The sequence below is a fragment of the Hymenobacter properus genome, from assembly GCF_015694735.1.
Taxonomy (GTDB): domain Bacteria; phylum Bacteroidota; class Bacteroidia; order Cytophagales; family Hymenobacteraceae; genus Hymenobacter; species Hymenobacter properus.
Genome location: NZ_JADQDP010000006.1, coordinates 114,517 through 172,166, shown reverse-complemented (window position 1 = coordinate 172,166; position 57,650 = coordinate 114,517). Strand labels below are relative to the sequence as shown.

The 57,650-nt window shown below is 61.9% G+C and carries 41 protein-coding genes and 1 riboswitch (1 of these 42 running past the window's edge); of the genes, 21 read left to right on the top strand and 20 right to left on the bottom strand.

Features of this window, described 5'->3' with window-relative positions:
* Nucleotides 1-106: 106 nt before the first annotated feature.
* From I2I01_RS21270 to I2I01_RS21230, 9 genes are all read left to right on the top strand, one after another.
* Nucleotides 107-505 carry a c-type cytochrome gene (locus tag I2I01_RS21270; protein WP_196288538.1) on the top strand — a complete coding sequence of 133 codons (399 nt, stop codon included), beginning with the start codon at nucleotides 107-109 and terminating at the stop codon, nucleotides 503-505.
* 218 nt (nucleotides 506-723) lie between these two features.
* Nucleotides 724-1,674, top strand: a complete 951-nt coding sequence (locus I2I01_RS21265; RefSeq protein WP_196288537.1) for an enhanced serine sensitivity protein SseB C-terminal domain-containing protein — start codon at nucleotides 724-726, stop codon at nucleotides 1,672-1,674.
* 169 nt (nucleotides 1,675-1,843) lie between these two features.
* On the top strand, nucleotides 1,844-3,202 hold the full coding sequence (locus tag I2I01_RS21260) for a M20/M25/M40 family metallo-hydrolase (RefSeq protein WP_196288536.1): 1,359 nt from the start codon (nucleotides 1,844-1,846) through the stop codon (nucleotides 3,200-3,202).
* A 40-nt stretch (nucleotides 3,203-3,242) separates the two neighbouring features.
* Nucleotides 3,243-4,085, top strand: coding sequence for a hypothetical protein (locus tag I2I01_RS21255; RefSeq protein ID WP_196288535.1), 843 nt, complete (start codon nucleotides 3,243-3,245; stop codon nucleotides 4,083-4,085).
* Between the two features lie 71 nt (nucleotides 4,086-4,156).
* Nucleotides 4,157-4,921 carry a slipin family protein gene (locus I2I01_RS21250; RefSeq protein WP_196288534.1) on the top strand — a complete coding sequence of 255 codons (765 nt, stop codon included), beginning with the start codon at nucleotides 4,157-4,159 and terminating at the stop codon, nucleotides 4,919-4,921.
* Nucleotides 4,922-5,095: 174 nt separating this feature from the next.
* Nucleotides 5,096-6,811: a T9SS type A sorting domain-containing protein gene (locus I2I01_RS21245; protein WP_196288533.1), complete on the top strand. Its 1,716-nt coding sequence runs from the start codon at nucleotides 5,096-5,098 to the stop codon at nucleotides 6,809-6,811.
* 181 nt (nucleotides 6,812-6,992) lie between these two features.
* Complete coding sequence (locus I2I01_RS21240) at nucleotides 6,993-8,504, top strand: SDR family oxidoreductase (RefSeq protein WP_196288532.1); 1,512 nt, start codon at nucleotides 6,993-6,995, stop codon at nucleotides 8,502-8,504.
* Between the two features lie 176 nt (nucleotides 8,505-8,680).
* Entirely contained in the window at nucleotides 8,681-10,540 is a 1,860-nt protein-coding gene (locus I2I01_RS21235) for a prolipoprotein diacylglyceryl transferase family protein (protein WP_196288531.1), read from the top strand.
* 121 nt (nucleotides 10,541-10,661) lie between these two features.
* Nucleotides 10,662-11,459 carry a hypothetical protein gene (locus I2I01_RS21230; RefSeq protein WP_196288530.1) on the top strand — a complete coding sequence of 266 codons (798 nt, stop codon included), beginning with the start codon at nucleotides 10,662-10,664 and terminating at the stop codon, nucleotides 11,457-11,459.
* 39 nt (nucleotides 11,460-11,498) lie between these two features.
* Here I2I01_RS21230 and I2I01_RS21225 read toward each other — a convergent pair whose 3' ends face one another.
* On the bottom strand, nucleotides 11,499-14,084 hold the full coding sequence (locus tag I2I01_RS21225) for a type IA DNA topoisomerase (protein ID WP_196288529.1): 2,586 nt from the start codon (nucleotides 14,082-14,084) through the stop codon (nucleotides 11,499-11,501).
* 195 nt (nucleotides 14,085-14,279) lie between these two features.
* Here I2I01_RS21225 and I2I01_RS21220 point away from each other — a divergent pair, with 195 nt between their 5' ends.
* Together I2I01_RS21220 and I2I01_RS23435 are read left to right on the top strand one after the other, a co-directional pair.
* Nucleotides 14,280-14,699, top strand: a complete 420-nt coding sequence (locus I2I01_RS21220; RefSeq protein WP_196288528.1) for a secondary thiamine-phosphate synthase enzyme YjbQ — start codon at nucleotides 14,280-14,282, stop codon at nucleotides 14,697-14,699.
* 244 nt (nucleotides 14,700-14,943) lie between these two features.
* Complete coding sequence (locus tag I2I01_RS23435) at nucleotides 14,944-20,619, top strand: GEVED domain-containing protein (protein WP_196288527.1); 5,676 nt, start codon at nucleotides 14,944-14,946, stop codon at nucleotides 20,617-20,619.
* A gap of 185 nt (nucleotides 20,620-20,804) precedes the next feature.
* On the opposite strand, the gene I2I01_RS23335 is transcribed toward I2I01_RS23435, so the two are convergent.
* Together I2I01_RS23335 and I2I01_RS21205 are read right to left on the bottom strand one after the other, a co-directional pair.
* The gene (locus I2I01_RS23335; RefSeq protein WP_211538082.1) at nucleotides 20,805-21,818 is read right to left on the bottom strand and encodes a formylglycine-generating enzyme family protein; all 1,014 of its coding nucleotides are present in this window, start codon (nucleotides 21,816-21,818) and stop codon (nucleotides 20,805-20,807) included.
* Between the two features lie 239 nt (nucleotides 21,819-22,057).
* Nucleotides 22,058-22,228 carry a hypothetical protein gene (locus I2I01_RS21205; protein WP_196288526.1) on the bottom strand — a complete coding sequence of 57 codons (171 nt, stop codon included), beginning with the start codon at nucleotides 22,226-22,228 and terminating at the stop codon, nucleotides 22,058-22,060.
* A 135-nt stretch (nucleotides 22,229-22,363) separates the two neighbouring features.
* Between I2I01_RS21205 and I2I01_RS21200 the strand changes: the two genes are divergently transcribed.
* Nucleotides 22,364-22,840: a hypothetical protein gene (locus I2I01_RS21200; RefSeq protein WP_196288525.1), complete on the top strand. Its 477-nt coding sequence runs from the start codon at nucleotides 22,364-22,366 to the stop codon at nucleotides 22,838-22,840.
* Between the two features lies 1 nt (nucleotide 22,841).
* On the opposite strand, the gene I2I01_RS21195 is transcribed toward I2I01_RS21200, so the two are convergent.
* From I2I01_RS21195 to I2I01_RS21180, 4 genes are all read right to left on the bottom strand, one after another.
* Nucleotides 22,842-24,305: an amino acid permease gene (locus I2I01_RS21195; RefSeq protein ID WP_196288524.1), complete on the bottom strand. Its 1,464-nt coding sequence runs from the start codon at nucleotides 24,303-24,305 to the stop codon at nucleotides 22,842-22,844.
* A 152-nt stretch (nucleotides 24,306-24,457) separates the two neighbouring features.
* Nucleotides 24,458-25,477: an LLM class flavin-dependent oxidoreductase gene (locus tag I2I01_RS21190; RefSeq protein WP_196288523.1), complete on the bottom strand. Its 1,020-nt coding sequence runs from the start codon at nucleotides 25,475-25,477 to the stop codon at nucleotides 24,458-24,460.
* Between the two features lie 138 nt (nucleotides 25,478-25,615).
* A complete protein-coding gene (locus I2I01_RS21185; RefSeq protein WP_196288522.1) occupies nucleotides 25,616-26,611 on the bottom strand; it encodes an ATP-grasp domain-containing protein in 996 nt (331 codons plus the stop codon).
* A 359-nt stretch (nucleotides 26,612-26,970) separates the two neighbouring features.
* Nucleotides 26,971-27,063: riboswitch (SAM riboswitch) on the bottom strand.
* Nucleotides 27,064-27,296: 233 nt separating this feature from the next.
* Nucleotides 27,297-29,261 (bottom strand): TonB-dependent receptor plug domain-containing protein, encoded by a 1,965-nt coding sequence (locus I2I01_RS21180; RefSeq protein ID WP_196288521.1) that lies wholly within the window; start codon nucleotides 29,259-29,261, stop codon nucleotides 27,297-27,299.
* A gap of 211 nt (nucleotides 29,262-29,472) precedes the next feature.
* On the opposite strand from I2I01_RS21180, the gene I2I01_RS21175 reads away from it, so the two are divergent.
* Nucleotides 29,473-31,950, top strand: coding sequence for a M1 family aminopeptidase (locus I2I01_RS21175; protein WP_196288520.1), 2,478 nt, complete (start codon nucleotides 29,473-29,475; stop codon nucleotides 31,948-31,950).
* 97 nt (nucleotides 31,951-32,047) lie between these two features.
* Here I2I01_RS21175 and I2I01_RS21170 read toward each other — a convergent pair whose 3' ends face one another.
* From I2I01_RS21170 to I2I01_RS21150, 5 genes are all read right to left on the bottom strand, one after another.
* Nucleotides 32,048-32,773 (bottom strand): carbonic anhydrase, encoded by a 726-nt coding sequence (locus I2I01_RS21170; RefSeq protein WP_196288519.1) that lies wholly within the window; start codon nucleotides 32,771-32,773, stop codon nucleotides 32,048-32,050.
* Nucleotides 32,774-32,915: 142 nt separating this feature from the next.
* Complete coding sequence (locus I2I01_RS21165) at nucleotides 32,916-34,565, bottom strand: SulP family inorganic anion transporter (RefSeq protein WP_230679244.1); 1,650 nt, start codon at nucleotides 34,563-34,565, stop codon at nucleotides 32,916-32,918.
* Between the two features lie 256 nt (nucleotides 34,566-34,821).
* The gene (locus tag I2I01_RS21160; protein ID WP_196288518.1) at nucleotides 34,822-36,216 is read right to left on the bottom strand and encodes a sensor histidine kinase; all 1,395 of its coding nucleotides are present in this window, start codon (nucleotides 36,214-36,216) and stop codon (nucleotides 34,822-34,824) included.
* Nucleotides 36,217-36,343: 127 nt separating this feature from the next.
* Nucleotides 36,344-37,024 carry a response regulator transcription factor gene (locus I2I01_RS21155; protein WP_196288517.1) on the bottom strand — a complete coding sequence of 227 codons (681 nt, stop codon included), beginning with the start codon at nucleotides 37,022-37,024 and terminating at the stop codon, nucleotides 36,344-36,346.
* A gap of 101 nt (nucleotides 37,025-37,125) precedes the next feature.
* Nucleotides 37,126-37,329, bottom strand: a complete 204-nt coding sequence (locus tag I2I01_RS21150; protein ID WP_196288516.1) for a hypothetical protein — start codon at nucleotides 37,327-37,329, stop codon at nucleotides 37,126-37,128.
* Between the two features lie 463 nt (nucleotides 37,330-37,792).
* On the opposite strand from I2I01_RS21150, the gene I2I01_RS21145 reads away from it, so the two are divergent.
* The 6 genes from I2I01_RS21145 to I2I01_RS21120 all read left to right on the top strand — a co-directional run bounded on the left by I2I01_RS21145 (nucleotide 37,793) and on the right by I2I01_RS21120 (nucleotide 48,293).
* Entirely contained in the window at nucleotides 37,793-38,386 is a 594-nt protein-coding gene (locus tag I2I01_RS21145) for a (2Fe-2S)-binding protein (protein WP_196288515.1), read from the top strand.
* 24 nt (nucleotides 38,387-38,410) lie between these two features.
* On the top strand, nucleotides 38,411-39,436 hold the full coding sequence (locus I2I01_RS21140) for an FAD binding domain-containing protein (protein WP_196288514.1): 1,026 nt from the start codon (nucleotides 38,411-38,413) through the stop codon (nucleotides 39,434-39,436).
* Nucleotides 39,433-41,673 (top strand): xanthine dehydrogenase family protein molybdopterin-binding subunit, encoded by a 2,241-nt coding sequence (locus I2I01_RS21135; RefSeq protein ID WP_196288513.1) that lies wholly within the window; start codon nucleotides 39,433-39,435, stop codon nucleotides 41,671-41,673. Before I2I01_RS21140 ends, I2I01_RS21135 begins: the two co-directional genes overlap by 4 nt.
* 546 nt (nucleotides 41,674-42,219) lie before the next feature.
* Nucleotides 42,220-43,305 (top strand): efflux RND transporter periplasmic adaptor subunit, encoded by a 1,086-nt coding sequence (locus I2I01_RS21130; RefSeq protein ID WP_196288512.1) that lies wholly within the window; start codon nucleotides 42,220-42,222, stop codon nucleotides 43,303-43,305.
* A gap of 170 nt (nucleotides 43,306-43,475) precedes the next feature.
* Nucleotides 43,476-46,667, top strand: a complete 3,192-nt coding sequence (locus I2I01_RS21125; RefSeq protein ID WP_196288511.1) for an efflux RND transporter permease subunit — start codon at nucleotides 43,476-43,478, stop codon at nucleotides 46,665-46,667.
* Nucleotides 46,668-46,841: 174 nt separating this feature from the next.
* Nucleotides 46,842-48,293 carry a TolC family protein gene (locus I2I01_RS21120; RefSeq protein WP_196288510.1) on the top strand — a complete coding sequence of 484 codons (1,452 nt, stop codon included), beginning with the start codon at nucleotides 46,842-46,844 and terminating at the stop codon, nucleotides 48,291-48,293.
* Between the two features lie 99 nt (nucleotides 48,294-48,392).
* Here I2I01_RS21120 and I2I01_RS21115 read toward each other — a convergent pair whose 3' ends face one another.
* The 5 genes from I2I01_RS21115 to I2I01_RS21095 all read right to left on the bottom strand — a co-directional run bounded on the left by I2I01_RS21115 (nucleotide 48,393) and on the right by I2I01_RS21095 (nucleotide 53,273).
* Nucleotides 48,393-48,839 (bottom strand): hypothetical protein, encoded by a 447-nt coding sequence (locus tag I2I01_RS21115; protein WP_196288509.1) that lies wholly within the window; start codon nucleotides 48,837-48,839, stop codon nucleotides 48,393-48,395.
* 139 nt (nucleotides 48,840-48,978) lie between these two features.
* A complete protein-coding gene (locus I2I01_RS21110; protein WP_196288508.1) occupies nucleotides 48,979-49,860 on the bottom strand; it encodes an SDR family oxidoreductase in 882 nt (293 codons plus the stop codon).
* Between the two features lie 229 nt (nucleotides 49,861-50,089).
* Nucleotides 50,090-51,007, bottom strand: coding sequence for a helix-turn-helix domain-containing protein (locus I2I01_RS21105; protein WP_196288507.1), 918 nt, complete (start codon nucleotides 51,005-51,007; stop codon nucleotides 50,090-50,092).
* A gap of 258 nt (nucleotides 51,008-51,265) precedes the next feature.
* Nucleotides 51,266-52,147 (bottom strand): NAD(P)H-binding protein, encoded by an 882-nt coding sequence (locus I2I01_RS21100; protein ID WP_196288506.1) that lies wholly within the window; start codon nucleotides 52,145-52,147, stop codon nucleotides 51,266-51,268.
* A 208-nt stretch (nucleotides 52,148-52,355) separates the two neighbouring features.
* Nucleotides 52,356-53,273 (bottom strand): AraC family transcriptional regulator, encoded by a 918-nt coding sequence (locus I2I01_RS21095; protein WP_196288505.1) that lies wholly within the window; start codon nucleotides 53,271-53,273, stop codon nucleotides 52,356-52,358.
* Between the two features lie 75 nt (nucleotides 53,274-53,348).
* On the opposite strand from I2I01_RS21095, the gene I2I01_RS21090 reads away from it, so the two are divergent.
* Nucleotides 53,349-54,506 (top strand): XdhC family protein, encoded by a 1,158-nt coding sequence (locus I2I01_RS21090; protein WP_196288504.1) that lies wholly within the window; start codon nucleotides 53,349-53,351, stop codon nucleotides 54,504-54,506.
* A 4-nt stretch (nucleotides 54,507-54,510) separates the two neighbouring features.
* Here the strand turns inward: I2I01_RS21090 and I2I01_RS21085 are convergent, their stop codons facing one another.
* Complete coding sequence (locus I2I01_RS21085; protein ID WP_196288503.1) at nucleotides 54,511-55,404, bottom strand: DUF6268 family outer membrane beta-barrel protein; 894 nt, start codon at nucleotides 55,402-55,404, stop codon at nucleotides 54,511-54,513.
* A gap of 140 nt (nucleotides 55,405-55,544) precedes the next feature.
* On the opposite strand from I2I01_RS21085, the gene purU reads away from it, so the two are divergent.
* Nucleotides 55,545-56,378: a formyltetrahydrofolate deformylase gene (gene purU / locus I2I01_RS21080; protein ID WP_196288502.1), complete on the top strand. Its 834-nt coding sequence runs from the start codon at nucleotides 55,545-55,547 to the stop codon at nucleotides 56,376-56,378.
* 82 nt (nucleotides 56,379-56,460) lie between these two features.
* Here purU and I2I01_RS21075 read toward each other — a convergent pair whose 3' ends face one another.
* On the bottom strand, nucleotides 56,461-56,763 hold the full coding sequence (locus I2I01_RS21075) for a hypothetical protein (RefSeq protein WP_196288501.1): 303 nt from the start codon (nucleotides 56,761-56,763) through the stop codon (nucleotides 56,461-56,463).
* A gap of 96 nt (nucleotides 56,764-56,859) precedes the next feature.
* A protein-coding gene (locus I2I01_RS21070) for a T9SS type A sorting domain-containing protein (RefSeq protein ID WP_196288500.1) crosses the window boundary here: on the bottom strand, nucleotides 56,860-57,650 show its 3' portion. 154 nt of this gene lie beyond the right edge of the window; 791 of the gene's 945 nt are visible here — the last part of the coding sequence; the start codon falls outside the window, past its right edge — the gene reads right to left on this strand; its stop codon occupies nucleotides 56,860-56,862.

Below are 57,650 nucleotides of genomic sequence, written 5' to 3'. Positions count from 1 at the left end.
ACCTTCTCCCGTCAGAAAGCCTAACGGGAGAAGGTCCTTCGCGGCGCTCAGGATGACAGACGGTTTCATTAATTGCGTGACAACCTCGCTGACCGTTTTTTCACCCATGGCTTCCCGCTTTTACGTCCCGCTCGCAGCTTTGCTTCTGCTTGCCCTGCCTAGCTGCTTCAGCAACAACCGCCACCAGGGGCAGCGCCTCTATGCACAGCACTGCGCCTCCTGCCACGGCGACAAGGGCCAGGGCCTGGCCCGCCTGATTCCGCCCCTGGCCGGCTCCGACTACCTCGCCGACCACCGCGCCGAGCTGCCCTGCCTGCTGCGCCACGGGCAGAACGAGGTGATTGTGGTGAATGGCGTGGGCTACCACAACATCATGCCCGGCAACCCAAGCCTGAGCCCGGCCCAGCTCACCAACCTGCTGAACTACGTGGAAAGCCACTGGGGCAACGAGGCGGCCCCGCGCACCATCCGCGACGTGCAAGCGCAGCTGGACAAGTGTCCGTGAGGAAGTAGTAATGAACGCTATGCCGAGCGCAGCCGAGGCCGCTCGCGTGAGGTAGTAATCCAATCAGCAGGTCTACTACCCCACGCGAGCGGCCTCGGCTGCGCTCGGCATGACCGTCCTTCTGCTTTTTGTCCTGCTCCTCCCCCACATTTTACCCGCTCAAAACCCGTTTTTAGACGTAGATTGCGCTTCCAATTCACCTGCTTGCTTATTCGATTATGGGCCTGTTTGACTTCCTGAAAAATAAACCTGCCGAAACCCCGGCTACCCCCACTCCCGCCCCCGCCACCCCGAACGCTGCCCCAGCCGCTACGCCGGCCGATAAGCCCAGCAGCGGCCCTCGCTACCAGGGCTCCAAGTACGTGGCCCCGCCCGAGCCCGCCGCGCCCGCCCCGCCCGTGTACCAGATTCCGGAGCCCCAGCCCCTGCCCTTCGAGCCCGAAAACGTGCTGGAGCAACTCCTGCTGCTGGCCGCTACCGACGAGCAGGCCCGTCCGGCCTTCTACCAGGCGCTGTTGCAGGAAGAAATTCTGATGATTCTGGCCCCGATGGAAGGCATTGAGCCCGGCGAGGTAACCCTCAGCGAAGGCCAGGAAATCCAGCTGCAGGTGCTGAACGACGGCAAGCTGCCCATCTTCAGCTCGACGGCACGCCTCACCGATGGCGGCGTTGATAACGGTCCGGTGCCTTACGTGCGCATCCCCGGCCACGCGTTTTTCCAGATGATTCAGGGCCAGGACTGCGTGCTGAACCCTTTCTCGCCCGCCGGCAAGCTCCTGCCCAAGGAGGAGTTGGCAGCCCTGCTCAACGGCCAGCTTACGGGCCCGCTCTCGCCTGCAGGCGGCGACGCGCAGGTAATGCTCAGCCAGCCAGCCGAGTACCCGCAGGCCATTGCCGACGGCGTGGCCGCCTGGGCCGCCGCCCAGCCCCACATCGAAGCCGCTTACCTGGCCCAGATGCAGCTCGCCAACAACCCCGACGTGCCGCGCCTGCTGCTGGCCTTCATCAGCCAGAACCCCGACCCCAGCTTCATGCAGGAACTCGGCCCCGTGCTCGAGGGCAAAACCGATGTGTACCAGTTCGTGGATTTGATGCTGCTGGATATGAACTCGGAAGAAGGTGTGAACCCGTATTTCCGCACGGTTGAGCCGTTTTATCAGAAGGGCTAAGCAATAGGCTGCTTCGGCATGGCTTTCTAGTAACGTCATGCAGAGCGCAGCGAAGCATCTCGCGTGCAGCAGTAACTATTACTGTTGGAACCACGCGAGCGAGATGCTTCGCCACGCTCTGCATGACGTTCTTTTTATTCTTTCACCCCCTTTAGCCTACCTTCCATTCATGAAACTCGTCGTCGCCCTTCTGGCCCTCGCGCCCTTTGCTGCCTTCGCCCAAAAGCCCGCCCCGCTCCTGCCCCCCGCCGACCCCGCCATTCAAAAGCTGGTGGATGAGATTTCGGCTAAAAACCTGGAGGCCGACATTCGCAAGCTGGTTTCTTTCGGCACGCGCCACACGCTGAGCGACACGCAGAGCCCCACGCGCGGCATTGGCGCGGCCCGCAACTGGGTGCGCGATGAATTCCTGAAATACAGCAAAGCCGGCGGCGGGCGCATGACCGTGGAGATGGACACCTTCACGGTGAAGCCCGACGGCCGCCGCATCAATAAACCGGTGCTGATGGCCAACGTGCTGGCCACCCTGCCCGGCACCGACCCAACAGATACCCGCGTCATCCTGGTGAGCGGGCACATCGACTCGCGGGTGAGCGACGTGATGAACGCCACGGCCGACGCGCCCGGCGCCAACGACGACGGCTCGGGCACGGTGCTGGTGATGGAGCTGGCCCGCGTGCTGGCCGGCCAGAAGTTTCCGTGCACGCTCAAGTTTGTAGCTGTGCAGGGCGAAGAGCAGGGCCTCTACGGCTCGGGCCACCTGGCCGAGCGCGCCAAGAAGGAAGGCTGGAACCTGGTGGCCATGCTCAACAACGACATCGTGGGCAACTCGCACGGCTTCGACCCCGAGATAAACGACGCCACGCAGGTGCGGGTATTCAGCGAAGGCGTACCGGCCAACGAAACGGCCGAGCAAGCCAAAATCCGCCGCCAGCTCAGCTCCGAGAACGATGCGCCCAGCCGCCAGTTGGCCCGCTTCATTCAGCGCACGGCCCAGCTCTATGGGCGCGGCCACAAGGTGGCGCTGGAGTACCGCCCCGACCGTTTCCTGCGCGGCGGCGACCACACACCTTTCAACCAGCAAGGCTTTGCGGCGGTGCGCTTCACCGAGATGAACGAGGACTTCACCCACCAGCACCAGGACCTGCGCACCGAAAAAGGCCGCGCCTACGGCGACCTGCCCGAGGGTGTGGACTATGCCTACCTGCGCCGCAACGCCGGCATCAACCTCGCCACCATGGCCGCGCTGGCCAAAGCGCCCGCCGCGCCGGCCAAGGTCGAAGTCCTCACCGCCAACCTCACCAACCGCACCGAGCTGCGCTGGCAGGCTCCTGCCGCCGGCCCCAAGCCCAGCGGCTACGTGGTGCTGGTGCGCGAAACCAGCGCGCCGCAGTGGCAGCAGCGCTACCCGGTGGCGGGCCTCACGGCCGACCTGCCCATCAGCAAGGACAACTTTATTTTCGGCGTGGCCAGCATTGATGCCGCCGGGCACGAGAGCGTGGCCGTGCTGCCGGTGGTGGGGCGGTAATTTTTTTAGGCGTCAATCAGCCAATCGAACAACCGTTTTAATGAGTTTGACGGGTCGTTTTTGCGGGCGCATCGCCTTTATCTGTTTGGCTATGTTGCCTTTGCTGGCACGTGCGCAATGCGATTATTCACACTGGGTAAGTGTGTGGCCCGGCCCCTACCCCACAGTCATTCAGCCCAAACAGGTATTTCTGTTTTCCGGCAATGCTTTGGGCGGAGCGCAGTCGTTGGCAGCCCGGTTGCAACAGTTTGGCAGTGGCATTCACGTGTATCTATGGTCGGCCCACGATTCCGTCGATTTGGTCGTGCTGGACCGTTTGGTTTTCACAGAATCCGCTGACGTTGAATCGCACACGCAGGTACTGCTTACCCCCAGCCGGCCCTTGCTTGGGGGCACGGAATATGAGATGCGGGCTTTTCAAGGCCATGAGAATCTGTTTTACCTTTTCAGCCCCGGCCGCTTAGCCCCTGGCCAGAAGCGTGCTACTGCTTACCGCTGGAAAACAAGCTCTACTCCCGATACCTTGGCCCCACGCTGGGTGGCTACACCGGTGGTGAAAGAAAAAAAGTACGAAGCCAACAGCGAAGGTCTGGATAATTATGTACTGTTTTCCATGCCGTTGCGCGACAGCACGCGGTGCCTGGTCAAAGCCACCGTCCGGCATGTGCAGGGTGGCGAATCGGTTACCACTTACATCGTTCCGTGGCAAAATCAGTTGGGCGTAGGCTGGTTTACCTGCGGCGGCGCCGTGCATTTTAAATCGGAAGAAGAATACACCGTCCTTTTCGAGGCCATTGATACCGCCGGCAACCGGGCTTCCGCCAGTGGCACGCCGATTCGGTTCCGAGCCCCTAAACGGGTGGCGTGTTGCTGGGGCAACTGAGAAGCGCCCGATTGTAATGCCCGACGCCGCGTAGCGATACACCTCCCGAAACTTCACCAACCCCAACCGCCATGTCACTGCTTACCATTGTTCTCATTATCGTTGCCTTGCTTCTTTCCGGCATCCGCGTGGCGCAGGAGTATGAGCGGGCCATTGTGTTTCGGCTGGGCCGGTTTGTGGGCACGCGGGGGCCGGGGCTGTACTGGATAATTCCCTTCATCGAGCGCCAGCAAACCATTGATATTCGCACGAAAACGGTGGATTTGGAGCAGCAGGAAACCATCACCAAAGACAGCGTGACCATCAAGGTGAATGCCGTGCTGTGGTTTCGGGTGGTTAATCCGGCCGATGCCATTATCAAGGTGGCCAATTTCAACCAGGCGGTGTACCAGCTGTCGGTCACGGCCTTGCGCAACATCATTGGCCAGCACCAGCTAGATGAGATGCTGCGAGAGCGCCAGCAAATCAACGCCGCGCTGCTGCAGATTGTGGACGCGGCCACCGAGAATTGGGGCGTGAGCGTGGAACTGGTCGAAATCAAGGACGTGGAAATTCCGGAGTCTATGCAGCGGGCCATGGCGCGCGAAGCGGAGGCCATTCGGGAGAAGCGTGCCCGCATCATCAAGGCCGAGGCCGAGCTAGAAGCCTCCATCAAGCTCACGCAGGGCGCCAAGCAGATGGAAGAAAGCCCTATTGCCCTGGAGCTGCGCCGCATGCAGATGCTATCGGAAATCGGCATCGATAACAACACGACGACGGTGGTGCTCATCCCATCAGAATTCACGAACGCCGCCAAGAGCTTCACCCAGATGGTGACGCAAGACAAAGCGGAGTAGCACAAGCCCCACGGCTGGCGCTACCAACAGCCGCCCCGCGCTTTGCCGCAGGGCGGCTGTTTTGCTGAAAGTGCTTCAGCATAAGTTAATAGTAGTATTAGGACATACTGTTATTTCCAACGACATTCACGGCGCAACCCTCTTTCATCTTGCTTCCATCCAAACACTGCGCTCATGAAACACCCTGTACTCCTGCTACTGGCCGCCACCCTCAGCGCCTTCTCGGCCCGCGCCCAATGGAGCGCCAACCCCGGCCAAAATCTGGCCATTCGCGACGTGGCCGGCACGAGCGAGGTCACGCCCCGCATTTCGCCTGCCCCGAATGGCGGCACCTGGGTGGCGTGGTTTGAAACCGTGGCCACCACCAACTACCAGATGCGCCTGCAGTTGCTCGACGCCAACGGCCGGGCCCAGCTGGGCGCCGCGGGCCTGCTGGTGAGCAACAACCCGCAGAGCTCAGCCCTGTACCGCTACGACCTCAAAACCGACAACCTGGGCAACGCCATCCTGGCGTTTCAGGACACGCGCTCGGGCGGCAACCAGTGCGTGGCGTATAAGATTTCGCCCACCGGGCAGCAGCTGTGGGGCGCCAATGGCATACCGCTGCTGGATGCCGCGGCCACCTCCGGCCTGTCGCCCGCCATCGGCATCACCGCCGGCAACAACGTGGTGATAGGCTGGAACGCCAGCGGCACCGCCAGTGCCACGCGCGGCACCAAGGCCGTGCCGCTGGTGAAGTACTCGCCCGCGGGCGTGGCCATGTGGACTGCACCCGTAGCCATCGAAGCCCCCTCGCGGCGCTTCAGCCGGCCCAGCATCGTGTCTGTGCCAGCCTCCGAGGACGTGGTGGTGCAGTACGTGGAGGAAACGGGCTCGGGCCAGGGCGTGTCGACGACGTATGCGCAGCGCTACAACGCCAGCGGCGCACCCGTGTGGACGGCCCCGGTGCGGGTGAGCGACAAAACCATCGGCTTCGCGGCCTTTCCGGAAATAACGCCCGACGGCAGCGGCGGCTTCTTCGCGCTGCTGAATTCCGGCAACCCGGCCAACGCCAACCTGGGCGACATGTACGCCCAGCGCGTGCTGGCCGACGGCAGCCTGCCCTGGGGCGCCACGGGCACCGAAATTCTGGCTGGCACGGCCACGGCCCGCATCGGCGGCTCGCTGCAATACGTGGCGGCCCGCAACGAGGTATGGGCCGTGGTGAACGAGCTTAACAGCACCCAAAGCAACTCGGGCTTCACGGTGCAGCGGCTGGCGGCGGCCACGGGGGCGGTGCAGCTGGGCACCGGCGGCGCGCCCGTGCAGGCGCTGGGCACCAGCTACTATTCGGCCCAAAGCCTGCGAGATACCGGCACCGGCCTCATCATCGTTTACACCGAAAACCTCAACGCGGCGGGCACCACCCAGGCGCTGTGGGCCGCCAAGGTGAACTACCAGGGCCAGTCGGCTTTCCCCACGGGCAGCGGCTTCATCATGCTCAGCAGCGTGGCCAGCGGCAAACAGAACTACGCCACCCTGCCCTACGCCAATAACCAGCTAGTGACCGTGTGGGCCGACCAGCGCGTGGACAGCGGCATCTACGCCCAAAGCATCGGCGACAACGGCGCCTTGGGCGTGCTGGCGGCTCGTGGCGCCGTGGAAGCGCGCCCCCTGGCCCTCAGCTCCAACCCCGGCACGGCCCCGGCCCTGCACCTCAGCCTGCCCCACCCCCAGTTGCTCACGGTGCAGGTGCGCGACCTCACCGGCCGCCTGGTGCACCAGCAAGCCGCCCCTGCCACGGGCGAAGCTGTGGTGCTACTGGCTGCGCCCGAGCTGGCCGCCGGGGTCTACTTCGTCGAAACCACGGTGGCCGGGCAGCCCTGGCGCGGACGTTGGGTGAAGCCGTAGCGGCTGCGCTGTAGTTCAACTCGAAAAAGCCCCGCAGGAAAGCCTGTGGGGCGTTTTCGGGTGAATGGCCTGGCCATTTGCATGCTGATGATAAACCAGTACGTGCGGTAGCCGTTCAGCTATTGTTCCGCTGGGCAGGGCAGCGTCGGGCTGCGTTGGCCAGGCGGAACATCTGCCGCCTATGAAAATCCTTCTCACCGGCGCCACCGGCTACATTGGCCAACGCCTGCTGCCGCTGCTGGCCTCCGCGGGCCACGACGTGGTGTGCCTAGTGCGCGACCCGCGCCGTTTTGCGCTGGCCGATATTCTGCCCGAAGACCTGCAAAGCCGCGTTACAGTGGCGCAGGGCGATTTGCTTAAGCCCGATTCGCTGGCCGACGTGCCCACCGACATTGATGCCGCTTACTACCTGGTGCATTCCATGAGCGGCGGCAGCGCCAACTTCTTTCAGCTGGAGCAGCAGTCGGCGCACAATTTCACGCAGTTGCTGGACACTACCACGGCGCGGCAAGTCATCTACCTCTCCGGCATTGCCAACGACAAAGGCCTGAGCAAGCACCTGCGCTCGCGCCACGCCGTGGAAGACGTGCTAAGTGGGGCCCAAAAAGCCAGGCTCACGGTGCTGCGCGCCAGCATTATCATCGGTTCGGGTTCGGCGTCGTTCGAGATTATTCGGGATTTGGTGGAGAAGCTGCCGGTGATGGTGACGCCGCGCTGGCTGAATTCGCACTGCCAACCCATTGGCATCCGCGACATCATGTTCTACCTCACGGCCGTGCTCGACAACGAAGCCTGCTTCGGCCGGGCTTTCGACGTGGGCGGGCCCGACGTGCTCACCTACCGCGACATGCTGCTGGGCCTGGCCGCCGAGCGCGGCTACCGACGCTGGATAGTGACGGTGCCCGTGCTCACGCCGCGGCTGTCGTCGTGGTGGCTGTACCTGGTCACGAGCACCACGTTTTCGCTGGCCCAAAGCTTGGTGGAAAGCTTGAAAAACGACACCGTGTGCGACCCCGCCAAGAGCATCGGCTGGGTAATTCCGCATGATTGCATGAGCTACCGCGCCGCGCTGGCCCTGGCCTTCCAGCGCATCGAGCAAAACGAAGTGGTGAGCAGTTGGAGCGACGCCATCAGCAGCGGCACCCTGCGCCAGAACTACATGGATGCCATCCAGATTCCGAAAAACGGCATGTTCTTCGACCGGCAGTTTGTGCCCTTCACGCGGCCGGTGGCCGAGGTGCTGGACAACATCTGGCGCATCGGCGGCGACCGGGGGTGGTACAAAACCGACTGGCTCTGGCAGATTCGGGGGCTGATGGACAAGGCCGTGGGCGGGCCGGGCCTGCGCCGGGGCCGGCGCTCGCCCTCGCGCCTGCGCGCCGGCGACCCGCTAGATTTCTGGCGGGTGCTGGTGGCCGACAAGCCCGGCCGCCGCCTGCTGCTCTACGCCGAGATGAAGCTGCCCGGCGAGGCCTGGCTGCAGTTCCGCATCGTGGACCAGGAAGACGGCACCCACGCCCTGGAGCAGTTGGCCGCCTACCGTCCGCGCGGGCTGGCGGGGCGGCTGTATTGGTACTCGGTGCTGCCTTTCCATGGCATCATTTTCAAAGGGATGGCCCGCAATATTGTGGCCTATCGGGAGCCGGCAGCAACTCCCGCAACCACGTCGCCGCAGCCAGACAAACCAACATAATTGGCAGAATCCCATAAGTCTAAATAAATCAGTGTTAACCATTGTTTATCAAGGCTATTCAGGAATTAACCTGTAATAGCAAAGTCCGAAGATTGCAGAAATCAGCTTGCATTTGCTGGTATTGAGCGGATAGGTTTAGGCGTCGCTATCCACGGTGCCGCTCAACCCGACTTCGCATGCAAATCCCTTACACGCCGGGGCAAGACTACTACACGCCGTTTTACCTGCTGGCCACGCTCACCAACGTGCTGCTTTTGCTGTGGGAAGGACGGCGGCGCGGTTTTCCGCTGCGCCCCTGGCTGACGATGGTGGCGGCCAGCAGCCTGGCGCTCATTATCGGTACCAAGCTCGTCACCCATCCGGTGGGCGCATGGTTCACCCTACTGTTCGCGAATGCGCCTGCCGACACGGCGCGCTCCATTCTGGGCGGCGGGCTGGCGGCCGTGCTGGCGGTGCTTGTTTTGCGGCGCTGGCTGGGGCTGAGCTGGGCGGTGCTCGATGCCTTGGCCTTGCCGTTGTGCGCGGCGCTGGTAGTGCAGTGCGTGGGCTGCGTGCTTACCGGCTGCTGCTTTGGCGAGCCCACTGCGGCCCCCTGGGGCCTGACTTATGCAGCCGGCACGCCGCCGTGGTGGGCGCAGGTACAGGCGGGATTGCTGCCGTGCACGGCGCCCCAAAGCTTGCCGGTGGTGCCCACGCAATTGCTGGCCCTGTTGCTGTGCGCGGCCGTGGGCGGCGTGCTGCTGGTCACGCGGCACCGGCGCTGGCCGGTGGGTTCGTGGCTGCTGCTGCAAACGGGCCTGTTGCTGCTGGGCCGCTTTGGGCAGGTGTTCTGGCGCGATGCGGCCAGCGAGCCCGTGGCCGGCGCTACGCACACCGGGCCGGGCGGGCCCTGGCTGGAACTGCAGCTCTGGCTGTTGCCGCTGGCGCTCCTGGCCTTGGGCATTTGGAGTTGGCGTGTGCGGCGGCACGAGGCCGCTGGAGGCACCGCCGCCGCCCCGGCCACACCAGCACCCGATTCCAGCCGCTCGCTGCTGGTGGTGCTCAGTATGCTGGCGCTCACGGCGGTGCTCGGGCCACAGGTGCTCACGCTGCCAGAGGTACTGGTGGTGCGGGCGCTCCTGCTAGCGGTGCTGGTGGCCGAAGCCGGGGCCAGGCTAGCCACGCTGCACCGCTGGGCGCCCCGGCTTGCGGGTATGCCGCTGGTGGGGCTGCTGGCCGGCGTGCTGGTATTTGGCACTGCCCAGCAAACACCGCCTGCTACCGCCGAGGATGCCAATTCCCAGGCCAGCCGCACCACCATCGTGACCGGCGGCGTGCTGGGCAACTACCACGAGAGCGAGCAGAGCATCCTATCGAGTAACTCGGGGTGCGGGGGCAGCCAGCGGCTGGCGCTGCAGCAGCAAGTGTACGCCGCTGGAGGTGAAATAGCCATGGAAAAGGCCGAACCTGCCGGCAACACCACCACTTGGGGCGGGGGCCTTTGGGTGGGCCAGCAAAACATTGATGCCCAGACCGTGCCTATTCCCAACGGGTCGACGCCTATTCTGGGCCAGCCTGAGTCGTTCAAGGAAGTTCTGGTCGATGCGCACATCTACCGCGAAGTGCACCGGCAGCACTCCTGGTTCAACCTGGACAGCCGCGTAGGCCTGCACGTGGGCAGCTTGGGCTACTTCAGCTACTTCGGCAGCGGAGAAACCCGCAAAAGCACCCCCATCATACCCGAATTCATGACGAGAATGAGCCTGCCATCCGGCGTGCTGTTTGGCCAGGCCGACCTGTGCTATGGGGCCGAGAATGCCCTGGGTTCCTATACCACACGCTACGGGCTGGGTTCAAACCTGGGCCTTTCGACCGGCACCAGCGTGCTGGTGGGCTACGCCAACTCGCCGCACCAGCCCAGCCCTTCCCTGGGCTTTGTGAGCGCCCAGCTGCGCCTGCCCGGCCGCACCGGCCTGGTGCTGGAACCCTACTACGCCACGGACCTGGGCCGGCACAACAAATTCAGTATCAAGCTTAATTACCGGATTGGCCATTAGGCCGTGGCCTGCTCATCTCATGAAACACTGCTTCTCATCTATCGGGCCCTGCGTGCTGTTGTGCTGCGGCATCGCAGTACAAAGCGTTCAGGCGCAAACCTCTGCGCCCGTCCCCAAAAAATTGGACAAGCGAAATTTCCTGCTGTTTGAAAGCGGCTACACCGCCGGTCGATTCGCGCACAGTACCCTCGATTATCGACCAAAAATCGACCTGCTTGGTGGTACGAGCCCGCCCCGAATCGGGCAACCGGTGGAACATCGGTTCGATGGGGTGCTTTTCGGGGCCGCTTTTGAGCAGGAATACCACCGGACCGACCTCAACCGAACCACGCGTGTACTGGCCGGCCTCGACCTGTTGGCCGCTTCCGACCGGCTCACCATTGGCGACGGGCGGCGGGCCAATCTTGCGTTGGGGGCCCTGCACCCGCACCTGGCGTTTGGCCTGACCACTAAAAACTGGCAGCTCAGTGGTGGGGGCGGTGTGCTGGTGGGCCGGGTCGGGTACTACGGCGCTACCAGGTCAGGCTATGTTACTTCCTCTACCGTGGTCGATACCGTGACGGCGGTGCCCACGTTTCAAATCCGGGTGGGCTGGCGCAACTGGGTGCTGGTCGAAAATGGCTACGGGACCAATGGCTTGTTCGGATTGGCCAACCCCGCGTGGCAAACCGGCATCGGTACAGGGTTTGGGCCGCACAGCCCAGTGGCCATACTAGTCGGCGTCACCACGCCCGAATCGGCTGACTTCAAACGGGAAGAGTCCGACTTTGGCTACCTCCGGGTAGAAACGAGTCCGGCCGCTAGCCGGTGGCGTGCCAGCGGGTTCATCACATTTGGCTCCGCATCCTATGGGCGGCTGGGGGTGCAGGCGTCTTACCGGTTGCCACTGCAAGCAACCGGGCCAGCGTCGCGGCTCTAAGCTCAGCGCCCACTGCATAAGTCGCCGCTCCGCCGCGCCCTACCCAAACACCGGCACCACGCGTCCGTCTTCCACCTTCAGCGCGGCGTCGTACTTCTTGCCGGTTTTGGCCGAAATGAAGCCCTTGATGACGCTGGTTTCGCCCTTGCGCAGCAGCTGCTTGAGCTGGGTTTCGGTGAGCTGCTTGCCGCCCCACTCGAAAGCCACCCGAAACTGGCAGTCTTCGCGGAAGCGCGAGCAGCCGTAGGCCGCTTTGCCCTTGAGCATGGTGCCGAGCTTGCACACCGGGCACGGAATCAGGCCCGAGTCGGGTGCGGCGCCGGGCTTGCTCTCGGCCACCTGCAGCAGCAGGGGCTGGAAGTTGGTATCAAGGCCGATGGCGGCGTCGAACTTCTGCCCATCGGCGCCAATGAACCCTTTCATCACGGGCGTGCGCCCCTTGGCCAATAAGGCTTTCACCTGCGGGTCGCTCAGCTTTTTGCCGTGCAGCTCGGCCGGCAGGCGGAATTGGCAGCCCTCGCGGAAGCGCACACAGCCGAAGGCGGTTTTGCCGCGCACCACATGCCCGGTTTTGCAGGCCGGGCAGTAGCCCAGGCCGTTGGCGCCGGGCAGCGTGGCCGGGCCGTGGGGCGTGGCGGGGCGGCCGCCAGTCATGCCCGCCGGCACTTTGCTGCCGCCGGCCGCGGCCGAAGTCTTCGCCTGCTGCACCGCCAGCTCGGCGCTGCCCGAGGTGACCATGCGGCCGCGCCCGTCGTTCTTCACTTCGGCCACCATTTCCTTCACCAACCCTGACAGCTCGCCCAAAAAGCCTTCCGACGACAGCTCGCCGCGCTCAATCTGGCGCAGCTTGTGTTCCCATTGGCCCGTGAGCTCCGCCGATTTCAGCGTGGGGTTGCGAATCAGGCCAATCAGCTCGATGCCCGTGGGCGTGGGCACAATGCGCTTTTTCTCGCGCCGGATGTAGTTGCGCTTGAACAGCGTTTCGATGATGGCGGCGCGGGTGCTGGGGCGGCCGATGCCGTTTTCCTTCATGGCCTGCCGCATTTCCTCGTCGTCGATGTTGCGGCCGGCGGTTTCCATGCCGCGCAGAAGCGTGGCCTCGGTGTAGTCCTTGGGCGGCTGGGTCATCTTGCTTTCCAGGCGCGGGTCGTGCGGGCCGCTCTCGCCCTTCACGAAGTTGGGCAGCACCGTCGAAACGGCGTCATCGTCTGCTTCGGCGGCCGCACCGGCGGCACCCGGGGCGGGCGCTGGTTTGGGAGCGGCCTGCTGGGTGGGGTCGCCGTACACCACGCGCCAGCCGGGGTTCAGAATCTGGCGGCCGCGCACGCGGAAGGGACGCTCGGCCGCTTCGGCCAGCACGGTGGTGTTGCTCACCTCGCAATCGGGGTAGAAAGCGGCGATGAAGCGGCGTGCGATGATGTCGTACACGCTGGTTTCCATGCCGCCGCCAGGGCCGGCCGCACCGGTCGGGATGATGGCGTGGTGGTCGGTCACCTTGTTGTTGTTGAAGACCTTGGGCGTCTTCGGAATCTTAGTAGCCAGCAGCGGCGCCGTCAGTGCGTCGTAGCCGATGCCGCGCAGAATGCCGGGAATCTTGGCGTACTGGTCGTCGGGCAGAAAGGTGGTGTCGACGCGCGGGTAGCTCACGGCCTTCTTCTCGTACAGGGCCTGCACGATTTTGAGCGTGTCTTCTGCTGATAAACCGAGTTGGTTATTGCACTGCACCTGCAGCGAAGTCAGGTCGAACAGGCGCGGCGGTGATTCACGGCCTTTTTTGATTTCCACATCCGTGACGCGCAGCGGGGCCGGGCGCACGGCCTCGAGGGCGGCACGAGCTTCCTCCTCGGTCACGAAGTAGCCCAGGGCGCGCAGGCGGCTCTTGGTGTCAGGCGCAGCATCGGCGTCTTTGGCTTTATCGGGCGCGGCCATGTGGCTGAACAGCGTGCCCCGGTATTCGGTCTTCAGCACCCAGTAGGGTTCGGGCTTGAAGTTCTGGATTTCGTGCCAGCGCTCCACCAGCAGGGCCAGCGTGGGCGTTTGCACCCGGCCAATGCTCAGCAGCTGTTTGTCCTGGTAGGTGGTGTATTTCAGCGTGAACAGGCGCGTGGCGTTGAGGCCCAGCAGCCAGTCGCCCACGGCGCGGCTCTTGCCGGCCTGGTACAGCGAGTCGAACTCCTTGGCGTCGCGCAGGTTGGCAAAGCCCTGCCGGATGGCCTCCTCCGTCAGCGAGGAAATCCAGAGGCGCTTCACGGGCTTGCGGCACTTGGCCTCCTGCAGCACCCAGCGCTGAATCACCTCCCCTTCCTGCCCGGCGTCGCCGCAGTTGATGACTTCCGTTGCCTCGTCTACCAGCTTTTTGATGGTGTGGAACTGCTTCACCACGCCCTCGTCGCGCCGCATGAGCTTGATGCCGAACTTGTCGGGTATCATGGGCAGGTTGTGCAGGCTCCAGCGCTTCCACTCGGGCTGGTAGTCGTCGGGCTCCTTGAGCTGGCAGAAGTGGCCAAAAGTCCAGGTCACCTGATAGCCGTTGCCTTCCATATAACCGTCCAGGCGGCGGGTGGCGCCCAGCACATTGGCAATTTCACGGGCGACGCTGGGTTTTTCGGCAATGCAAACTATCACGGAATTCTAAGCTGGTTTTGGGGCTGCGCCAACAGTTTTTCGGCGTAGAGAATCAACAAAAATACAAGGTAAAAAGGTCGTTTTCGCGGCATGGTTGTAACATAAGCTTTAGCTTGTGACGAGCGGAGCGAGTTTGATATCTCCTACCAATTGAGCTCCCTGCGCTTAATACAAGCCAATGCTTATGCTATTCCCATGATTTACCAAAAACAACTCCGCTTGCCCGCAATGCGGCGCGGCTTCCACCTCATCACCGACCTCGTGCTGCGCGAGTTGCCCGAACTGCACCAGGTGCGGGCCGGCCTGCTGCATGTATTCATCCAGCACACCTCGGCCAGCCTGAGCATTAATGAAAATGCTGACCCCACGGTGCGGCACGACTTTGAGCAGTTTTTCAGCCGCCTGGCGCCCGAAAATGCCCCCTACTTTCGCCACAACTCGGAAGGCCCCGACGACATGCCGGCCCACCTGAAGGCGGCGCTGCTGGGCAGCAGCGTGAGCATCCCGGTCACAAACGGGCGGTTGGCGCTGGGCACCTGGCAGGGCATCTACCTGGGCGAGCACCGCGAGCACGGCGGCCGCCGCTCGTTGCTGCTCACGCTGCTGGGCGAATGAAACGCACAGGGGCGTGCCACGGCCAGTCAGGAATGAAAGCGTTTGGGGCACGCATTATAGCCTGCATGGCCTGGTGTTATTCGGGGCTTTTTTAGAGTGATTGCCAGACGAAATTCTACCTTTTTAAACGCTATGTATACATCAAGCCGGTTTTGTGCATAGCTTTCCGGCAATTCTGTCTACCCCCCTCTTAAATCCTGATATTTCACCCCTTTAACCCTTTTTTCCCCTCCATCCCTCCTTTATGCTAAAACCTTTTACATCATTCGCCAGGCTGGCCTTTTTGGCCTTGGTCGGGGCGTTTGCCCTGCCGGCTCGGGGCCAGACCTACACCCCGGTGGCCCTGACTGGTTTCACCCACGACATCATTGCCAATGGCACCGGGGCCGTGAACACCACCACCACGGCCGACATCGACGGGGCGGCGGCCACCGGCGGCACCGGCTACACCCTGATGGCCCAGGACTACGTGGGCCCCACCGGCCAGGTGCCCAACACCACCACCTACCCGGCCTCGACGTACCCGGCGCTGGAAACCAGCGGGCTAATCACCAGCGCACTCAATAGCGCAATCACCTATCAGCTGGGGCCGTACTCGGGCAATAATGCCCTACGGCTGTTTGGAGCAAATGCGACGGGCACCCTGTCGTTTGCTACGCCCAGCGCGGCTTCGGAACTGTATGTGATTGGCACGTCGGGCAACGCAGCCAGCACGCTCGATGTCACCGTCAATTTTGCCGATGGCACCACCCAGCTCTTTGCCGGCCAGGTGATTGCCGACTGGTTTGCCTCCAGTCAGACCAACGTGGTGCGCGAAAAGCTGGGCCGCGTGAGCCGCGGCGACAACAGCGTGCAGTACACGGGCTCGCCCGTAGGCCCCCGCTTCTACCAGCTGAAGCTGGCGCTGAACGCCGCCAACGTGACGAAAAACATCACGGGCATCACGTTCACGAAAGCAGCTGCGGCCGGCAACACCGTGCTGTTGGCCGTGACGGCCGGCGTGTACCCGGTGTGCGCCGCAGCCCCCACCGGCCTGACCGCGGCGGCTACCACCACCAGCGGCGGCACCACGGCCCTGACCACGGCCTGCTCCTCCACCAGCATCTATTTGTCGGTGAGCGGCGTGCCCAACCAGGCGGGCTACTCCTACCAGTGGCAGTCGTCGACGAACGGCACCTCGTACGCAGACATCAGCGGCGCCACCAGCCCCACCTACACGGCCACGGGCCAGATGGCGGCCACTTACTACCGGGCGCGGGTAACCTGCTTGTACGACGGCACGGGCGGCACGGCCGTTTCTTCGGCCCCGGTGCAGGTAGCCCAAACGGCCTTCGACAACTGCTACTGCACCCCCAGCAGCAGCAGCGGCTGCGGCACCTATGCGCAGCTGCTGAAGGTAGAAATTCCCGGCACCACGCTGTCGAACACCTCTACCTGCTCTTCTTCGCCTTACTATACCAACTACACCTCGGGCGCAGCCACCACGGCCACGCTCAGCCCCGGCGCCAGCTACCCCATGTCCATTACGCTAGGCCGCTATGCCAAGGCTGGCCTATGGATTGACTACGACCACAGCGGCACCTTCGACGCCTCCGAATACATGGTGGTGGGCACCAACTCGACCAACACCTCGGGCAGCACCGCCACCGTGACGCCCACGCTGAACATTCCGAGCACGGCCCTGACGGGCACCACCCGCATGCGGGTGCGGACGCAGTATTACCTGGTTTCGACTTCCTACCCGCTGGACGGCACCAGCGCCTGCATCAGCACCACCTACGGCGAAACCGAAGACTACACCATCACCATTGCCCCCTCTTTGGCCTGCACCGGCACGCCGCCGGCCGTTACGGCCACGGCTCCGGCCGCCACGGTGTGCGGCGGCACGGCCTTCACGCTGAACGCCACGGGCATTGCGGCGGGCACCACCGGCCTCAGCTACCAGTGGCAGAGCAGCCCGGCCGGCGCCAATACCTTCACTAACTTGGGCGCCGCCCAAACCAGCAGTGCCTATTCGGTTGCCAACCAAACGGCCGCAACCGACTACCGTGTAATTGTGACCTGCACGGCCAGCGGCCAAGCGGTTACTTCGAGCGTGGTAGCGGTGGCCCAAAGCCCCTTCCTGAGCTGCTACTGCACGCCGGTAACGTCGGGCACCGGCACCGACGGCATCACCAACGTAACGCTGGGCCCGCTGGTCAGCGCTTCGTCGGCCACCAACGCCTCGCCCTACTACACCGATTACTCTGCTTCGCAAACGGCGGGTACGCTTCAGATTCCGGCGCTGTTCCAGGGCGGCACGGCTTCGGTTTCCGTTACGATGGGCTCCGATGGCACGCAGTACAGCGGCGTGTGGATTGACTTCGACCACAGCGGCACCTTCGATACCAGCGAGTTCTTCACGCTGGGCACCAACGCCGGCGCCAACGGCACTTCGGTTATCCCGGTTACCATCCCGGCGGGGGCCCTGACGGGCCAAACCAAAATGCGGGTGCGTGGCGGCAACGACCTAGTGCTCCTCAGCTCGCAGTCGTGCACGGCCGCTTCCAGCGCTACCAACTACGGTGAAGTGGAAGACTACCTGGTCACCATTGCCACCCCAGTTGCCTGCACGGGCACGCCGGCGGCCACCACGGCCACGGCCTCGGCCACCTCGGTGTGCGGCGGCACGGCCTTCACGCTGAACGCCACGGGCATTGCGGCGGGCACCACCGGCCTCAGCTACCAGTGGCAGAGCAGCCCGGCCGGCGCCAATACCTTCACCAACCTGGGCGCTGCCCAGGCCACGACGAGCTACTCGGTGGCCAGCCAGACGGCAGCTACGGACTACCGCCTGGTGGTAACCTGCACGGCTAGCGGGCAGTCGGTCAATTCGAGCGTGGTGGCTGTGGCCCAGAACTCGTTCCTGACCTGCTACTGCACGGTGGTGAGCACGGGTACCAACGAATACATCAAGAGCGTGACGCTGCCCGGCACCCCCGGCTTCACCAACGCCACCAACGCCAACTCGACCAGCGGCTACGGCGACTTCACGGCCAGCACCAGCAACACCACGACGCTGGTGCAGGGCGTGACGTACACCAACGGCGTAAGCGTCATCGTGCGCTCCAACAACGCCAACTCGCAGGGCGGCCTCTGGATTGACTACGACCACAGCGGCACCTTTGACGCCTCGGAGTACACGCTCATCGGCTCGTCCAGCCTCACAGCTACGGATGTGACCTTCCCCGTGACGCTGACGGTGCCCGCCTCGGCTCTGCTGGGCCCCACCCGCATGCGGGTGCGCTGGCGCAACGGCGTTTTCGCTGCTACCGATGCCTGCGTTTCGGGCAGCACCACCTGGTACGGCGAGTCGGAAGACTACACGGTGACCATTGCGGCTTGCACGGCCAGCCCGGCCACCTTCAGCTACGGCACCACCTCGAGCTACTGCGTGAGCGGCACCACCGACCCGGCTGTCGTGCTGGGCACGGGCGCCACGGCCGGTACGTTCTCTTCGACCGCAGGCCTGACTCTTGACGCCACCACTGGCGCCATTACCCTGGCCAGCAGCACACCCGGCACCTACACCGTGACCAACACCGTGGCCGCTTCCAGTACGCTTTGCGGCGGTACGGCCACTACCACCGTCACCATCATGGCAGCGCCCACGGCGGCCTTCAGCTACGGCACGGCTGCTACGTTCTGCGTATCGGGCACCACCAACCCAACGGTTACCCTCAACACGGGCGCCACGGCCGGTACGTTCACCTCGACGGTGGGCCTGACGCTGAACGCCAGCACCGGCGCCATCACCCTGGCCAGCAGCACGCCCGGCACCTACACCGTGACCAACACGGTGGCCGCAGCTAACGGCTGCGCGGCCGTGACCGGCACCACCACCGTGACCATCACGAACGCCCCCACGGCAGCCTTCGCTTTCCCGACGGCCACGACCTGCGCCGGCAGCACCGCTACGCTCACGCCTACGCTGAGCACGGGCGCCATCGCCGGCACCTTCACCCTGCCCGCTGCTACGGGCCTCTCGGTGGACGCCTCTACCGGGGCCGTGACCGTGGGCCCCACGGCCGCCGCCGGTACCTACACCGTGACCAACACCGTGGCCGCCGCCAACGGCTGCGCCGCGGCAACCAGCACGGCCACGTTCACGCTCACTACGCAAACGTCGGCGGCATTTAGCTATGCCGCCGGGCCGTACTGCACCAGCGGAACTACCACGCCCACCCCCACCATCACGGGCACAGCCGGTGGTGCCTTCACGGCTACTACGGGCCTGAGCATCGATGCCAGCACGGGCGCTATCAACCTGGGCAGCAGCACGGCCGGCACTTATACGGTGACGTACACCGTGCCGAGCAGCGCCACGCAATGCGGCTCGACGGCCACGGCTTCGGTTACGATTACCGCTCCTGCTACGGCTGCCTTCGCCTACCCCACCGCTACGGCCTGCGCCGGCAGCGCTGCCACCCTCACGCCCACGCTGGGCACGGGCGCCACTGCGGGCACCTACTCGCTGCCGACGGCCACTGGCCTCTCGGTGAACGCCACCACTGGCGTAGTAACCGTAGGGGCAACGGCTGCCGCCGGCACCTATACGGTGACCAATACGGTGGCCGCCGCCAATGGCTGCGCTGCCGTGACCAGCACCGCCACGTTCACGCTCACGGCGCCCAGCACGGCCACGTTCAGCTACCCGGCTGCCACTTACTGCACCAGCGGAACTACCACGCCCACGCCCACCATCACGGGCACCACGGGCGGCACGTTCAGCTCGACCTCGGGCCTGAGCATTAACAGCAGCACCGGCGTTATCAGCCTAAGCGGCAGCACGGCCGGCACCTACACCGTGACTTACACGGTGAGCGGCGGCTGCGGGAGCAGCAGCACCCAGAGCGTGACCATCACGGCCCCGGCCGTGGCCACCTTCAGCTACGGCACCTCGCCCACCTTCTGCGTGAGCGGCACCACGGCCCCGGCCGTTGTGCTGGGCACGGGCGCCACGGCCGGTACGTTCACCTCGACCTCGGGCCTGACGCTGAACGCCAGCACCGGCGCCATCACGCTCAGCAGCAGCACGCCCGGCACCTACACCGTGACCAATACGGTAGCTGCCTCGGGCGGCTGCGCGGCAGTGACGGCCACTGCTACGGTGACGGTGACTCCGGCTGCCATCGCCAATGCAGGCCCGAACGTGGCCTTCTGCGGCGGCGCTACGGCTACCCTCGGGACCACCGCAATAGCCGGTACTACCTACGCCTGGGTTCCGGCTACGGGCCTGAGCAGCGCCAGCGCCGCCCAGCCCACGGTGACGCTGCCCAACACCACCGGCGCTCCCATCACCTCTACGTATACCCTGACGGCCGCTACGGCCGGGGGCTGCACGGCCACTGCTACCGTCACCGTAACGGTAAACCCGACCCCGGCCACGCCCACCATTACCCCGGCCTACAACGGCTCGACCACCACGCTCACCTCGAGCGCGGCCACGGGCAACCAGTGGTACCTGGGCCCCAACCCCGTGCCCGGCGCCACCGGCCAGACGCTGGTACTCACCGGCCTGCCCGCCCAGCTGGGCTCGTACACCGTGACGACGACCAACGCCTACGGCTGCGTGTCGCTGCCCTCCAGCCCGCTGGTGGTAACCTCCAGCGCGAAGGCCGCGGCGGGTACTTCGTTCCATGTGTATCCGAACCCCACGCCCGATGGCCACTTGCTGCTGGAATTCACCGGCTACCGCGAGGCAGTGTCGGTACAGGTGCTGAATGCATTGGGCCAGCGGGTATACGAAGGCAACGTATCGGGCAATGCCCTGGGCCAGAAACAGGCGCTTGACCTGAGCGCGCTGCCCACCGGGGTGTACATCCTGCAGGCCCGCACGGCCAGCGGCAGCCTGGACGTTCACCGCATCGTGCGCGAATAGCCAGGAGCGAAAGTTTCGCTAGCAAAAGAGCCTGCCGCAATGCGGCAGGCTCTTTTTTTATGAGGAGGCGGGGCGGCTGCAATCCCTTGTCGTCGATTTTAGATTGCCGGTGGGGGCGGGCCGCGATGCCCGGCTCTACCCATAAGGCAGGACGCGTAGCAATGCCGGAATAGTTTGGACCAACATTATTGCCTAGCCTCCGATTTGCGCCGCAACTCGATGGTGCAGGCGCAGCGGAAACCAAGCCACTCGCAGGGTCCATCGTATGGGAAATCAGTTTTCAGCGTGAAATCCTCAATGGAATGCCCGAAAGAGCCGCCTTTGGCAATTCCGGGTGTGGCGGTCAGTTCGGCCACGTTGCCTACCATGTTGAAGAGGCCGTAGCCGTTGGGCGGGTTGGAATAGATGTAATCTGTAATCTCGAAGCCGTCATTCAGATGGTGATGTAAGTTGCCAGCATTACCGCAACGAAATGGCGTCAGAGAATTACCTACATATGCGGTTTCATGCACGTTAAATTCCATCTGATACAACTGGTCGTCCTTGCCAAATGGAATATCTTGCTTGTGTAGACAGGCATAGAAATCGTCCGGCCGCCGGATGTGCTTAAGCCGATATTGCCGAGTACCCAGCGCGGGGGGACGCATAATTCCAAATGGAGCGACGGCAGCGTTCAAGCCACCAGAAGCTGCAGCTTCCCACTCACCCACCGTGGGTAGCCGGTATGTGATGGCAACATCGTATTGCTGCAGCAGTTTGCGGTGTTTCTTTTTAAATTCATGGGATTGCAGATAACCCTCCTGCACCTTAGCAGTGCGCCAGCGACAATAATTTACGGCCTGCTTATGCGCCACGCCCACCAATGGGAAATAGCGAAACCCTGGGTAACGCAAATAGTATTGCACATACACATCATCGACACTATCCGACTGAGCCTTAATCCAGTGCGTAAGCGCCGTAGTATCGGGGAGTTGCGATTGGTAAAAGGAGAAAGAAGAGTCCTTGCGCAAATAAGCCAAGTATTCCAGCCAGTGAATATTGGCTACTTCTGCTTCATCCATAAACAGGCTGTCTTGCACCAGAACCACGCCCGGCGCATTCACCGAGCGCAACAACTCGAGCCGTGTTTGGGCAGCGCCGGAAATATTAACCGTTGCCAACAAAACAAGGGTACTTAGTAGCCTTTTGTAATAATTCATTTTTCAAAATAAGTTAAGCAACCACTTGCAATTATTACCTAATGTATTGAAACCAATTGCAGCCGGTAGCGCAGTTCATTTCCATACTGGAAAAGCCCGTTACGTCCAGATGCAACGGGCTTTTTCAGTTTCAGCCACCAATAGCGTTTCGCAGAGTTCAACTCTTTGAACCCACCGGCATAAAAGTCAAACTAGCTCACATCATAAACGCCGCCACGCGCCCAGACATGGCGGCGTGCTCAGCCAGTTGGGTGGCGCAGGCTCGAAACAGGGCCAAGCAGGTAGCCTGGCGGGCGGCCATCGCGCGCTTCGATGCGCTGATGCTTGATGGGTTTGGCCGCGCCGTTGGCCGGCTGCAGCGCGGCCGTGAGGGCGGCTAGCACGGCGTCGGCTTTTGTGAAAATGGGCACGGAGAAGTCCCTAAGATGGCCGGGCATGGTGCCAAACGGGGCCGTGAGGCAGCAGAAAACCAGCGCTGTCAGCGCCTTCGGCTGGAAACCAGGTACTCCGCCCGCCGTAGAACCGTGACACCTTTTCACTTTTCTATGTCCCGCACTGTTGTTGGCCTGTTCGGCAGCGCTTCCGAAGCCCAGTTTGCCACCGAGCGCCTGCTGGCGGCCGGCTTCGAGCGCAGCGCCCTCCACCTCGCCACTTCCGAAACCCTTCGTGCCGCCGAGCTGCCCGCTGCCGAAGCCGAGGCGCCAACCGAACCGCTGGGTACCGGCTTCATCCGCTTCTTCACCGACCTCTTCGCTGGCAACGAGAACGCCGAAGCCGACGCCCGCTCGCACGCCGCCGCCACCCACGCCGACAGCGCCGTGCTTACCGTGCGCGCCACCACCGAGGACGAGGCCAACCGCGCCCGCCAACTCCTGGACCAGAACGGCGCCTTGGATGTGTACAAGCAAGCCGCGCCGGGTGGCACGGGCGGGCCGGGCGATGACGTGGTGGATTTGGAGGGCAGCTTAAGCCGCGTGCGCGATGCCGATGGACTGGACGCAAACGGGCTGACAACACATTAACTCAACCAGCAATACGGCTATCAGCCTCCTGCGCCAGCCGCAATTTGCTGTGCTTGCGCCCGTAGCCAAAGTAAATGGCCATGCCCAGCGCCAGCCACACAATGAGGCGCAGCCAGGTTTCCCAAGGCAGCGAGGCCATCATCACCACGCACACCAGAATGCCCAGGATGGGCACCACTGGCACCCACGGCGTGCGGAAGCTGCGCGGCGCGTCGGGGTTGGTGCGGCGCATAATCATCACGCCTAGGCACACCATCACGAAGGCCAGCAGCGTGCCGATGCTCGTCATTTCGCCCACCACCGAGATGGGCACGAAGCCCGCGAACAGCGCGATAAAGGCCCCCAGCAACAGGCTCGACTGCGCCGGCGTGTTGAATTTGGGGTGGATGCGGGAGAATACCGGCGGCAGCAGCCCGTCGCGCGACATCGAGAAGAATACCCGCGACTGCCCCAGCAGGTCAACCAGAATCACGGACGTGTAGCCCACTAGAATGGCCAGAATCACGGCCGACGACAGCCACGCGTAAGGCGTTTTCTCGATGGCAATGGCCACCGGCGCGGCGCTGTCTTTGAACTCGGTGTAGTTGGCCAACCCCGTCATCACGTGCCCAAACAGCACAAACAGCACCGTGCACACCGCCAGCGAGCCGAGGATGCCCACGGGCATATTGCGCTGCGGGTTCTTGGTTTCCTGCGCCATGGTGGCCACAATGTCGAAGCCAATGAACACGAAGAAGATAACGCCCGCCCCGCGCAGGATGCCACTCAGCCCGAACTCGCCGAAGGTGCCGGTGTTGGCCGGAATGTAGGGTTGGTAATTGGCGGGGTCGATGTACTGCCAGCCCAGCGCGATGAACACCAGCACTACCGCCACCTTCAGGGCCACCACCAGCGCATTAAACCAGGCCGAGCCTTTGGTGCCGCGCGTCACGATGGCCGTGATGGCCAGTACGATGAGCATGGCCGGCACGTTCACGAAGCCGCTCACGGTGCTGCCGTCGGCCAGCTTGGCCGTTTCAAAAGGCGACATCACCAGCCGCGCCGGGATGTGCAGGCCGTACTTGCCCAGAAACTTGATGAGGTATTGCGACCAGCTAATGGCCACCGTAGCGGCGCCAACCGAGTATTCCAGCACCAAATCCCAGCCGATAATCCAAGCAAACAGCTCACCCATGGTGGCGTACGAATAGGTATAGGCTGAGCCCGAAACCGGCACCAGCGCCGCGAACTCAGCGTAGCAAAGCGCCGAAAAGGCGCAGCCCACCGCCGCCACCACGAATGACAGCGTCACGGCTGGCCCCGCGTTATTCGCCGCCGCAATACCAGTGAGTGAGAATAAGCCTGCCCCAATAATGACGCCGATGCCAATAGCAATAAGGCTGATGCCGTTGAGGCTACGCTTGAGGGTGTTGCCCCCCGTTTCGGCCGCTTCGGCCCGAAGCAGCTCGAGTGATTTTTTAAGCATGTAGTTGTTGAAGCGCGCTTTTGAAACGCGCAGAAAAGGCCGTCATACTGAGCGCAGCCGAAGCATCTCTACCGTGAAAAGTAATTGATTACTTCAGCACGCGAGATGCTTCGGCTGCGCTCAGCATGACGGTCTGTATACCGTCAATTGAGTTACGCCAGCACCTGAATAACCGACTCTGAAAACCGCTCCATCTCCTCCAGTTGCGGGCTGGCTTGCAGCAGAAAGAAGTCCACGCCCACTTGCTCAAACTCCCCAATCCGGTCTTGCAGCTGCGCGGGCGTGCCCGTGAGGCCCGTACGCAGGCCGCGGTTCGACACCGAGTAGTCCTGCAGCGACACCTGCTGCTCCAGTTGCGTGCCGGCCAGCCACTGCTGGTAATTGCTGTAGCCCGAGGCCGAAGCCTGCACATTGGTGATGCGGTCCAGCTCTTTCTTTACCTCCTGCTCGGTGTTGCGCACGATGGAATAGCCGGCCACGCCGAATTTCATCGGCGGCAGGCCCTTCTGCTCGCGGCGGCGGCGCATGTCGGCAATGCGGGCGCCAATAAGCTCGGGCGAGTCACCGTGCATCACGTAGCCGTCGCACTGGCTCGAAATGAGGTCTTTGGCCGCCTCCGACTCGCCACCGGCGTAGAGGAACGGGGCCTTGGCGGGCTTCGGCTGCAGGATGTTGTCGGCCACCTGGTAGTATTTGCCCTGGTAGCTGAAATGGTCCTGCGTCCACACATTTTTCACCACGTCGAGCCACTCGCGGGTGCGGGCGTACCGGTCGTCGTGCTGCTCGAAATGCAGGCCGTACTTGGTTGCCTCGTCGCGCCACCAGCTCGATACCACGTTCAGCGACAGGCGGCCGGGCGCAATCAAGTCGATGTTGGCGGCCTGCTTGGCCAGCAGCGCAGGGTTGTGGAAGGTAGGGCGCACCGCCACCATTATTTCCAGCTGCTCGGTCACGGCGGCCAGCGCGGCGGCCGTGCTCCAGGCCTCCAGCGACGGCGCTTCGGTGCCCTTGATGTCGTTCAAATACAGCTCGGCGATGAGCGTGAGGTCGTAGCCCCAGGCCTCGCTGCGTTGCGCCAGCTGCTTCACGTAGCTCCAGTCGGTGGGCATCTGCTCCTCTTCGACGTTGCGCAGCCAGCCCCCAAAAACGGGCATCCAATATCCAAATTTCATGGCGGTTTCTGATAAAAAAGCCGTCGGGCAGCGCCCAGCGAAACACCCTCCCCCAGTGAGTATTCTTCGCTGCAACGAAGCGGCGAGGATGCCCCGCTGCACGCTGCCCCGACGGCCAACTTATTTCTAATAAATAGCTTAGGCGGTAGCCAACTCTGCCTGCACGGCCGCCGGTGCCGCAGCCGGCAGCTGCGATTCCAGGTAGTTCACAAAGCGGGCGTAGGGGTCGAATCCAACCACGTTCACGGCGTCAGCCACGAAGTTGGACAGCGCGTTGATGTCATAAAACAGCACGTCGCCGGTGCGGTCGTCGATGAGGTATTCGATGCCGCCCACGTCGATTTTGGCGGCGGCCACGATGCGCTCCACTGCGGCAATGACTTCGGCTGGCGGCGTGAAGGCTTCCACCTGAATGCCTTTTTTCGGCGCCTCGGTCAGGCAAAAGTCGGCCGACTGCTCTTCCGGAATCTGGCAGATTTCGGCGGGGCACAGGTTGAAGCTCTCGCCGGTAGTATACACCTTCATGGCGTAGAGGAACTTGCCATCGAGCGTTTCCACACGGTGGATGTTGCCGCCACGGGGCGTCACGTACTCCTGCACCAGTGCCGTCTGGTCGATGCCAAGGTCAATCTGGTTGGCATCCACGGCCGCTTGCAGCCCCTCCAGGGTATCGAAGCGGATGATGCCCGCGCCGCTGCCGCCGATGTTCACCTTCACCACGATGGGGAAGCGCAGCTCGCGGGCCGCATCTACCGCCCGCGAGGCGTGGTTGATGACGCGCGAAGCCGGGTATTTCAGCCCCAGCGACTCAAACAGCGAGAGCTGCCTGGCCTTGTTGGTTTCGATGCTGGTGGCCACCGAGCCGTTGATGATGCGCGTGCCGATGCGCTCCAGGTGCGTGGCATAGCCGGCCGTGTGGAAGATGCCCTGCCCGTGCCCGCGCAGGTAGGCCGAGGAGCTCATGCGGTTCACCACCAGACTGTAGCGGCTTTCCTTTTCCGAAGGATTGAAGAGGTGGTGAGCGGCGTCGATTTTCACGTAGGGCAGTCCGCGGCGGTCCAGCTCCGCAAAGAGGGGCTTGAACCATTCGGGGTGCTCGAAGTAGATGCCAATGGGCTTTTGAACAGCAGACATATCTGAAAATAAGGAAATTGAAACGTAGCAAGCGGGCACGCTGCGCAACGCAGGTGGCGAACTGGCAAAGCCCGAAATGAGAGGAAGAATTGGCCGCCCAGCGCCTTGCGCCAAGCCAGGGCCTAATGCGGCCGAAAAACCAAGACAGACACGCGCAACACCGCAGCCGCACACGGCGGCCCGGCGAAGCCAGCCGGCTCCGGTTTCGGTTTAGCTACCCGCGATGAAAAAAATGCATCGGGTTAAGCCAGACAACAACAGCAACAACACGCCATGCCAATCCGGTGCATAGGCGCCAGACGGGCATCAAAAGCAGCAAGAAATACGGGTTGGTTGTTGGAGGCTTCCACGGCAACTTGTTTTTATATGGTCAGGAATTGGCACCTTTCCAGCGGTAGCGGGTGGTTGCCGGCGCGTCGTTGAGCCTGTCTCTCAGCGCCTCTGTATAAAAACAATCCTTCAGAATGAGGAATTGATGGGGCAAAGGTACGGCATGGGTTGCAAAAAAGCGCGTCATGCCGAGTAAAGTTGGCGCATTAGATACGCGAACTGTCGTTCTGAGCAAAGCGAAGGACCTTCTCACGCCGGAATCATTCGTTCCAACGTGAGAAGGTCCTTCGCTTTGTTCAGGATGACGGATAGCGCACAGCCAACTCTTAGGTTGCGGCCGGCTAATGCTCAAAAGCTATTTCCGCAGCGCCAACCGCAGGCCGCCCATCAGCCAGCGGGTGGGCATCTGGGCGCCCAGCAGGTCGGAATATTTCTCGTTGAAGAGGTTCTGCACCTGGCCCGTGAGCCAGAGGCGCTGGGGTAGCAGGGCCACTTCCAGGCGCGCGTTGAACACCGTGTATTCAGCGTTATTGGTGCGGCTGATGGCCGCCGCGGCGCTGGCGTCGCGCTGCTTCCATAGGCCGCTGAGGCTGCCGTTCACGCGCTTGGAGGTAATGCTGACGGTGCCCGACACCACCTGCCGGGCAATGTTGGCCAGGTATTGCGAGGCGATGTTGTCGGCGTTTCTCACCTTCACCAGCATATAGCCCACGCTGCCATCGAAGCGGGTATTCGTCGTGAACTGGCGCTGGTACACCAGCTCCGTTTCAAGGCCGCGGGTGGTCACGTCGAACAGGTTTTGGGCGTAGCGGTAGGTGGCGGCGGGGTTGAGGTTGGTGAGGCCGCTGGCCTCGATGACGCGGGCACCGGGCGTGGGCACGTAGTCAATCTGGTTGTTGCCCTTGCGCAGAAAGCCGGTGGCTTTAAAAGTGAGACCGGGCAGCGGGCGGTAGTCGGCGCCCGCTTCGTAGTTCATCGTGCGCTCGGCCTGCAGGCCGGCGTTGCCCACGTTGAAGCCGTTGGGCACGATGCCGGGCCGGCCGTTGGAATTGTAGCGCTCCGTGAAATCGGGGGCGCGAATGGCCCGGCCGATGGCGCCGCGCACGGTCAGTTCCTCTCCTATCTGCTGGCTCACGTTGAGCTGGGGCACCACTTCGGTGCCGTAGGCCTGGTCATGGTCGAGGCGTAGGCCGCCGGTAAGAGCCAGGCCCGCCGTGGGCGTGAGGGCCACCACGCCGAAGGCCGCATAGTGCCACTGGTCGTGGTTGCCGCGGTCATTGCTCACCACCAAGCGGTGGTCGGCCTGCCCGCCTAGGGTAGCCCGCAACTTATCCGAGAACTGCTGCTGGTGGCTGAGCAGCACGTTTGTGTAGCGCGTGAGGTGGTCGCTGGCTACCGACGTGGGCGTGTAGAGGTAATAATCTGTGCCACGGCTGCTCGACACCTGTGCCTCCGTGCGGGCGCGCTCATTGTGCTGGTAGCGCAGCTGGCCCTGGTACCAGTCCTTGTTGGTAGTCTCACGCGATTGGTCCCCAATGGCCGTGGTGTAGAAATATTGGGCACTGTAGTCGCGCCGGTCGAGGCTGGCGCGGGCGGCTACGCTGAGCTTGTTGGTCAGCTCGTAGGCGGCCGAGAGCGAGTAGGTTTTCAGGTCCACGTCGCTGCGCTGGGTGCTGGGGTAGTCGCGCAACTGGCCGTCGGTTTTGTTCAGCAGAACGCCACCGCCAAGCCGCAGCCGGTTGGCGGCCAAGAACCCGCCGGTGTTAGTATGCCACAAGTTGTACTCACCGCGCATGGTGGTGCTGGTGAGCTCGGCCTCGCGGCGGCGCTCGGTGGCGGCAAAGGTTTTGGTGACGATGTTGATGACGCCGCCCACGGCATCGGGGCCGTAGAGAGCCGCGCCGGCGCCGCGAATGATTTCAATCTGCTCAATCTCGGCCGGCGTGATGGGCATGTAGGCGCCAAAGTGGCCGGTGAGCGGGTCGTTGAGCCGCATGCCATCGAGCAAAAAAAGCACTTGGTTGAAGGTGCTGCCGCGCATGCTCACGTCGGCCTGCGCGCCGAAGCTGCCGCGGCTCTGAATCTCCAGCGCCGGCAGGCAGCGCAGCAAATCATCGATGGAATTGACCGGGTAGCGGGCCACGCTGGCGCCGGAAATGACCGTGACGGCGTGCCCGGTCTGGTTGCTGGGCTGCGTGAGGCGCGAGGCAAAAACCGTGACTTCGCGCAGGCTGCGGGTGCTGTCGGCAGGCGTCTGGGCCAGCGCGTTAAGGGTGAAGAAAGAACAGAAAAGCGGTGTAGCGTAGCGCGTAAGTCGCATTCAGGATGGGCTTGATGAGGCTGCAAACTTACCCTAGCGCAGACTTTGTAGTCCGCATCCCCGCGCCAGTAGCGCTGTTCGGGCATCGCTCGGGTTTCCGGCAAGGGCGCAGACTCGCAGCGTCCGCGCTACTTTCGTAACGCCGCACGCAACCCCGTCACCCCGGCCCGGTCCTTCGCGCGAACTCACCATTTCACTCCCCACCGTTTTAATGAAGCATCTTCACCTGCTGGGCCTGCTCGGCCTCGTAGTCAGCAGCGCCGCCCACGCCCAAGTGCCCGGCGCCAAGCCGGAATCGCCTTACCGCGCTTCCGCCACCAAGGTCAACGACCTGGTGCACACCAAGCTCGATGTGCGCTTCGATTACAAAAAGCGCTACCTCTACGGCAAGGAGTGGGTCACGCTCAAGCCCCACGCCTACCCCACCGACTCGCTGCGCCTCGACGCCAAAGGCATGGACATCAAAACGGTGGCGATGATGAACGGCGGCCAGCAAACCCCGCTCAAGTACGACTACGCCGACGGCATGAACCTGCGCATCAACCTGGGCCGCATGTTCAAGCCGGGCGAGGAGTACACCATTTACATCGACTATACATCGAAGCCCGATGAGCTGAAGGTGCAGGGTTCAGCCGCCATCACCGACGCCAAGGGCCTGTATTTCATCAACCCCGACTCGGCCACCGCCGGCAAGCCCGTGCAAATCTGGACGCAGGGCGAGACGGAAGGTTCTTCGGCCTGGTTCCCCACCATCGACCGGCCCAACCAGAAAACCACCGAGGAAATCTCGATGACCGTGCCCGCCAAGTACGCCACGCTGAGCAATGGCAAGCTGGTGAGCAGCACGCCCGCCGGCCCCGGCCTGCGCACCGACACTTGGAAAATGGACCTGCCGCACGCGCCCTACCTGTTCATGATGGCCGTGGGCGACTTCAAAAAAACCACCGACACCTGGCGCGGCAAGGAAGTGAGCTACTACCTGGAGCCCAAGTACGCGCCCTTCGCCAAGCAGATTTTTGGCAACACCACCGACATGCTGGAGTTCTACTCCAACCGCCTCGGTGTGGAGTACCCGTGGAATAAGTACAGCCAGATTGTGGCCCGTGACTATGTGAGCGGCGCCATGGAAAACACCACCGCCACCCTGCACGGCGAGCAGGTGCAAATGACCGACCGCGAGTTGCTGGACCGCCAGTACAGCAGCGAATCGGTGATTGCGCACGAGCTGTTCCACCAGTGGTTTGGCGACTATGTGACGGCCGAAAGCTGGAGCAACATCACCGTAAACGAGTCGATGGCCGACTTCTCCGAAGGCCTCTACGCCGAGCACAAATACGGCAAGGACGCCGCCGACGCCCATTACTACACCTACCTGCGCCGCTACCTGATGAGCCCGCGCGACGCGGCCAAAACGCTGGTGCGCTTCCACTACGACCAGCAGGAAGAGGTGTTCGACCTGGTGAGCTACCAGAAGGGCGGCGCCATCGTGGACATGCTGCGCACCTACCTGGGCGACGATGTGTTCTTCGCCGGCCTGCAGAAATACCTCACCGACAACAAATTCGGCAACGGTGAAGCCCACCAGATGCGGCTGGCCTTCGAGGCCGTGTCCGGCCAGGACCTGAACTGGTTCTACAACCAGTGGTATTTCAGCCCCGGCCACCCCGTCGTGACCATCGACTACGCCTGGGACGCGGCCAAGAAAGTGCAGTCCGTGACGGTAAAGCAAACCCAGCCGGGCCAGCCCTTCCGCCTGCCTTTCACCATCGACTACTACGTGGGCGGCAAGGTGATGCACCAGCCCGTGACCATGACGGAAGCCACCCAGACATTCAGCATGCCTCTTTCGGCCAAGCCCGAGCTGGTGAATGTGGACGCCAGCAAAAAGCTGCTCTGGAACAAAACCGATAACAAGCCGGCCGCCGAGTTCGCCTACCAGTACAGCCACGCGCCGCTGTACGTCGACCGCCTCGAAGCCGTGGCTGCCGCCGCCAAAGACCAGACCACCAACGCCGCCTCGCGCGCTGTGCTGCTGGCCGCCCTCAACGACAAGTTCTACATGGTGCGGCAGGGCGCCATCGAAGCCCTGAAGCTCGACGACAAAACGGTGGCCAAAGCCGCCGTTCCGGCCCTGCGCAAGCTGGCCGCCCAGGAAAAAAACACCATCGTGATGGCGCAGCTGCTCCGGGCGTTGGGCAAGCTGAAAGACAAAAAAGACGAGAAGCTGTTCAGCCAGCAGCTCGGCAGCCAGTCCTACGGCGTGCAGGGCGCGGCCCTTCGCGGCCTGGCTACCGTGCAGCCGGCCAAAGCCCTGGCCCAGGCCAAAACCTGGGAAAACGACAGCCAGGCGGCCCTCACGCAAGCCGTGGTGGCCACCTATGCCGAAGCCGGCGGCCCCGGCCAATGGGCCTACGTGCGCGACAAGTTTGACGCCGCCCGCCCGCAGGGCCGCTTCAACCTGGCCGAAGCCATGGCCAAGATGATGGCCCGCCTCGATGACCCCGCCGCCTTCAACGAAGGCGTGACCCGCCTGCGCGACCTTGGCATCAAGTACAAAGCCTACGGCGCCGATAAAATGGCCACCAAGCTGCTCACCGATGCCGCTGCCGGCCAGGCCGGCCGCCCCCACGCCGCCGAAGCCCAGCAGGCCGTGGCCAAAGCCACCCAAGAAATGCAGGACGCGAAGTAGCGCCCGGCTGCAATCGAAAACCCACAAAAAAAGCCTGCCGCGCATTGCGGCAGGCTTTTTTTGTGAGGAGGCGGGTGGGCCGGGGAAAACGAAATAGTTATTTGACTTTGGCAGGCTCTTGCTTGGCTGGGTCGTGCTTGGGGCCTTCGTAGCTGTTGGCGTCTTTGTCCTGAGCAGCTTCGGTCACCAAGGCTTCGGTGGCGTAGATGTGCTCCATTTCGTTCATCACGTCGTCGCCGTCCACGTTCAGGTCTTTGAGCACGCCGTCGGCAATGTCGTACACCAGGCCGTGCAGGCGGGGCGGGTTGGGGCCACGCATGGCGTTCTGGATGATGTTGGTTTTGGCCAGGTTGCGCACCTGCTCCATCACGTTCAGCTCCACCAGGCGGCGGGCCCGCTGGTTGTCGTCCTTGATGCGCAGGTATTCCGCTTCGTGCAAGCGGATGACGTCGCGGATGTTCACCAGCCAGTTGTCAATCAGGCCGTACTGCTTGTTGGCTGCCGCCGCGGCTACGCCGCCGCAGCCGTAGTGGCCCACCACCAGAATGTCCTGCACGCCCAGCACTTCCACGGCGTATTGCAGCACGCTCAGCAGGTTCATGTCGGCCGGCACCACCAGGTTGGCAATGTTGCGGTGCACAAACATCTCGCCAGGCCCCGTACCGGTAATGCCCGAGGCTGGCACCCGCGAATCGGAGCAGCCAATGAACAGGTACTTGGGCTTTTGCCCGTTGGCTAGGTTCTTAAAGAAGTTGGGGTCTTTTGCGTTGCGGTCCGAAACCCATTTCTTATTGTTTTCGAGGATTTTGCTGATTCCAGCCATAAGTAAAAAAGAGGTTGATGGATGGCCCTGCTGGCTGCCGGAACCAGCGGCATGGCTATACGTGCCACCAAAGCCGACTGTTGGTCACAGGTTGAGGACTGCTAAGGTAGGGCCTGGAGGGGAGAGAAATGTGCCGGCAGCCCTAGTGCGCCCCCAGCGCCACCTGCCGGATGCCGCGCAGCTCCAGGTCGATGCCCCGGGCCGGGGCGGCCTGGCGGAAGGCCTCAATGGCTTCGAGCACGTCGTGGTCGATGACATCAGAGCGCGAGCCGTCGAGGATGACGCGGGTGTTGTGGGGCAGCTGCTCCAGGGTAGTCACGATGCTGGCTTTGTTGAGGAAAGACACGTGCTCGGGCAGGCGCAGGTGCAGCGGTGCGTCGGGGGTTTCGGCGTTGTCGTCGGAGTCGTCGCGGCGCAGATAAGAGCCGGCCTTGGCGTTGTCGCGCAGAATGAAGAAGAAGCCCAGAACTAGCCCGATGCTTACGCCCTTTAGCAAGTCGGTGAACAGCACCGCTACGATGGTGATGATGAAGGGCACGAACTGCTCGCGGCCCAGCTTCCATTGCTTGCGGTAAAGGGCGGGCGGCGTCAGCTTGTAGCCCACCGTCAGGAGCACCGCCGCCAGTGCTGACAGCGGAATCAGGTTCAGCACCGCGCCCAGAAACAGCAAGCTGGTGAGCAGCAGCAGGCCATGGATGAAGGCCGACAGCTTGGTTTGCGCCCCGGCTGCAATGTTGGCCGACGAGCGCACGATAACGGCCGTGAGCGGCAGGCCGCCCAGCAGCCCGCTCACCAGGTTGCCCGCACCCTGGGCCAGCAGCTCGCGGTTGGTGGGCGTGTGGCGCTTCTGTGGGTCGAGGTTGTCGACGGCTTCCACGCTGAGCAGCGTTTCGAGCGAGGCCACCACGGCAATCGTAAAGGCCACGCCGTAGGTAGCGGGCTTGCGCAGGGCGCTAAAATCTGGGAAGGTCATTTCGCTGGCCAGCTGGCCCAGTGAGGAAACCACCGGCAGCTTCACCAGGTGCTCGGGGCGCACCTGCAGGTCGGGTGCGAAGGCTTTCAGCAGTTCGTTGATGGCCACCGAAGCCAGCACGGCAATCAGTGCGCCCGGCACCAGCCGCGCCCACGACTGCCGCTTCACCGGCGCCGTGTTCCACAGCAGCAGAATCGTCAGCGATACCACCCCCACCAGCACCGAGCCGGGGCTCAGCCCCTTCATGGCTGCGCCAATGGCCGAGAACGTGTTCAGGCCGTTGAACTGCAGGAAGTTCATGTCCTCAAAGTAGTCGGTATCGGCCCCAAAGAAGTGCGGCAGCTGCTTCAGAATGAGAATAATGCCAATGGCTGCCAGCATGCCGCGAATAACGGCCGCCGGGAAATACAGCGCGATGATGCCCGCCCGTGCCAAACCCAAGCCAATCTGAATGACGCCTGCCACGGCCGTGGCCGCCAGCACCGCCGGCCAGGAGCCCAGCGTGGCAATGGCCGACAGCACCACCACCGTGAGGCCGGCCGCGGGCCCGCTCACACTCACCGCCGAGCCGCTGAGCAAGCTCACCAGCACTCCGCCCACAATGCCCGCAATGACGCCCGCCAGCAGCGGCGCCCCCGAAGCCAGCGAAATACCCAAACACAGCGGCAGCGCCACCAGAAACACCACCAACCCCGACGGCGCATCCTGCCCAATGGTGCTGAACAACGAAGGCTTAGGCGGGGTGGGCACGGCCGGGCCGGGCGATGGGGCCGCAATGGGCATCCCGGTGCGGGACGGGGAGGAAATTACCTGGGTCATGGCTTGAGCGCTTATTCCCACTCAGCACCACCAAGGAGCCGACAGGGAACACAGGCACAAGGTTACCCAAGCCCTATTAAGACCGAATTAAAGGCGAATTAAAAGGGTATTAAAAGCAAATACACTTGATACAGACCGTTATGTCGGACGTAGCGAAGCCACCCGCCCACAGCTATAAATCGCTAAAAAAGGATTCGCGGTAGCATACAAGAGGCTTCGCCGTGCCCGGTATGACGTGCTCGAATAGCGCTGTGAACTACGCCGGCACCGGCCATTCCAGCCATACCTGCGTGCCTTGCCCCAGCTCGCTTTCCACCCGCACCATGCCACTGTGCAGGGCCATGATGCGCGCCGTGAGCGGCAGCCCAATGCCGTGCCCCGGCACCGCCCGCGCCGACGCCGCTCGAAAAAACGGCACAAACACCTGCTCTAAATCCGCTGCCGAAAGGCCGGGTCCCTCGTCGCTTACCAGCAGCGTGAGGTGTTCGCGGGTTCGGGCCAGGGTGGCTGTCACAGTGCCGCCGCTGGCCTGCGAAAACTTGCAGGCATTGTCCAGCACGTTGAGCACGGCCGAGAGCAGCAGCGCTTCGTTGCCGCGCACCGTAAAGTTTTCGGCTTCCCCAAAATCCAAATCGACCCGGCAAGTGGAATGCCGGCGCAGCAGCTGCTCATGGGCGTGCAGCAGCAGCTCATCGAGGCGCACCTCGGCCATGGGCACCTGCGAAGGGTCGTCGGAGGCGCGGGCAATTTGCAGCAGGCCGTTGGTGAGGTTGTTGAGCTGACGCGCCGAATCGAGGGTGCTTTGCAGCACGCGCCGGTATTCGGTGGGTGAACGCTCGGCTTGCAGCAGCGACACTTCCAATTCGCCAATGAGGGCCGTGAGCGGCGTGCGCAGCTCGTGAGAGGCGTCGCGCACAAAGGTGCGCTGGCCCACGAAGGCCGCTTCCAGGCGGTCGAGCAGGCGGTTGAAACGTTGGGTGAGCAAGCCAATTTCGTCGGTGGTTTCGCCGGTGCGGGTAAGGCGCTGGCTCAGGTCGGTGGCCGTGATGCCGTCTACCTCGCGCACCATGCGGCGCAGCGGCCACAGGGCCTGCCCCGCAAACATCCAGCTGCCCAGGCCCATGACGGCCACCGCCGCCAGCAGGCCGCCCACCAGCAGCTGCCGCAGCTCGCGCAGCTGCTGGCGGCTGTCCTCGTCCACCGATGAGGCCACCACCACCAGCGGGCCCAGCCGGTCGTCGTGGTAGAGCAGGCCCACGGTTTCGTGGTAATTGGTTTCGGTTTCCAGCACGGCGCGGCCACTCCGGCGCACCTCGGCCAGCCAGGCAACGGGCACCGGCCGCGTGGGCCCCTGCCCTTCCCGAAACACCAGTCGGTTCTGAGCATCATACACGCGGCCCTGCTCGGCAGGCAGCGTGCGGTAAAGCTGGCGCAGGTAGTTGCGGTATGAAGCTTCTTCGCCGGCGTTGTCGCGGCCGTTTTGCCCGGCCACGTAGGCGTGCCCCACCACCATGGTGCGCTTAAATAGGTTCTGGGTAAACACCTCCCGCCGCGACTCTTGCGTGGCAAAGTAGATGGCCAGCGCAAACAGCAGCAGCGTAAGGGCCAGAATAGTCCCGAATTGAAGGGCAAGCCGCAGGCGAATGGTCATAGGGTTCTGTTACTGGAAATCAACAAAACATCATGCAGCGCGCCGCGAAGTATCTCGCTTGGGAGTACCTAATACTACCCCAAGCAAGATGTTTCGCTGTGCACTGCATGACGCTCTTTCGGGCGTCTCACGCTTCCGTCTTCATCACGTAGCCCATGCCTACCAGCGTATGTATCAGCTTGGGCTCAAACCCTTTGTCCACTTTCTTGCGCAGAAAGTTGATGTAAACGTCAATCACATTCGAGCCCGTGTCAAAACTCAAATCCCACACGTGCTCCAGCAAATCGGCCCGCGACACCACCCGGCCCTGGTTGCGCAACAAGTATTCGAGCAGCGCAAACTCGCGGGCGGTAAGCTGAATGGGCTGCCCGGCGCGCTCCACGCGCTTGGCGGCGGGGTCGAGGGTGAGGTCGGCGAGGCGCAGGGGCGCTTTGGGCGCGGGGGCTTCGGTGCGGCGGCGCACCAGAGCGCGCAGCCGGGCCAGCAACTCGTCGAAGGCGAAAGGTTTAACCAAATAGTCGTCGGCGCCGGCGTCGAGGCCGCGGATTTTATCATCCGTTTCGCCCAGGGCCGTGAGCATGAGGATGGGCACGCCGGGGTCGTGGGCGCGCACCTGCCGGCACACCTCCAGACCACTGAGGCCGGGCAGCATCTGGTCCAGAATCAGGCAGTCGTAGTGCGTGGTTTGGGCGCGGCTGAGGCCCAGCAGGCCGTCGGCGGCCAGGTCTACGGTGTAGTCCTGCTCCGTCAGGCCCTGATATAAAAAGGCCGCTACGGAAGGCTCGTCTTCAACTAAAAGAATTTTCATGGGGACGGAAGGTAGCGCCGCCGCCCCAAAAAGCCGCCGCCTTTGTTCATAAGAACGAGCTGTGCAAGGGCGACGTGAGCACAAAAACTGATTGCTGGCCGCTACCCGAGCTGGCGCACGGCCACTTCGCTCGTAGCCGCGTGCGCAGTTTTAGAATTCTGAATTTCAGAATTATTGGTTTGCTCTACTGGTTGCGCTTCTCCCAAGGGCGCGGCTTGCCAGCGAATGCCAACCAAGAGCACAGCGCCTAAAAAAGTAGCGAGGTAAAAGCGGAAGTAGCGTTGGAAGTTTTTCAGCATAACCATTAGCGAAAAGGAGTAAATACTTTTTAGCGCCTATTCCTTTTCTCATACAAATTTACCTTTTGGCCTAGCTGGCATGTTTGCTTTTTGGCTTAATCCAAAGAGTCACCCCGCGAATCCCATCATTTTCTCGTTGAATGGGAAGCGCAAATCAGCAAGCCAGAAATGGACGTTCAAACGCTTCCTAACAGCGCTACAATGCTCATTTTGCTACGGATGCATAAGGCGTTGTATTTCTGCTGATATTACGCAGTAGCAGTTGTGATGGAATGCTCCGCCAGAAGTTTTCGGTTGAACTCTGTGCTTTAACATTGCTTTCGTTAGTGACTGACCAACAGGACATTCAATAGTAATGACTCAATTTACACGTTGTCAATTATGACGGACTAGTGTTGTCTAACAAAACACTGGTGTAGCACAACCGTAGGCAAATAGCAACGCCCGCAAATTCCAAGTTATTCGCCCTATGAGCCAAGTTACCCAAGTACCACTCGGCCGCGCCCCCGTGGCCCCGGCCCCCACCCAGCCCGTCAGCCTCAACATCAACGGCCAGGCCCACACCCTGCACATTGCGCCCTGGACCACCCTGCTCGACGCCCTGCGCGAGTACCTCGACCTGACCGGCACCAAGAAAGGCTGCGACCACGGCCAATGCGGCGCCTGTACCGTGCTGGTGGATGGCAAGCGCATCAACTCCTGCCTCTCGCTGGCCGTGACGCACGAAGACTCGCGCATTCAGACCATCGAAGGTCTGGGCACTGAGGATAAGCTGAGCCCCCTGCAGCAGGCCTTCATCGACCACGACGCCTTCCAGTGCGGCTACTGCACGCCGGGTCAGATTTGCTCGGCCCAGGGCCTCATCAACGAAGGCAAGGCCAAGAACGAAGCCGAGGTGCGTGAGCTGATGAGCGGCAACGTCTGCCGCTGCGGCGCCTACCCCAACATCTTGAGCGCCGTGATGGAAGTGATGCAAAACGAAGGCTTGATTATGGAGGACAAGGCCTGGTCGGCCGGCGCCACCGAGCCGGAAATAGCGCCCGTTGAGCCGCCGAAAAAGTAATTCCTTCCTCCTCATTTCAGCCTGATGAATACGTTCACTTTTAGCCAAGCCACCGGCGTGGCGGCCGCCGTGCAGGACAATGCCGCGCACGACGGCGCCGCCTACCTCGGCGGCGGCACCAACCTGATTGACCTGATGAAGGAAAACGTGGCCCGCCCCACGCACCTCATCGGCCTCAAAAAGCTGGGCCTCGACGCCATCGAAAACCTGCCTGACGGCGGCCTGCGCCTCGGCGCCCTTGCCACCAACGCCGACACCGCCTACCACCCCGAGGTGGAGAAGCGCTATCCGCTGCTCAACCAAGCCATTCTGGCCGGGGCCAGCCCGCAGCTGCGCAACATGGCTACCGACGGCGGCAACCTCATGCAGCGCACCCGCTGCTACTACTTCTACGACCTGGCTACGCCCTGCAACAAGCGCGAGCCGGGCTCCGGCTGCTCGGCCATTGGCGGCTACACCCGCGTGCACGCCATTCTGGGCGCCAGCGAGCATTGCATTGCTACCCACCCGTCGGATATGTGTGTGGCCCTGGCCGCCCTCGACACCACGGTGCACGTGAGCGGGCCCAACGGCGAGCGTACCATCAAGTTTGAGGATTTCCACCGCCTTCCCGGCGACCAGCCCGAGCGCGACAACACTCTGGAACCCGGCGAACTCATCACCGGCCTCGACCTGCCCGCCAAGGGCTTCGCCCAGAACTTCAGCTACCTGAAACTGCGCGACCGCACCAGCTACGCCTTCGCACTGGTGAGCGTGGCGGCGGCCCTGGAACTGGACGGCAACATCATCAAAGATGCCCGCCTGGCGCTGGGCGGCGTGGCCCACAAGCCCTGGCGCGATAAGGAAGCCGAGGCCCTGCTCATCGGCCAGCCCGCCACGGCCGATACCTTCCGCGCCGCCGCGGCCAAGGTGCTGGCTGGCGCCAAAGGCCAAGGCACCAACAACTTTAAGATTGAGCTGGCTAAGCGCGCCATTGTGCGCGCCCTCAAGCAAGCCACCGAAATGAATCAGGCGCTCGACGCCAACGCCTTCCAAAACTCCAACCCATGAGCCACTCCACCGACTACATCGGCAAGCCCACCAACCGCGTCGATGGCCCGGCGAAAGTGGCCGGCACCGCCAAGTACGCCGCCGAATTCAACGTACCCAACCTGCTCTACGGCTACGTGGTGAGCAGCCCTATTGCCAAGGGTAAAATCACGAAAATCGACGCCGCGCCGGTGCTGGCGCTGCCGGGCGTACACCAGGTTTTCTCGCACGAGAACGTGCCTTCGCTGGCTTGGCTTGACCGCAGTTATAAAGATGACATCGCGCCCGGCGGCTCGCCCTTCCGCCCGCTGCACTCGGCCGAAATCAAGTTCAGCATGCAGCCGGTGGCGCTGGTGGTGGCTGACACCTTTGAGCTGGCCCGTTATGCTGCGTCCGTCCTACACGTGGAGTACGAGGAGGAAGCTCACGAAACCGAACTGGCGAAGCACCTCGACGAGGCCTATGAGCCGGGCCGGGGCAAAAGTGGCTACAAGCCGCCCAAGTCGCGCGGTAACTTCGGCAAGGGCTGGCAGCAGGGCGTGGCCCACATGGAGGCGCAGTACTCGCACCACGCGCAGCACCACAACCCCATGGAGATGTTTGCCAGCACCGTGGAGTGGCTGGGCGATAAGAAGTTGAACATCTACGACAAAACGCAGGGCGCCTTCAACAGCCAGCAGTACGTGATGAAGATTTTCGGCCTGGGCAAGGACGAGGCACGGGTGGTGTCGAAGTACACCGGCGGCGGCTTCGGCTCGGGGCTGCGGCCGCAGTACCAACTGTTTCTGGCGGTGCTGGCTTCGCTGGAGCTGAAACGCTCGGTGCGCGTGTCGCTCACCCGCCAGCAGATGTTCAGCTTTGGCCACCGGCCCGAAACCTTGCAGCACGTGGCCCTGGCCACCGCCGAAGACGGCTCGCTCACCGGCATCAACCACGTGGCCGTGGCCGAAACCTCGCAGTTTGAGGATTTCACCGAAAACGTGGTGGGCTGGAGCGGCACACTCTATGACTGCAAGAACGTGAGCCTGGGCTACCGCCTCAGCAAGCTCGACGTGTACACGCCGCTGGACATGCGCGCACCGGGCGCGGCTTCGGGCTCCATTGCGCTGGAAATTGCTATGGACGAAATGGCCTACGCCGCCGGCCTCGACCCGCTGGAATTCCGCATCCGCAACTATTCCGACTTCGACCAGGCCCAGAACCTCCCCTACTCCAGCAAGGCCCTGCGCAAGTGCTACGCCGAGGGCGCGGCCAAATTTGGCTGGGAGAAGCGCACCGCCGAGCCGGGTTCGATGAAGGACGGCAACTTGCTGGTGGGATGGGGCATGGGCGGCGGCATCTGGGATGCCTCCAAGCAGCCCGCCGTGGCCAAAGCCAGCCTCGACGCCGACGGCCACCTCACCGTGAGCAGCGGCACCAACGACATCGGCACCGGCACCTACACCATCATGACGCAGATTGCAGCCCAAAGCATGGGCCTGCCCCTCGAAGCCGTCACCTTCGTGCTGGGCGACACCGAGCTGCCCGAGGCCCCCGTGCAGGGCGGCTCCTGGACGGCGGCGTCCATCGGCAATTCGGTGGTGGAAGCCTGCACCAAACTGGGCGAAAAGCTGCTGAAACAGGCCCAGAAAATGGACCACCCGGCCTTCAAAGACGCCAAAATCGACAACGTGGAATTTGCCAATGGCCAGCTGCGCCTGCGTGCCGACGCCACCCAAGCCGTGGTGCTGCGCGACCTCGTGCAGGCCAGCGGCGAGCCCAAAATGGAGGCCGAAAACTCCACGGTGCTCGCCAAGCTGGAGCTGCTGAAACCGCCGACGCACTCCATGCACGCCCACAACGCCGTGTTCGTGGAAGTGAAGGTGGACCCTGAGTTGATGACTGTGCACGTCACCCGCGTGGTGAACGCCGTGGCCGCCGGCCGCATCCTCAACCCCAAAACGGCCCGCAGCCAGGTCATGGGCTCGGTGGTGTGGGGCATCAGCTCGGCCCTGATGGAGGAATCGGTGATGGACCACCGCTTCGGCCGCTACATGAACCACAACTACGCCGAATACCATGTGCCCGTAAATGCCGACATCCACGACATCGACGTGATTTTCGTGAGCGAGGAAGACGACAAAGTGAACCCGCTCGGCGTAAAAGGCATCGGCGAAGTGGGCCTGCTGGGTGTGGCCGCCGCCGTGACCAACGCTATCTACCACGCCACTGGCCAGCGCGTGCGCGACCTACCCGTGACGATTGACAAGCTACTGTAGCGACTGCAGCGCCGGGAGGTGCTGAGATGAATGCAGGTTTCAAATGAAACGCCCCGCAACCAACCAGTTGCGGGGCGTTTTGATTTTCAACCTTTCCATGGAGCTCTCATCGTGAGCGACAGCTTCATAGTTGGGGCAAGCTGCTGACCTAAAAACCACTTCAGGCTGCAGCAAATGCAGGTTAGCAAATAAACTTCATCTTCATAAACCTTCATTTCCGCTTCATGCCATTGGGGGGAAGTTTGTAGAGTCAATCCACGACACCGGCTGCGCGGCCTTGTCCTTCCCACCCTTTGAGGCGCGCATTTGGCTCGGTTTGGTCCCGGCAGGGTTGCCGGGGGCCACGGGCGCTCTGCTGTTCGGGCGGCGCTTTTCGCGAAATATGTCTGACTCCACCCCGGCTTTTCCGGCCTTGCCCCATCTGCCTGTAGCGCCTAGCGTCGCGGGCTTTTCCAGTTTCATCACGGGTAGGGCTTGAGGGCACAACGCACTGCCGCACTGTTTTTTATGCACTACCCCCCGCTTGTCACGTTACCCCAGGTTTCTATGAAAAAAGTATTCATGCTGCTGAGTTGCGGCGTTTTGTGCTACGCTACTGGCTGCAAGGAAGAGAAAAAGCAAGTAGAAGAACAAATTAGATTTGTGGCTACCAGCCCTTTGCAGAAGGACACCACCATCACGAAAGAGTACGTGGCCCAGATTCACTCCTACCAGCGCATCGAGCTGCGGGCGCTGGAGAAGGGCTACCTGGAGAAGATTTTTGTGGACGAAGGCCAGCACGTAGCGCAGGGACAGACCATGTTCCAGATTAAGCCCACGGTGTACCAGGCTGAGCTGAAAAAGTCGCAGGCCGAGGCTCACTTCGTGCAGATGGAGTACCAGAACACCAAGAACCTGGCCGACAAGAACATCGTGTCGAAGAGTGAGTTGGCGCTGGCCCAGGCCAAGTACGACAAGGCCAACGCCGACGTGTCTATGGCCCAGGCCCACCTGCAATTCACCACGGTGAAGGCCCCGTTCAGCGGCATCATGGACCACTTTCAGGCCCGGCTGGGCAGCCTCGTGGACGAAGGCGACCTGCTGACGACGCTTTCGGACAACAGCAAAATGTGGGTGTACTACAACGTACCCGAAGCCGAGTACCTGTCTTATAAATCCCACGCCAAAACCAACGACAAGGCTGCCCATGTGAAGCTGCGCATGGCGAATAACGAGATTTTCGACCAGACCGGCATCGTGCAAACCATTGAGGCTGATTTCAATAACGAAACCGGCAACATCGCCTTCCGCGCCACCTTCCCCAACCCCGACGGCCTGCTGCGCAACGGCGAAACCGGCAGCGTGCTGATGACCGTGCCGCTGAAAGGCGCTGTTATCATTCCGCAGAAAGCCACCTTCGAAATCCTCGAAAAGAAGTACGTTTTTGTGGTCGATAAGAACAACGTGGTGCACCAGCGCGAAGTGAAAATCGCCTCCGAAATGCCCGACCTCTACATCATCGGCTCCGGCATCACCACCAACGACCGCATCCTCCTGGAAGGCCTGCGCAAGGTGAAAGACGGGGACAAGGTGGCGTATGACTACAAGGCGCCGCAGGGGGTTATCACGAATTTGAAGGTGACGGCTGAGTAAGCGCTTTGACGCTGAATTAGAACGTCATGCCGAGCGGAGCCGAGGCATCTCGCGTGCCGAAGCAATCAATGCCTCTACAACGAAGCGAGCGAGATGCCTCGGCTCCGCTCGACATGACGGCCCTTATCGCTCAATCGGCCTTCCAATAATATCCACACAGCCAGAAGAATATGTTTAGTAAATTCATTCGCAGGCCCGTATTTGCCATTGTTATTTCGGTGTCCATTCTGCTCATGGGCGGGCTGGCCATCATGCAGCTGCCCACGTCGCAGTTTCCGGAGATTTCGCCGCCCCTCGTGATGGTGAGCGCCTCCTACCCTGGCGCCAGCGCCAAGGTGCTGACCGAATCGGTGCTGATTCCGCTGGAGCAGGCCGTGAACGGGGTGCCAGGCATGAAGTACATGACTTCCGACGCCGTATCGGCTGGTGAGGCCAACATTCAGATTGTGTTCAACCTGGGCACCAACCCCGACCAGGCCGTGGTGAACGTGAACACCCGCATTGCGCAGGTGCTCAACCGCCTGCCGCTGATTGTGCAGCGCGAGGGCGTGATTGTGAACCGCGTGGTGCCTAACATGCTGATGTACGTGAACTTGTACTCGAAAGACAAGAACACGGACATGAAGTACCTGTTCAACTTCGCCGGCGTGAACATGATACCCGAGCTGCAGCGCCTCGGCGGCATTGGCCGGGCCAGCATCCTGGGTAGCCGGCAGTACGCCATGCGCGTGTGGCTGAAGCCCGACCGCATGCGGGCCTACAACATCTCGGTGGACGACGTGATGAAGGCGCTAGACGAGCAGAGCGTGATTGGCTCGCCGGGCCGTATCGGCCGCGCCGATGGCAAGAATGCGCAGTCCCTGGAATACGTGCTGAGCTACCAGGGCCGCTTCAACGATGTGGAGCAGTATAAGAACGTGATTCTGCGGGCCAACGCCAACGGCGAAAGCCTACACCTGAAGGACGTGGCCAACGTGGAGCTGGGCTCGGAATACTACGACATCTACTCCAACCTGAACCAGTACCCTTCGGCCGCTATCGTGCTGAAGCAGACCTACGGCTCGAACGCTTCGGACGTGATTAAAGAGGTGAAAGCCAAGCTGGAAGAGCTGAAGAAAACCAGCTTCCCGCCCGGCATGGACTACAAAATCACCTACGACGTGTCGAACTTCCTCGACGCCTCGATTGAGAACGTGATTCACACCCTGCGCGATGCCTTTATTCTGGTGGCGCTGGTGGTGTTCATCTTCCTTGGTGACTGGCGCTCGACGCTGATTCCGGCGCTGGCCGTGCCGGTATCGCTGGTGGGTTCCTTCATTGCGATGCAGGCCTTTGGCCTCACCATCAACATGATTACGCTATTTGCCCTGGTGCTTTCGATTGGTATTGTGGTCGATAACGCCATTGTGGTGATTGAGGCGGTACACGCCAAGATGGACGAGCAGCATCTATCACCTTATAATGCAGTTCGACAAGTAGTAGGCGAAATCAGCGGCGCCATTATCGGTATCACCATCATGATGACGGCCGTGTTCATTCCGGTGTCGTTCATGAGCGGCCCGGTGGGCATTTTCTACCGCCAGTTCTCCATTACCATGGCCACGGCCATCGTGATTTCGGGCCTCGTGGCCTTGACCTTGACGCCGGTGCTTTGCGCCATGATTCTGAAAAACCACCACGGCGAGCCCAAGAAGAAAACGCCCTTGCAGCGCTTCTTCGACTGGTTCAACCGTGGCTTTGAGAAGCTGACGAATGCCTACGTGGGCCTGCTACAGCGCATCGTGGCCAACCGCATTGTGACGTTTGTGATGTTGGTGGCCTTCGGCCTGGGCATTTGGGCCATCTCGGCAGGGCTGCCAGCCGGCTTCATTCCGAGCGAAGACCAGGGCCTGATTTACGCCATCGTGCAGACGCCGCCTGGCACCACGCTGGAACAAACCAATGCCGTATCGCACCGCCTGCGCGACCTGGCTAAGGACGTGCCCGGCATCGCCAATATCTCGACGCTGGCTGGTTACGAAGTACTGACGGAAGGCCGCGGCTCGAACGCTGGTACCTGCTTGATTGACTTGAAGCCATGGTCGGAACGCAAGGAATCCATTGCCGAGATTGTGGAGCAGCTGGAGAAGAAAGCCAAGGAGATTCCGGGCGCGACCATCGAATTCTTCGAGCCGCCGGCAGTACCGGGCTACGGCGCAGCCGGTGGTTTCCAGCTACAGCTGCTTGACAAGACCAACTCCGGCGACTACAAGGCGCTGGAAAAAGTGAACAACGAATTCATCGCCAAGCTGAAAAAGCGCAAGGAGCTGACCGGTGTGTTCACCTTCTTCTCGGCCAACTATCCGCAGTACGAGCTGAAGATTGACAACGAGCTGGCCATGCAGAAGGGCGTGAGCATCGGCAACGCCATGAACACGCTAAGCATCCTGGTGGGCTCGACCTACGAGCTGGGTTTCATCAAGTACCAGCGCTTCTTCAAGGTGTTCGTGCAGGCTTCGCCGGAGTACCGCAAGCTGCCCGAGGACATCCTGAACATGTGGGCCAAAAACGACAAAGGCGAAATGGTGCCCTTCTCGGCCTTCATGAAGATTGTGAAGACGCAGGGCGCCAACGAAATCAACCGCTACAACATGTACACCACTGGCTCCATCCGTGGCGGCGCCGCGCCGGGCTTCAGTTCGGGCGAGGCCATCAAGGCGGTGCAGGAAGTGGCCGAAAGCCTGCCGCACGGCTACGGCATCGACTGGGGCGGCTTGTCGAAAGACGAAGTGGGCCGCGGCAACGAATCGACCGTGATTTTCCTCATCGTGCTGGTGTTCGTGTACCTGGTGCTGGCTGCGCAGTACGAAAGCTTCCTGCTGCCGCTGGCCGTTATCCTGTCGCTGGTAGCGGGTGTGTTTGGCTCGTTCCTGTTCATCAAGATGTTCGGCCTGGCCAACGACATCTACGCCCAGGTGGGTCTGGTAATGCTCGTGGGTCTGCTGGGTAAAAACGCGGTGCTTATCGTCGAATTCGCGGCCTTGAAACACGAGGAAGGCATGAGCGTCCGCGACGCGGCCATCGAAGGTGCCAAGACTCGTTTCCGCCCGATTCTGATGACCTCGTTCGCCTTCATCGCTGGCCTGATTCCGCTGGTTGTAGCTACGGGTGCCGGTGCCATTGGCAACCGCACCATTGGTAGCTCGGCCCTGGGCGGCATGCTGTTCGGTACCGTGTTCGGGGTAATCATCATCCCCGGCCTGTACTACTTCTTCGGCACTCTGGCCGGCAACAGCAAACTAATTAAGGATGAGAACGAAGCGCCGATTTTGGAAGGTGTGGAGCCGCGTGTGAAGCTGGAAGAAATGGAGCCTTATGCTTAAAGTGTGCTAATCCGCTGGCGCGCGTCTCGGACGCGTGCTGGTTGGGTTCGAGCCTGTGGCTCGAATAAGAACAACCTGCAGCGTACGTCTCGCCAACATCCCCGAGCCGGAGGCTCGAACCCAGTCGGCACGCGTCAGAGGCGCGCGCCAGCAACCCAGAAGAAATAGAGCCTTATGCTTAAGAAACGAATTTATCAATGCCTCGGCGCAGCTAGTTTGGCCCTCGCCGTAGGGGCCTGCAAAACGCCCGAGTTAGTCGTTAAAAACGAAAACCGCACAGTGCCGGCCAGCTACGCTACCGGCACCACATCAGCCGCTTCGCTCGACAGCGCCAACACCGGCCGCGTGCAGTGGAAGCAGTTTTTCACCGACCCCAACCTGCAGGAGCTTATTCAAACCGCCCTGCAAAACAACCAGGAGTTGAACATCACGCTCCAGGAGATTGAGATTGCCAAGAATGAAATCCGCGCCCGCCAGGGCGAGTACCTGCCCTTCGTGAGCCTCGGCGCCCGCGCCGACGTGGAGAAAGTGGGCCGCTATACCCTGCAAGGCGCCACCGAGGAGCAGGTTCAGATTCAGGAAGACCGCCGCACGCCCGACCCGCTCACCAACTTCCAGGTTGGCGCGTTTGCCAACTGGGAGGTCGACATCTGGCACAAGCTGCGCAACGCCAAGAAGGCTGCGGCCATCCGCTACCTGGCTACCGTGGAAGGTAAGAACTTCATGGTGACCAACCTGGTGGCCGAAATTGCCAACTCCTACTACGAGCTGCTGGCGCTGGACAATCAGCTGGCCATCGTGAAGCAGAACATCGGCATCCAGAGCAACGCTTTGGAGCTGGTGCGGCAGCAGAAGGAGTCGGCCCGCGCCAACGAGCTGGCCGTGAAACGCTTCGAGGCCCAGGTGGAGCACACCCGCGCCCTGCAGTTCAAGCTGCAGCAAAGCATCATCGAAACCGAGAACAAGCTGAACTACCTGGCTGGCCGCTACCCGCAGCCGGTGGCGCGCAACACGCAGTCGTTCAACGACCTGCTGCCGGCCACCATTCAGTCCGGCTCGCCCGCGCAGCTGCTGGCCAACCGCCCCGACATCCGGCAGGCCGAGCAGCAGCTGGCCGCTGCCAAAATCGACGTGCAGGTGGCCCGCGCCAACTTCTATCCCTCGCTCGGCCTCTCGGGCGGCGTGGGCCTGGCCGCCTTCACGCCCGGCCTTCTGGTGAGCACGCCGCAGTCGATGCTTTACGCACTGGGGGCCGACTTTGCTGGCCCGCTGTTTAACCGCAACGGCATCAAGGCGGCCTACTATACCGCGAACGCCGCGCAAACCCAAGCCGCCTACCAGTACGAAAAGACGGTGCTGAATGCCTACGTGGAGGTATCAAACCAAGTGGCCAACATCGGCAACCTGGCCAAGAGCTACGACGCGAAAGCCAAAGAAGTAGCCGCCCTCAACCAGTCGGTGGACATTTCCAACAGCCTCTTCCGCTACGCCCGCGCCGAATACACGGAAGTCCTCTTCACCCAGCGCGACGCCTTGGAATCGAAGTTCGACCTCATCGAAACCCGCATGCAGCAGCTCAACGCCACGGTGAACGTGTACCGCGCCCTGGGCGGCGGCTGGCAATAACCGAGAGAAGCTTAAGCGGCTGGAGCCGTAAAAGGAAACGCCCCGTAACCAGTTGGTTGCGGGGCGTTTCCTTTTCAAACTTTTAACATATGTAATTACTCATTTTTTCTGCCTGATTATGTCGGCTAAACTATTTAAATTCTCCTTCAGCTGCAAAGCCCTCTCTAAGTAAGTATGAACATCGGAATCGAGTAGATTCGCTTTTTCAAGTATCGTTTCGTCAAGAAGGTCGATGAACAACGCATAAATATTGTGAGTGATATAATTTCTCTGCTTGGAAACCTGCCTGAGAGCAATGGTCAGATTATTATCTATTAAACCATTCTTTTCAGCAGCATTAATTAGGCCACCAAGAGTCACTTTATTAAAGTCGCCATTGATATTTGAACGCATAAGATAGAGAATCAATTCTGCCTCCAATTTCCCCGATGCCAACGCAACTTTACCTAACTCTGCTGTAAATTCATCAGATTGTACAAGCAAATCATAAAACTCAATTCCTGCAGTAGGCTTGCCTTTGTACATAATGTTTAAAGATATTGACATGAAAATGAGTTCGTAAATATCTTTCTAATTCGGTGGTTTCGCCAGTATCGAGTAGCTAATACCAAGAAAGAAATTTTACAACCCATAAAGACAACGGCCCGCCACGAATTCCTGACGGGCCGTTGATTTCAATTCAATCTTACTTCTTAAAATAGTCTCCGTCTTCTAAATCGGCTAACAGCCCCGGATGAGTGGGGTGCCAGCCCAGCCACTGCTGGGTGAGGGCGCTAGAAGCCGTCAGGTCCAGCGCGGCGAAGCGGGCCATCCAGCCGAAATGGTCGGCGGCTTCTTCGGGCGTTTTCGATACGATGGGTACATTCAGGTGCTGACCGATGATGGCGGCGAGGTCACGCATGGCAATGCCTTCGTCGGCCACGCCGTGGTAATTGGTACCGGCAATGCCCTGTTCCAGCACCAGGCGGTAGAGGCGGGCGGCGTCGAGGCGGTGCACAGCGGGCCAGCGGTTGAGGCCGTCACCGATGTAGGCAGCTTCTCCTTTTTGGCGGGCCGTTTCGATGAGTACCGGCACGAAGCCGTGGTCGCCGCGGTCGTGCACGGACGCTGCTAGGCGCACCACCAAGGCGCGCACGCCCTGCGCGGCCAGCTGCATGGCTGCGGCTTCCGACTGGCGCGGCGAGGCGGCGGGGTTGTCTTGCTCGGTGGCGGGGCGGCCCAGGTTGAAACCCGCCAGCCCAGAGGTGACGATGAGCGGGCGGTCGGTGCCCGCCAACCCCTCGCCGAGGGCCTCAATAGCTTGGCGGTCGGTCTGGCCCGCAGCAGCGTATTGCGAAAAATCGTGGTTGTAGGCGGTGTGAATGATGCCGTCCGCTTTGGCTGCGCCGCGGCGCAGGCAGTCGAGGTCGTCGAGCGAGCCGCGATGCACGTCCGCGCCAGCGGCAGCAAGCTTCTGGGCCGACTCTTCGGAGCGAGCGAGGCCGAGCACTTGGTGGCCCGCGCCTAATAATTCCTGAACAATGGCGGAGCCGACAAAACCCGACGCGCCGGTTACGAAAACACGCATGTGATGGTCCTTTAAAGGTGATTGATTACACCACAAAGGACCGGTGCGTTAGGGCTGCCGGCTTTGCGCGGAATAAACCGTTTGCTGAAAAAATCAAACAATTCATAGATTAGATGAAGGACCGTCATGCCGAGCGCAGCTGAGATATCTCGCGTGCGCAATGCAATCCAATCGACAGGTTTATTACTGCACGCGAGATGCCTCGGCTGCGCTCGGCATGACGTTCGGGCTACCCCCGAAAGTCGCTTGGCGTCAATTGGGTTTGGCGCTTGAAGAAGTTGCAGAAGTGCGCCGTATCTGCAAAGCCCAAGCTGTCGGCGATTTCGGAAATATTCCAGTTCGTTTGCTTGAGCAGGATTTTGGCTTCTTGCGCCATACGGCTGCCAATCAGCGCGGTGGTGGTGTGGCCGGTGGTTTCTTTTAGCACGCGGTTGAGGTGGTTGACGTGCACAGCCAGTTGCTGGGCATAGTCGGCAGCGGTGCGCAGCCGCAGGCGCTGCTGCGGAGATTCTAAGGGAAATTGACGCTCCAGCAAGTCGGCAAACTGGGTGGCCAGGCGGGCCGCCGCGGAGTGAATTGGGGCTGACGATGCGGCCGGTTGAAACTTCTGCACGTAGTGAATCAACTCCAGCAGGTAAGCCCGTAGCAGCTCATACTTATAAGCGTAGTCGGAAGCAATTTCCCGCGTCATCTTCTGGAAAACGGCTTCCATGGCGGTGTATTCTTCGTCGCTGACCTGAAACACCGGCGATGCGCCCGGCTGAAAAGCCGGCAATTCCTCCACCATCGTTCGGCCTTTGACGGGCAGCAAAAACGCATCAGTGAAAATGCAGAAGTGGCCGGTCTGTGCCTGGTCGTGCGGCAGCCAGCGGTAAGGCACGCGCGACGAGGCAAACCATAGGGCCTTATCCTCCACCTCCACCACCTGGTCGGCGTACTCGATGCGGCTGCGGCCTTTAATGAGGCTGATTTTGTAGAAGGCCCGGCGGTCGAACGTCATGGGTGGCCGCTCGCGGTTGGCCAGCATCAGGTCGGCCACGTTGAAAACGTTGAAATCGCCGATTTCGCGCGGGCGCTCCAAGAGCAGCGTTTCGGCTGCTTCAGGAACGAGCTTGGTGTAAAGGTCGGAAAGCGGGCGGGAGGGCATGGCGAGCAGTTGAATAAATCAAATGTAGCCTTCCTGCATAACAAAGCACGTCATGCTGAGCGCAGCCGAAGCATCTCGCTCGCGCCATCTGTCCTCCTGAGCATTCTGCGGCTCGAGTAGAGACGAAGGACCTTATCAAGTCAGAACGACTAGCTTTCAGCGGTACTAAGATGCTTCCTTCGTCAGCATGACAGACGGCGTGGTAGAGATGCTTCGACTGCGCTCAGCATGACGTTCACATTTTCATCCTACAGTCCTCTAAAAAGCTGCCGCGAACTCCCGGGCAAAATCTTCCAGCTTTACTTGGCCCAGCGTGGGGCGGTGCTGCCAGTAGTCCTCGCCCAGCTTGCCATTGTTGATGCTCTTGTAAATGTCCACCACCTCGTTGGCTCTATCCGCCGGCACGCCATGGCTCGTCATGTTTTCTCGCATTTGCTCGTCGGAAAAGGCCACCCATGTCAAGTCGGGCATGCCAATGGCGGCCCCCAGGGCCTGCGCCACTTCGTTGGCCGTGCGTTCGTCGCTGGCGACGTAGCGCACGGCCTGGCTGGCTCCAGTAGCGGGTTTAACCAGTTCCTCAGCCGCCGCAGCGGCAATGTCGCGCGGGTGCACGAAGGACACTTTGATATCGCCTGCGTAATTGGCACCAATTATTCCCGCGCCCTTTATCATCCCTACCGACGCGTTGAAATTGGTGTAGAAGGACGTAGGCCGCAGGTGCATGAGCGCCACACCGGGCACCTCGCGCAGAATGACCTCCACGTCATGCGAACCTAAAATGCCGCCGGTGCCTTCGCTCAGGTGCGCGCCCCAGCTGCTGAGCTGCACCACGCGCCGCACGCCCGACTCCCGGATGGCCTGGGCATAGGCGCGGCCGACTTCCTGATGGTATTTCCGCGAATCGGCCACCGCAAAATGGGGCGGCACCATCAAATACACGGCATCGGCCCCGGCAAAGGCCTTCGCCAGAAACGCCGCGTCATCCACCGTGCCGATGGCCGCGGTGGCGCCCAACGCTTCAATTTCCGCCTGCCGGTCGGCCTTGCTGCTGATGACGGTGACGACGTGGCCCTGCTGCACCAGCGCGGTGGCCAAGGGCTTGCTGATGTTCCCGAGGGAACCGGTAAGTGTGATTTTCATACCACAAAGCTCCGGCCGCGTAGAACCCAGAGAAAGAGCCAAACTACGGGAGCATTGTGCCGAAAGGCGGAAAAGACGACACGGATAAATAGAACGGTCAAGCAGCGCGCAGCGAAGCGTCTTTACCGGAGAAGTAAATAATTACTTACGCAGCAAAGATGCTTCGCTGCGCGCTGCTTGACCGTTCTTGTGTATTCTCGGCGCTCTTCTATAACCCCTGCCGAAATGCTGCCGGCGAAACGCCAGCACTTTTGCGGAAAAACCGTCCAAACGTGGACTGGTCGGCAAAGTGCAGCGTATCCGCAATCTGAGCAATGCTTAGAGCCGGGTTTTGCAGCAGCACGTGGGCTTCGAGCAATACGGCCTCGGTTAGCCACTCCACGGCGCGCTTGCCGGTGGCCTCCCTCACGGTTTCGGCCAAATGCTTAGGCGTGATGCAGAGCTTGTCGGCATAGAAGCCCAGGCTGCGTTCCGAGGCGTAGTGACTGCTGACCAATTGTTTAAATTCAGAAGCAATTAATTGACCGCGCGTTTGCACAGCCTTTGCCGCCACGTGTTGCGCACTGTAAATGGGTGCGGTTTCGTGTAGCAGAATCTGGATGAGACTGCGCAGAATTTCCTCCCGATAAATATGCGGCGCCAGGTATTTCTGCTCAATGCTGTGCAAGAGGGCAGCCATCTCGTTTGCCTGCCCGGCGGTTAATTGGAAAACATGCAGCGCGTCCCGCTCGAAGAAAGAGAAAGCATCCAGCTTCAGCCCACTCTTGGCCGAAATAAACGCTTGGGTGAAAAAGATGCTCAGCCCCTCAAAATCGGCCGACATATACGGCCACTGCTTGATGACGTAGGGCGACAGCAGCATCAGTGAGTTGGGCCCGATGTCGTAAGTTTCCAAGTCAACTTTTAACTGAGCCTGGCCGCGCAGGCATAAGCCAATTTTGTAATAGTTGCTCCGGTAGGGCAGGCTAATCGGCAGTTGGGACACCGGAGCATGGGGTCCCAAAAAGAAAAAGTCCGCCGGCTGCTCTTCCGTTGCAGTGAGCGTGCTGAGTTGAAAAAGGGGAATTGAGGCGGTCATAGCATTCCATTTAGCCCCAACGGGCGGGCACCTTTCGGCCTGATGCAAAACACGCTTGCCTGCCGGTGGTTTACAGAACCCCGCCCCGCCGCCGGGCGTACTGCCTGCGCAAACTACCGCCTCATGACCGAACTCCAACGCCTGCTCCTCGCCTACGACCGCCACCGCGCCGCGGCCCGCCCCTGCGCCCTGGCCACGGTGGTGGAGGTGCTGGGCTCGGCCTACCGCCGCCCCGGCGCCCGCATGCTCGTGACCGAAGACGGCGAGCTGACCGGCGCCATCAGCGGGGGCTGCCTCGAAGGCGATGCCCGCCAGCGGGCTCGGCAGGCTATTTTTCGGGGCCAACCGGCCTTGGTCACTTACGATACCCGCGACGAGGACGACCCGCGCCACGGCCTGGGTCCTGGCTGCCAGGGCGTGGTCCGCATCCTGCTCGAACCACTTGATTTTGCCGCCCCCGACAACCCCGTGGAGCTGCTGCGCGGCTTCGCCCAGCACCCCGAGCCGGCTGTGCTGGCCACCGTGTTTGAGACCGATACCTCGGGGCTGAAGGCCACCGTGGGCCAACGTGTGCTGCTCACCGAAGCGGGCGCACTGCGCGGCACTCCCCTCCTGGCTGCCCCGCTGGCCGAAGCAGCACGGGCAGCGCTGGCGCAAGGCCAGTCGCAGATTCTGGACGTGGAAACCGCTGCCGGGCCCGTGCGGGCACTGCTGGAAGCGCTGCGCCCGCCGCTGCGCCTGGTGGTGTACGGCGCCGGCAACGACGCCCAGCCGCTGGTGCACCTGGCCGCTTCGCTCGGCTGGCACATCACGGTAGTAGACGGACGGCCCAACCTGGCCACCGCCGCACGCTTTCCGGAAGCGGCCGAAGTGCGCATTGTGCCCGTGCGCGAGCTGGAAACCCAGCACCCCGACGCCGGTGCCTACCACGTGCTGCTCAGCCACAACTATGCCTACGACTTGGCCGCGCTGCACACGCTACTGCCCACGGCTGCGCCCTACATCGGCCTGCTTGGCCCCCGCGCCAAGGCCGGGAGGCTGCTGGCCGATTTGGAATTGCCGGGCCTGGAAGATGCTGCCAGCCGCCTGTACAGCCCCATTGGCCTGACGCTGGGCGGCGAAACGCCGGAGGAAATTGCCCTGGCGGTGGTGGCCGAAATTCAGGCGGTGAAAAGTGGCCGTCGCCCGCAGCACCTCCGCGATACCACGGCCTCCATTCACGCCGACTCGCCCAAAAGAGCCGCCCAGCCCACGGATTCGCAGCCAGTCGGCCAGATGTAACGGCCTACGGTGCGGGCACCCGGTAGCTCAGCGCCAGCCGAAACGCGAGGCCCTTCTCTAGGCGTGGGTTGAGAGGCGTGGGCGCGGTGCCCAAGCCGATGTAATCGATAGTGGCCGGCCACTGGTCGTCCTTCGCAAACACGTCCAGCCGCCGGATGCCGGCGTAGGCAGCCGTGGCACGCACAGCCCAATGGCTGCTCAGGTAGGTTTCGGCAAAAAGGCCGTAGTGAGCTTGCTGGTACTGGAAATACTGGTCGTTGTTCAGCAACCGATACGCCGTATTGATGCCATTTAAATTAAAGCCAACATTCACCTTGGCCGTGGCGGCGTAGCTGATGTTGAACGTGGTGGGCAAGTCTCCGAAGGCCCGCCACCGCTCGCCCAGCCGCCAGTCGAGCCCCAGCAGCAGCACGTACTGCGGGCCGTAGAACTGCTGCCGGTAGCCCACCGTGAGCCGGTACGCCCGGCGGGGATTGGCACGGTAGGCGGCGCGCAGCACGCCGCCCCAGGTCACGTCGGCGCCGCGCACTTCGCGCAGGTCGGAGTTGAGGCTGGGCAGAGCGAGGGCAGTGAGCTCGGTGCGGGCCGACAGGCGCTGCCGGTAGCCCAGCACCGGCGTAATGCCATATACATTCTGCACCGCAAAACCCGGCCGGCTGCCGCTAAAATGCAGGGCCTCCAGGTTCAGGCCTGCTAAGAAAGCGTGCGAGGTATCGGCTGCCACGGCCACCGGCGCAATAATATTTGCCCGAAAAACATCGGCTCGGAAGGTAGCTTCGCTCCCACTTTTCTGCTGCAGCGGCAGCACTTCGTAGCTTAGCCCAATGCCCTCGACGTAACCTTGTGCGTAACCAATGTTGGGTACCAGCAAACCTGCCTTAAGCAACAGGGCCGGCATTAGTCGGGCGGGTAGAGGTAGGGGCACTAATTATTGAAGCTGAATTACTCAACAAATAAAGGCGTAATGATGCAATCAACAGCACGCTGCTTTTAGAACCCGGCATTTCGCCCTTTTACTGACGACAACTTTTCCTTTGTATGGCGCATCTGCTCCTCATCCATTGCCCCGCCGAGCCGGGCCTGATTTATAAAATCACAGGCGTGCTGTTCAAACACGGCCTCAACATTGTTCGCAACGGCGAATTCGTGGACCGCGACGGCAACTACTTTTTCATGCGCACCGAAATCACCGGTGCATTTGATGCCGCCACGCTGCTGGAAGAATTGCGCGCTGCTTTGCCGGTGGCGGCCAGCATCCGCCTCACCACCAACCAGCCCAAAAAAATTGTGCTCATGGCCACCAAGGAGCATCACTGCCTGAGCGAGCTGCTGGTGCGCCACGAGTTTGGCGAGCTAAATGCCCGGGTGCTGGCCGTCGTGAGCAACTACGAGGTGCTTGGCGACCTCACCCGCAAATTCAACCTGCCCTTCCACTACCTGCCCCACGCCAACCGCACGCGCGAAGCGCACGAGGCCGAAGTACTGGCGGTGCTGGCCCAGTATCAACCCGACTTCGTGGTGCTGGCCAAATACATGCGCATCCTGACCTCCGATTTTGTGGCGCACTATCCCAACCGCCTCATCAACATTCACCATTCGTTTCTGCCGGCTTTCGTGGGGGCCAGCCCTTACGCCCAAGCCTATGCCCGGGGAGTGAAAATCATTGGCGCCACTGCCCATTTCGTGAACGAACAACTCGACCAGGGCCCCATCATCGCCCAAAACGTCATCCCCATCGACCACACCCAGAGTGCCCACGAAATGGCCCAGGCCGGCCGCGACGTGGAGAAGATTGTGCTGGCCCGCTCGCTCAAAATGGTGTTTGACGAGCAGGTATTCGTGCACGGCAACAAAACGGTGATTTTCGACTGAATGCGTTTGCCACAAACAGAAGCGGCCCGCAGCGCACTGCGGGCCGCTTCTGTTTGTGGCTGTGATAATGGCATACCCCGGATTAGTGGCTGCGACCGTGGCCACCGCCGTGGTAGCCACTGCTGTTGCCGCCGCGGTTGCCGTTCCAGTTGCCGCGGCCGTCGCCGCGGTAGCCGTTATAATTGGGGCGGTAGGGCTGACGGTAAGGGCGCACGATGATAGGGCGCGGGGCGTAGTATGGGCGGGCATAATAACCACCGTAGTAAGGCTGGGCCGGCGGGTAATAGCCGTACCCCATATCATAGCCTGTGCCAACCGAGGCCACGCAGCCGCTAAGCAGCATCACGCAGATGCCGAGGGCAAAAATCAATGATTTCGTTTTCATGATATGGACAGGCGGCCGAAGCGCGTCGATTTATAGGTGAGGTAACTTATATGTCAATCAACAAATTGCAGACCACATTCAGTTGCATCCCTGGCCTTATTCGAGCACCACACGACAAACCAGGCTGGCGGCACCCTGCGTGCTGAGCTGCAGGGAGTAAATGCCCGCCGCCAGGCCGCGCACGTCCAGCAACGGTTCGCTCCGAGCCGGCTGGCAAAGCACCAGGCGGCCCGTCAGGTCCAGTAAACGCAGCTGCGCGGCCGGGCCGAAACCCGCGGGCAGCGCCACCCGCAGCACGCCCGCGCCGGCCGATGGATTCGGGTAAACGGCAAAGCCGGCAGCTTCAGCGCGGGCCTGCGCGCTGCCTAGCACCAGGGTACCCGAACCAGGAACGAAACTGGTGGTGGGACAACCCGTTGCGCGGAAGCTGAAAACCGGGCCAATGACGCCTGCATCCACGACTGGACAGTCAAGTGCCAACGGCTGCATGTATTCGGTCCCGCCTACTTGTTCATACACCCGCCCGTGCCAATAACCCTGCGTGCTAGCGCCAGTGGGTAGCAAATGCGCACGAAACCACCGCAACGTGTGGCCAGCAAGCTGCTGGGTGCCCACACTGTCGACGACTACTTGCGCCATGCTTCTTGCCTGCGGGCAAGCGTTGGCAGGGCTCGCCAAAACTGTCGGCCAAGTGCTGCCAGGCAGCGCTCCAAAATCGTAAAGGGTATAGAATTGGCCATAGGCCCATACTTCGACCCGACGGCCGACTACTCGGGTGATAACCACAGGCCAATACAAATTGGCGCCGGGCGTTGGGCCAGGATAATACACCGAATTTAATTGCCGGGTGAGCACTTGCGCCGGCTGCCCGGCCACCACCGTGTCGC

Coding starts and splice junctions, on each gene's coding strand:
- I2I01_RS21270 (WP_196288538.1), top strand. CDS start 107: ATGGCTTCCCGCTTTTACGTCCCGCTCGCAGCTTTGCTTCTGCTTGCC.
- I2I01_RS21265 (WP_196288537.1), top strand. CDS start 724: ATGGGCCTGTTTGACTTCCTGAAAAATAAACCTGCCGAAACCCCGGCT.
- I2I01_RS21260 (WP_196288536.1), top strand. CDS start 1,844: ATGAAACTCGTCGTCGCCCTTCTGGCCCTCGCGCCCTTTGCTGCCTTC.
- I2I01_RS21255 (WP_196288535.1), top strand. CDS start 3,243: ATGAGTTTGACGGGTCGTTTTTGCGGGCGCATCGCCTTTATCTGTTTG.
- I2I01_RS21250 (WP_196288534.1), top strand. CDS start 4,157: ATGTCACTGCTTACCATTGTTCTCATTATCGTTGCCTTGCTTCTTTCC.
- I2I01_RS21245 (WP_196288533.1), top strand. CDS start 5,096: ATGAAACACCCTGTACTCCTGCTACTGGCCGCCACCCTCAGCGCCTTC.
- I2I01_RS21240 (WP_196288532.1), top strand. CDS start 6,993: ATGAAAATCCTTCTCACCGGCGCCACCGGCTACATTGGCCAACGCCTG.
- I2I01_RS21235 (WP_196288531.1), top strand. CDS start 8,681: ATGCAAATCCCTTACACGCCGGGGCAAGACTACTACACGCCGTTTTAC.
- I2I01_RS21220 (WP_196288528.1), top strand. CDS start 14,280: ATGATTTACCAAAAACAACTCCGCTTGCCCGCAATGCGGCGCGGCTTC.
- I2I01_RS23435 (WP_196288527.1), top strand. CDS start 14,944: ATGCTAAAACCTTTTACATCATTCGCCAGGCTGGCCTTTTTGGCCTTG.
- I2I01_RS23335 (WP_211538082.1), bottom strand. CDS start 21,818: ATGAATTATTACAAAAGGCTACTAAGTACCCTTGTTTTGTTGGCAACG.
- I2I01_RS21200 (WP_196288525.1), top strand. CDS start 22,364: ATGTCCCGCACTGTTGTTGGCCTGTTCGGCAGCGCTTCCGAAGCCCAG.
- I2I01_RS21195 (WP_196288524.1), bottom strand. CDS start 24,305: ATGCTTAAAAAATCACTCGAGCTGCTTCGGGCCGAAGCGGCCGAAACG.
- I2I01_RS21190 (WP_196288523.1), bottom strand. CDS start 25,477: ATGAAATTTGGATATTGGATGCCCGTTTTTGGGGGCTGGCTGCGCAAC.
- I2I01_RS21185 (WP_196288522.1), bottom strand. CDS start 26,611: ATGTCTGCTGTTCAAAAGCCCATTGGCATCTACTTCGAGCACCCCGAA.
- I2I01_RS21180 (WP_196288521.1), bottom strand. CDS start 29,261: ATGCGACTTACGCGCTACGCTACACCGCTTTTCTGTTCTTTCTTCACC.
- I2I01_RS21175 (WP_196288520.1), top strand. CDS start 29,473: ATGAAGCATCTTCACCTGCTGGGCCTGCTCGGCCTCGTAGTCAGCAGC.
- I2I01_RS21170 (WP_196288519.1), bottom strand. CDS start 32,773: ATGGCTGGAATCAGCAAAATCCTCGAAAACAATAAGAAATGGGTTTCG.
- I2I01_RS21165 (WP_230679244.1), bottom strand. CDS start 34,565: ATGACCCAGGTAATTTCCTCCCCGTCCCGCACCGGGATGCCCATTGCG.
- I2I01_RS21160 (WP_196288518.1), bottom strand. CDS start 36,216: ATGACCATTCGCCTGCGGCTTGCCCTTCAATTCGGGACTATTCTGGCC.
- I2I01_RS21155 (WP_196288517.1), bottom strand. CDS start 37,024: ATGAAAATTCTTTTAGTTGAAGACGAGCCTTCCGTAGCGGCCTTTTTA.
- I2I01_RS21150 (WP_196288516.1), bottom strand. CDS start 37,329: ATGGTTATGCTGAAAAACTTCCAACGCTACTTCCGCTTTTACCTCGCT.
- I2I01_RS21145 (WP_196288515.1), top strand. CDS start 37,793: ATGAGCCAAGTTACCCAAGTACCACTCGGCCGCGCCCCCGTGGCCCCG.
- I2I01_RS21140 (WP_196288514.1), top strand. CDS start 38,411: ATGAATACGTTCACTTTTAGCCAAGCCACCGGCGTGGCGGCCGCCGTG.
- I2I01_RS21135 (WP_196288513.1), top strand. CDS start 39,433: ATGAGCCACTCCACCGACTACATCGGCAAGCCCACCAACCGCGTCGAT.
- I2I01_RS21130 (WP_196288512.1), top strand. CDS start 42,220: ATGAAAAAAGTATTCATGCTGCTGAGTTGCGGCGTTTTGTGCTACGCT.
- I2I01_RS21125 (WP_196288511.1), top strand. CDS start 43,476: ATGTTTAGTAAATTCATTCGCAGGCCCGTATTTGCCATTGTTATTTCG.
- I2I01_RS21120 (WP_196288510.1), top strand. CDS start 46,842: ATGCTTAAGAAACGAATTTATCAATGCCTCGGCGCAGCTAGTTTGGCC.
- I2I01_RS21115 (WP_196288509.1), bottom strand. CDS start 48,839: ATGTCAATATCTTTAAACATTATGTACAAAGGCAAGCCTACTGCAGGA.
- I2I01_RS21110 (WP_196288508.1), bottom strand. CDS start 49,860: ATGCGTGTTTTCGTAACCGGCGCGTCGGGTTTTGTCGGCTCCGCCATT.
- I2I01_RS21105 (WP_196288507.1), bottom strand. CDS start 51,007: ATGCCCTCCCGCCCGCTTTCCGACCTTTACACCAAGCTCGTTCCTGAA.
- I2I01_RS21100 (WP_196288506.1), bottom strand. CDS start 52,147: ATGAAAATCACACTTACCGGTTCCCTCGGGAACATCAGCAAGCCCTTG.
- I2I01_RS21090 (WP_196288504.1), top strand. CDS start 53,349: ATGACCGAACTCCAACGCCTGCTCCTCGCCTACGACCGCCACCGCGCC.
- I2I01_RS21085 (WP_196288503.1), bottom strand. CDS start 55,404: ATGCCGGCCCTGTTGCTTAAGGCAGGTTTGCTGGTACCCAACATTGGT.
- purU (WP_196288502.1), top strand. CDS start 55,545: ATGGCGCATCTGCTCCTCATCCATTGCCCCGCCGAGCCGGGCCTGATT.
- I2I01_RS21075 (WP_196288501.1), bottom strand. CDS start 56,763: ATGAAAACGAAATCATTGATTTTTGCCCTCGGCATCTGCGTGATGCTG.